Source organism: Streptomyces sp. CB01635 (genome assembly GCF_002803065.1).
GTDB lineage: Bacteria > Actinomycetota > Actinomycetes > Streptomycetales > Streptomycetaceae > Streptomyces.
Map to the genome: position 1 here is coordinate 1 of NZ_NNBL01000038.1, position 57,671 is coordinate 57,671.

Here is a 57,671-nt window from a genome sequence, read left to right on the forward strand (position 1 = left end):
CGCGGTCTGCTCCGCAGACACGACGCGCCGCCGCTACGCGGCGGTTCCCGCGCTTCGCGCGGGAAGAACTCCCCGACTTCGTCGGTGAGTTGGCGTCACTCCGTGACGCCTGCCGGATCCGCTCCGCGGCCCGGCTGCTCGAATCGCTCCGCGATCCGACCTGGCAGGTCCACGCTCCGCGCGGTCCCGCCAAAAGCGGCTGGCTACACGGGCTGATCGGTGGATGTGGCGGTGCGTCTGTGTGTGGCGCGCAGGCTCTTGACGATCCGTCATGCTTCTGGTCGGAATCGGACAGGGTGAGAATCTCCTAAGCCGCGTGTGTGTCATCATGACAAGTGAGCTAGATTATGGCCTGGATGCTTACCACCGCCCCCCCTGCTGGCCCTGATATACGTCGCAAATTCTTCGCTAGTCGGCGACACCATTTCAGTGGCCTTGACCCCTGCCGAACATATCTATCACGGGAGACCGTAATGGCAGCAATGAAACTTCTTCCGCATCAGGTCGAGGCTGTCGACGGAATTCTGAGGGAACTTCAGAAACCGACCGATGGAAACATGCCCACGCAAGGTCTGAGGGCGCAGGTCGTCTCTGCGACCGGATCGGGCAAGACATTGATGGCGGTGGAGGCAGCTCGCCGTCTGAAAGCGCGGCGGGTGTTGGTGTTGGTGCCGACGCTGGATCTGCTGATGCAGACGGCGGCCGCATGGCGGGCCGGCGGCCGTGGTGGGGCCATGGTGGGGGTGTGCTCGCTCAGTGCCGCGGACAGTCAGGGCGTGCCGTGCACGACCAGTGCGGAGGAGCTGCGGTTGTGGCTGCGGGGCCTGGAGCAGGTCACGGTGTTCGCTACCTACGCCTCGCTGGGGCTGCGGACGCTGCAGCGGGCGCATGGAGCCGGAGTTGGGGTCTGGGACCTGGTCGTGGTCGATGAGGCGCATCGGACGAGTGGTGATGCTGGTAAGCCGTGGGCGGCGGTGCATGACCAGCGGCAGATTCCGGCGCAGCGGCGGTTGTATATGACGGCGACGCCGCGGGTGTGGGAGGCCGGTGGTGAGATGCCGGGCATGGTTGCTTCGATGGATCGGGACAGCGAGCTGTTCGGTCCGGTGGCGTATGAGTTGAAGCTGTCTGAGGCGATCCGGCGTGGGATCGTGGCGCCCTACCAGGTCGTCTGTGTGGATATCCGTGATGAGGACGTCCATCAGGCGCTGCAGGGCGAGCCGTTGGGTTCTGATCATGTGCGGGGTGCGCGGTTGGCGGCTTTGCAGACTGGGCTGCTGACGGCGGCTGTGGAGGAGAAGCTGCGCAGGATTCTGACGTTCCACAGTCGGGTGGCGGAGGCGGAGGCGATGGCGGCTGGGGTGCCGGCCGTCGCGGAGCAGCTGCATGCTGACGATCCCGATCGGTTCCCGGCGGCGGGTCGGGTGTGGGCGCAGTGGCTGTACGGGGAGCACTCCCCCGGGCATCGTCAGGCCGTGCTGCAGGAGTTCGCCTCTGATTTCATCTGGGCTCGGGGCGAGGGCGGGCAAGGGTGCGGTGGTCGTGAGGTGAAGGCCGCGGTTCAGGTTCTGGGGTCCGTGAAGGTGCTGGGGGAAGGGGTCGATACGGCCCGGTGTGATGCTGTTGCTTTTTGTGATGCGCGGGGTTCGATGGTGGATATCGTGCAAATGGTCGGACGTGCTCTGCGTATCCAGCCCGGTGAGGGGAAACTCGCGACTTTGGTCGTTCCGGTATTTCTCGGTCCAGGCGAAGAGGGCGGGGAGATGCTGGTTTCTAATTCCTACGACACCCTCAGTAAGGTTCTTGGAGCCTTGCGGGCGCACGACACGGAGACGATCGAGGCGCTCGCTGATCCCCGTGTGCGCAGTGGGAGTTGGGTCCAGGATGGGGATCAGGGGGAAGTCGTCGAAGGCGCCGTTGATGAGCAGGGCGACAGCGGCGAGGATGTTGCTGGTGGCGAGGGTGCCGAGCCGGTGGTCAGTGGGCCGGCTGCGGAGTTGCTGAAGTTCAGTACGCCGCGGGATCCGGCGTTGATCGCGCAGTTCATCAGTCTGCGGATCATCGATCCGGAGAACTCCTACTGGCGGCGTGGCATCCAGGCTGCGATCCAGTATTTGAAGGAGAGCGGAGCGCAGGTGCTGCAGGTGCCGCAGCGGTACGTGACGCCGGACGACTGGTCCCCTGCGCGGTTTCCGCTCGGGGTGTGGCTGGCGGACCAGCGCAAGCACTACAACGCGGAGCTGCTCGAGGGCGAGCGGGTACGGCAGTTGGACAAGCTCGGCATGGTGTGGAACGCGCACGACAACGCCTTCGATGAAGGCCTCGCCCACGCGCGGGCTTGGGCGGAAGAACACGGGCACCTGCTGGCGCCGGTCGGTGCTGTGGGTGAGGGCGGGTTCCCGGTCGGGGTGTGGCTGAAGAACCAGCGGGCTGCTGCCCGGCAGGCCGTGGAGGCTGCTCTCGCGTATGAACAGGGCCAGCTGGTGCCTGCGGGAGGGTGGGGACTCTCGGAGAGCCGTCAGGACGCGTTGGACGCGATCGACCCGGGCTGGTGCCCTACGTGGGACACCGGCTGGCAGCGCTGTTTCCGTCTTGCCAAGAATCACATCGATGCCGGCGGCATCCTCCCCCGCGAGGCGGGTGTTCTGGTTGTGCAGGGCGAGGACCTCGGTGTGTGGGTCAAGGCGCAGCGGCTGGGATGGGACAAGCTCGGGGCGGCGCAGCAGTGGCTACTGGAAAGCGTGCTGGGCGTGGAAGAGGCCGGGGAGGACGAGCGGCCGGTACGCCGTACCCAGGACGACAAGTGGATGCTCAACCTGGCGGCCGCCCGCCGCTTCCATGCCCGTGAAGGGCACCTGCAGGTACCCAGGAAACACATTGAGCAGGTGTCCGTGGAAGAGGCTGGACACGGCGCGGCGGGCGTCGAGGCCGGCTCCCGGGCGGGCGTCGAGGGTGTGCCCGTGGCACTCGGGATGTTCCTCGCCAACACCCGCCGCAGGGCCGACAAACTCACCCCGCAACGACGAGCAGACCTCGAAGCGTTGGGTATGCGCTGGTAGGCGACAGCACAGAGGCAGGAACCGAGCACGCTGCTACGCCATCCGACGCGATGTGAAATCTGGGATGAGCGCGGGCAGTGGATGTACCCGCGCTCCGCGAACGCCTGATCTGGCTCATCGCATCGGGTGTGCTCGATCTCGGTCTCGAACGGGTCCGTGCGTTCCGACTCGACGCCGTAAACGACGCGTCGGGTACGCCGCCGCGCACGGCGGACCTTTCGGCCGCACCGTCCTCATCCCACCCGTCGGCTGACAGGGCCGATTGACCCCAGCACGTCCCACCCGCACGGCCCTCGGCCCTCGGCCCTCGGCCCTCACGAGCATCACATCCAGTTCCGCTCTATGAACCGTGATCAGGCCGGGCGGAGCGGCTGAACGACGCCGCCCTGGTCGGGAAGCGCCTGCGGGTGTCCTGTGGCTCACCGCCGGCTGCCGCCGTTGGGTCTGTCCGGTCACCTTGTCGGGGGGCTGTCGGCGGTCCCACTGGGTGAGTCCGCAGCTGTCAGGCGGCGAAGCCGATGTTCATGACGTACTCGTAGGCGCCGTAGTCGGAGCCGAGGTCGACGGTGATGCCGTCGAACCATGCCTCGTCCATGGCCTCGTCGTCATCGGCTGCCCATGCCTGCACCATCCGGTCCCAGTGCCGCACGTTGAGGGTGCGGAAGGAGACGTCGCGCTGGAGCGGTCGGGGGACCTGGGCTTGGTTGAGGGGATGGAACTCGACGCGGGTGCCCCGGCCCTGCCGGTTGAGGCGCTGCAGCAGGTGCCGGGCGACGTTGTGGCGGCGCACCTGCCGGTAGGCGTCCTCCAGCTGTGCCAGGCTCTTCTTCGACGGTGCGGCCTTGCCCTCGGCCCAGCGCTTCAGTGTGCGGTCGGTGACGGTGAGTCCGGCCTCGCGTGCGGCGGCGCGTGCATGGTCGGTGCGGGTGAGGTAGTGGAGGCGGGCCAGCATGCCGCGGCGGGTGGTTGCGGGGCTGGCGATGAAGGCGGCCAGGTGATCGAGCTGACGGGCCGCGGCCTCGTACCCCTTGATTCCGCGGGCGCCGAATTTGCCGAACTCCAGATTCCTGTCGGGCACTTACTCCCCCTCCCCCTCATGCAGGGCTTCGTCGCCGGCGGCTCCGGCGGTGTAGATGTCCTTCACCTTGACCTCGGTAACGCCACGGCCCTCGGGGAAGACACTGTGCCAGTCGCCGATGACGTGGAGTTCGTCGGTGCCCATTGCACGCACCACGGTCAGGCCCTCTTCGTGGGCCTTGTAGGCCTTTGTCCAGAGGTTGGCGAAGGCCTGGGAGCGGATGAGGTGCATCCAGTCCGGGCGGTACAGCTCCCGGTTGTAGTTCGACTCCCCCATCGTGGACACGAATTTGGAGTACATCGCTTTCACGTACTCCAGTGTCACCTCGTCCCCGTCGCTGATCGCCTGTTCGCGGGCGTCCTTGAGGGCGATGCGGAACTTCTCCAGGAGGTTCTCGGTGGCGCCGGAAGTGTACGACTCGTGGATCTGTGGAGGGTCGCACAGGCCGTATTTCGGGCCGGACAGGCGTAGCAGGAGGCGCAGGGTGGGTTCGGTGACCCACAGGGGGCCGGGTTCGTCCCGGTTTCCGATCGGGTTCGGCAGCACCGCTTCGTGTTCCCAGTGCGGTGGGGTGATCAGGTGGACGCCTGCGCGGCGCCGGTCGTGGTCGAAGCCGGTGGAGTGTTCCAGCTGCCCGAGTGGGAGGTGGGTCTTGAGGGCGGAGAGGTAGGCGCCGTTGATGTCGAGCGCGGTCACTTCGTGCTCACCGGGCGGGAGCTCGTGGCGGGTCCACTTGGGGCGGGCTTCCCAGATCCGGTCGGCGCCCTTGGCGGTCTGCTTCTTCAGGATGTCGGGGATCCAGGGGTGGGCGATCACGTCGTAGCGTGCGCCCTTGCGGGTCTGGTCCAGCAACGCCATCGCGTCCGGGATCGCCCGCTTCAGCAGCGTGGCACTCGCGGCTTCGACGTCGCCCTCGTGGGCGGCGAGCGCGGCTTGAACGGCTTGGTGGATCGCGTCGGCCGGACCGGACGGTTCCTGGAACGCCCGTCCACGCGGGGCCGGTTTCTTGGGCTGTTGCGCACCGTGCGCCGCGTGTGACGGGCGTGCCGTACGTGACGGTTGGACCTGCGGTGCGCTCGGAGCCGCAGGCGTGACTGCCGGCGTCGTGGTGCCAGCGGTGGGCCGGCAGTCGGCAGGGTCCAGGTGCTGGGGAAAGCCGGCCACGCGCTGCCGGGCCGGGCTGGCGCACAGGACGCACGGCTCGGGCGTGGCCAGAGTTTCGACGTCGTCTGCGTCGTCCCTGTCGTCCGTGTCGTCGGCCGGTGAGGGTTCGGTCGCGTCGGTGGCGGCAACCGGGGCCGGTGCCACCTCGTCCGCCTCGGGCTCAGGCCCCGCCTCGGCCTCGGACTCTGGCTCGGCGGGCGGCGCGAACTTCGCAGCCAGGCCGTCCAGGAGGTAGGCGTACTTCGCGCGCGTCTCCCCCGCCGGGTCACGCCCCGATTCCCACCCGGTGACCGTGGACGGGCTCACGCCGAGTGCCCGGGCCACCTGCGCCTTCGACAGTCCCGCCTGCTCGCGCAGACTCCGGCGCACCTCGGTGTCGGGCAGCTCCTCCTGCGGGGTGAGCGAGGCGAGCAGGGAGTCGATCGCGTCGAACTCGCTCATCACTGACCCACCCCCTTGTCCGAGCGCCTGGCCCTGCGACGCTCGGCCAGGGCCGGGGTGGCCGTCTCCTTGACCCGCTGCTCACCCCACCCGGTGATCTGCGCCGCCCGCCCGATCCGGCCGTGCACCGGCCGCCCGGTGACCGGATCACGGGCCAGATACACGCGCAGCGCATCGGCGACGCGGTCCTCGGCGTCCTTCAACACCTCGACCGCATCGGCGAGTTCACGCTCGTCATCCACCTCTGACACACTCCAGACGATATCACTTTCAGTGACATACATTAAATTCGTGACGGTCGCCGTTTTGAGTCAGGCCATCGCGGGACAGTGAGCGATCAACCGGGCGACGTGAGGGTGCAGGTCGCGTTGCCGTGGTCACCGGGGGACTGTGACCACCGGTAGAGCATGCCGAGGCAGATATCGCGCATCAGGTATCCCGTGAGCTGGGTGTCGACGGTGTCGGGAACCTGCCCCGTGCCATGCCTGCCCGGCCTTGATGAACTCGGTGAACATGCCGCTGACGCAGGGCTGTTCGTGGAGCGGGAAGCCCGCACGCACCCAGGCGGTGAGGACGGCTTTGGTCTGTGCCGGATTCTCCTGGCTGATGCCGGCGAGGATGCTCATGCAGCGGGAGAGCGCGTGTCGGGTGTCCTTGCCGTCAGGGTGTTCAAGGCCTTCGGCCCTCAGCCCCTGGCGCAGCAGTTCGCGCCGCTGTTCGCCCCATTCGGCGATGGGCTTCCTTGCGCTGGAAGTGGTTGAAGAAGGCACCGCGGGCCACGTCGGCCGCTTCGGTGATTTCGTCGACTGTGGTCTGGTCGTAGCCTGACGGTCGGGAAGCACGGGCCGTGACGGTGAAGACGACGGCGGTACGCGGCCCGAGGGGGCTCACGTGGTGGTGTGGTCTTTCGGCGGTTCGGGCTGGGTGTGGAGGATGTCGCGGGCCTGTTCCGCGGCGCGCGCGATGCGTTCGGAGACGAAGTCGAGGAAGCGTCCGATGTTTTCGAGGCGGGTGGCGGCGGGGGTGCCGGAACCGAGGACGCCGACGCCTTGTCGTGCGATGTCGACGACGTGGGCGGTGGAACGGGCGGAGGCCATCATCGACTGGTACATGATGTCGTTGTCCACGACATAGCGCTCACGGCGGCGTTCGTCGCGCTCCCTGCGGACCATCCCCTGACTCTCCAGGAACGCGACCGCCTTCGAGATGGACGCCGGGCTGACCTGGAGACGCTGCACGAGTTCGGCCGCGGTGAGGCTGCCGGTGTCGGTGAGGGTGAGGCAGGCCATCACCCGGGCCATCATCTTGGGCGTGCCCGACTGTATGAGGACGGTTGTGAACGTCTCCTCGTACGCGCGCACCGCTTCGGCATCGCGTCCGTGGGGCTGCGGGGGCGTGCCCGGGTCGCGGGGCGCCGACTGCTTGCGGCGGGCCCGGTGTTCCGTGGCGCGGTGAACGAGGTCCGCGCGGTAGGCGGTGGGGCCGCCGTTGCGCATCACTTCACGGGTGACCGTCGACGTCGGACGGTCCAGGGTTCTGGCGATCTCGGCGTAGGCGAGGCCGCCGGCCAGTCCCAGCGCGATCTGCTGGCGTTCCGGCTGGGTGAGTCTGCCTCCCGGCATTGCGGTCTCCTTCTCCTTCCCGGCGATGCGCCGGCCTGTGATGTCCGTGCCCGGTGTCCGACATCCGGCGTTCGTCTCTGAGGTCCGACGCCTCGACTATAGCGTTCACCTCCATATCATTGCAACGAACCAGAGTGGGTTCGTTGCATTAGAGCCCAGATCATTGCAATGAAATCCCTGTAACTACCTGCGTTTATAGGGTTTTTGCGCAAGAACGGTGTTGCCTGACCCTTGAATGCAACGTAGCGTTTCGCTCATCAGAAACGACGGATCGAAGGAAAAAACCATGCAGAAGTTCGACACCCCCGCCCCCGTCCTCGCCGTCCTGGACATCCCCGCGGGACGCATCCAGTTCATCGCCGCCGACCGCGCCGACACCACGGTCGAGGTCCTGCCCGCCGACGCCTCCAAGAGCCGCGACGTGAAGGCCGCCGAGCAGGTCACGGTCGCCTACGCCGACGGCGTCCTGCGCATCGAAGCGGCCACCACGAAGAACCGGATCCTCGGCAACTCCGGATCCGTCGAGGTGACCGTCCAGCTGCCCGCCGGCTCCCGCATCGAGGCGAAGGCCCCCGCCGCCGAACTCCGCGGCGTCGGACGGCTCGGCGACATCACCTTCGAAGGAGCGCAGGGCTCGATCAAGATCGACGAGACCGCGAGCGCCCGCCTCACCCTCCAGGCCGGCGACGTCTTCGTCGGCCGCCTGAACGGTCCGTCCCAGATCAGCACGCAGAAGGGCGACCTGAACATCGCCGAGGCCACGAGCGGCACCGTCGAACTGCACACCCTGTCCGGCGACATCACCATCGGCGCCGCCCGCGGAGTCTCCGCCTCACTCGACGCCGGCACCACCTACGGCCGCATCCACAACACCCTCCAGAACACCAACGGCGCCGACGTCGGCCTCAACATCCACGCCACCACCGCCCACGGCGACATCACCGCCCGCAGCCTCTAACCCACCCGCAGCTTCTGAGGAGCAGTCACCATGACCGACCTGGCCATCGCGGCGAACGGGCTGCGCAAGTCCTACGGCGACAAGACCGTCCTCGACGGCATCGACCTGCACATCCCGACCGGCACCGTGTTCGCACTGCTCGGGCCGAACGGCGCCGGCAAGACCACCGCCGTCAAAATCCTCTCCACCCTCATCTCCCCCGACCCCGCCTCCGGCGAACTGCGCGTCGGCGGACACGACCTCGCCACTGACGCCCACGCGGCACGTGCCGCGATCGGTGTCACCGGGCAGTTCTCCGCCGTCGACGCACTGATCACCGGCGAGGAGAACATGCTCCTCATGGCGGACCTGCACCACCTGTCCAAGCGTGAGGGGCGGCGGGTCGCCGCCGAGCTGCTCGAGCGGTTCGACCTGACCGACGCCGCATCGAAGCCCGCCTCCACCTACTCCGGCGGCATGAAGCGCCGCCTGGACATCGCCATGACGCTGGTCGGCAACCCGCGGATCATCTTCCTCGACGAGCCCACCACCGGCCTCGACCCGCGCTCCCGCCACACCATGTGGGGCATCATCCGCGAACTCGTATCCGACGGCGTCACCGTCTTCCTCACCACCCAGTACCTGGATGAGGCCGACGAACTCGCCGACCGGATCGCCGTACTCAACGACGGCAAGATCGCCGCCGAAGGCACCGCCGAGGAACTCAAGCGCCTCATCCCCGGCGGACACATCCGGCTCCGCTTCACCGACCCGGACGCCTACCAGAACGCCACCCTCTCCCTGCGCGACGCTGGCAGGGACGACGAATCTCTCTCCCTGCTGATCCCCAGCGACGGCAGCCAGCGCGACCTGCGCTCCATCCTGGACCGCCTCGACACGGCCGGCATCCAGGCCGACGAGCTGACCGTCCACACCCCCGACCTCGACGACGTGTTCTTCGCCCTCACCGGCAACGCCCGCATCCCCAACCAGCCCAAGGAGACCGTCCGATGAGCTCCCTGTCCCTCGCCGTGCGCGACTCGACCACCATGCTGCGCCGCAACCTCCTGCACGCCCGGCGCTACCCGTCACTCACCCTGAACCTGCTGCTCACGCCGATCATGCTGCTCCTGCTCTTCGTCTACATCTTCGGCGACGTCATGAGTACCGGCATCGGCGGCACCGGCGCCGGCCGCTCCGTCTACATCGCCTACATCGTCCCCGGCCTGCTCCTCATGACCATCGGGTCCACCACCATCGGCACCGCGGTCTCCGTCTCCAACGACATGACTGAGGGCATCATCGCCCGCTTCCGCACCATGGCCATCCACCGCGGATCCGTCCTCATCGGCCACGTCATCGGCAGCGTCCTGCAGTGCATCGCCAGCGTCGTGCTGGTGGGAGCTGTCGCCGTCGCGATCGGGTTCCGGTCCACGGATGCGACCGCGCTTGAATGGCTGGCCGCGTTCGGGCTCCTCGTCCTGTTCGCCACGGCGCTCACCTGGATCGCCGTCGGCATGGGGCTCATCAGCCCCAACGCCGAAGCCGCCAGCAACAACGCCATGCCCCTCATCCTCCTCCCCCTCCTGTCCAGCGCCTTCATCCCCACCGACACCATGCCCGGCTGGTTCCAGCCCATCGCCGAGTACCAGCCCTTCACCCCCGCCATCGAAACCCTGCGAGGCCTCCTCCTCGGCAGCGAGATCGGCAACAACGGCTGGCTCACCATCGCCTGGAGCCTCGGCCTGACCGTCCTCGGCTACTACTGGTCGAAGGCAAAGTTCAACAACGACCCGAAGTAGCCGAGATGGCCACGCGGGCCCACCACCCGCAACCCCGTTCCGCCCCATGGCGGCGCACCCCCACACCACACCCGGGGTGCGCCGCCACATCCACGCCTTTACCGCGGTAAAGAATCTGGCCGCCGGCTCGGCAGCATGAGACCGGGACCTGATGCGGACTCAGGGAGGTAGACGAGGTGGTTCGGGAAGTTTGGGATGGTATGAACTCGTTGGGCAGGCCCAGACTTTACCGCGGTAAAGAATCCGTTCCGAGAAACTAACGTGTCGAGGCGTAATTTGATCTACGACGTTAGTAAGGTGACACGCATGAGTTCTCCAACCACCTCAGGCGACCGGGAAAAGGTCGTATCCAAGCTGCCGGGCCTGCTTCGCCAGAGCCTCAAAGTCAGATGCGCCCAGCACGGTCTCGAGATCCAGACGGCCATCGAACAGGCCGTCAGGGCCTGGACCGGGCTCGCCTCCGGGCTTGAACCTGTCGACACGGCCGGCGCCGACTCGTTCTCCACCTTCCTCCCGCACGGTCAGTGGGACGACTTCAAGGCGGTCACCAAGCAGCGCAGTGTGTCCCTCACTCAGGGACTGGCGCAGGCCGTGCACATGTGGCTGGACAGCCATCCGGCACCCGAGATCGAACGGCCGGTCGTCACCCGGCGGTTCGTGGTGTGCAACCAGAAGGGCGGCGTGGGAAAGACCGCCATCACCGCCGGCCTCGGTGAGGCAATGGCTGAGGACCGCAACAGCCTGTACCCGGTCCAGATCGCCAAGCAACTTGCTTCGGAGCCGGACGGTGACGAGGACCCGCTCGGTGTCGAGAACCTTCCCGGTATCGGCCTGCGCGTCCTCCTGGTGGACTTCGACCCCCAGTGCCACCTCACCAATCAGCTCGGTGCAACGCCTCTGCCCATTTCGCAGGACGGCGACAGTCTCACCAACCACATGGGCGGCTCCCCCAAGGGCGACCTGCGGGATCTCATCGTCACCGTCGACGGGGAACGGTTCGGCGACCGTCTCCACCTGCTGCCCAGTTGTAACGACGCGTTTCTCCTCGACGTCCGGCTCTCCGGAGTCCGCGCCCGGGAAGCCGCGTTGGAGCGTGCCCTTGCACCGCTGGAAGCCGACTATGACGTCATCGTTGTCGACTGCCCCCCGAGCCTCGGCCTGAGCATGGACGCCGCCGTCTATTACGGGCGGCGCCGGAAGGACGAAGTGCCCGGCCAGTCCGGCCCCCTCGTCGTCGTCCAGGCAGAGGACAGCTCAGCCGATGCCTACGACCTGCTGACGAACCAGATCGAAGACCTGCGCAACGACATGGACCTCGATGTCGACTACCTCGGTCTGGTCGTCAACCTCTACGACCCGCGGCGCGGCTACATCGCCACGTCCTCCCTCGAGGGATGGATGGACATTAAGGATCCGCGTGTCGTCGCGATCGTCAGTGAGCGCAAGGAGCAGAAGGAGGCCGTCCGAATGAAGCAGCCTCTGCTGTCGTACGCGCCCAAGAGCCAAATCGCGATCAGCATGCGGGCCATGGCGCGGGAGCTGTCATGAGCAAGAAGGACCAGTTGGGCGGCGGACGGTTCGGCAACACCCAGACCCGTCCTGTCAGCGCTCGGCGCCAGGCCGTCGCGGAAGCGACCGGCGTTGCCACAACCGGCGCGCCCGACAGCCGCCTGCAGACGCTGCCGCTGGAACAGCTCGTGCCAACGCGGTTCAACCCGCGTCGTAACTTCGGCACTGATGAGGACCTCAAGGAGTTTGGTCGCAAGCTGGAGGTGAAGCAGCTTCAGCCGGCTGTTGCGGTCACGCGCGAGGCCTACCTGAAGCTGTGGGAGGAAGAGGCCGATGCGGTGGGGACCCATCGGTATGTCATCGCGAATGGCGAGCGCCGCTTCCGCGCTTCCCAGATGGCGGGTCTCGACACCCTTGAAGTCATCGTCGACGACACGCTTGCGGCGTCCAGGGCCACGTTTCTGGACGCGGTCCTGTCGGAGAACAACGACCGCGAGGACCTGGACCCCGTGGAGCAGGCCATCGGCATCCAGACGATGGTTGAGCAGCTCGGAGGCAAGGCCAAGGTCGCGGAGCACTTCGGCAAGTCGGCCGGGTGGGTCACCCAGCAGCTGTACTTGCTGAAGCTGGCTCCGGAACTCCAGGACCTAGTCAGTGCGGGTGTACTGCCCGTTCGGGAGACTCGGGACCTGGTGAAGCTGCCGGTAGAGGAGCAGGCCACTGCCTGGGCGAACCGGCTGGCGGCCCGGGCGGAGGAGAAGCTGGCGCAGGCGGAACCGGTAGAGCTCCGGAGAGATCTGTCCCCGCCGGCGCCGACGGCCCCCGGCTTTACCGCGGTAAAGAATCCGCAGACCGACTCGCCGACTGCTCCGACCGAGTCAGCTCAGCCGACCCCCGGCTTTACCGCGGTAAAGAATCCGCAGACCGACTCGCCGACTGCACCGACCGACTCAGCTCAGCCGACCCCCGGCTTTACCGCGGTAAAGAATCCGCAGCCCGAACCGCCGACTGCACCGACCAACTCAGCTCAGCCGACCCCCGGCTTTACCGCGGTAAAGAATGAGAGTGCTGAGCCCGCGCCCCGGAGCGACGATGCCCAGACAGCGGTGACTTCGTCCCCGCCGGCCACGACTCCCGAAACTGTCCCCGAGCCCAGGGCCCACGAACTCACGGAGCGGGACACGAACGGTCACGAGGCTGACGGCAAGAAGTTCCCCTACGACAGCGGCGCCATGAGCGCGCACCTCCTGATCCGGAAGATGGAGACGGATGAGGAGTTCTTCAAGATGGTCGACATCCTGGTCGCGACAAAGCTGCGGAAGCGGCCCGCAATCTGACGTGTTGGGCCTGCCCATCGGCAAGCCCACCAACGCGCGACACTCAGCCCAAGAAGGCCCAGCTCCCACCGATAGTGGAGGCGGGCCTTCTTGGCGTATGGAAAGAGCCACAACCACAACTTCAGCGGCATCTTGCGATTCCTCCCCGGTCGTTCGCGCCCTGGAGGAATCGCATCCACGGGGTGCGACGCGGAGCTTCGCCGTGATGTGCCGTAGGCCATGACGGCTGCGGAGCGGCCGGGAGGCGTTTCGGTGGAGCCGGGCTACGGCGGTGTGCGCGGGGAGGGTCGAGGTGGGTGAAGCTGCTGCCGACGCCCGTACAGGCGACGGCACTTGAGGCGACCTGCACGCCTGCAATCAAGCGGCGACCTGAGCGGCCGAGGTTGCATTCGAGGAAAACGCGCGACGTCCGCTTGAGCTCCGCAAGCACACCTACGCCGAGATGCGGGTCAGGTGGGGACTGGGCGCGCAGGCCACCCAGCACGCGATCAAGAAGACCTGCGCTGCCTACACCACCCTGAAGGCGAACCTCCGGGCGGGACGGTACGGGCGGCCCGGGACCAAGCGGCACACTCGCGCCTCGGGCAAACCGGTCGTCTTCCGGCCCCAGGCGGCACAGCCGTACGACGACCGGATGCTGTCCTGGCAGCACGAGCAGCAAACGGTGTCGATCTGGAGCAGGACCGGACGGCTGGTTCACCGGGCAGGCCGAGCAGCTGGAGGTCCTGGCTGCGCACCGCAGGGGTGAGTCCGACCTGGTGTGCCAGGGCGGGAAATGGTTCTTGATCGCGACCTGCGAGATCGACGAAGCCGCCCCGAACACCCACCCGGCCGGCCTCCTCGGCGTGGACCTGGGGATCGTGAACATCGCGGCCGCCTCCGACAGGGCACGACACTGCGGTCGCCGCGTCAACCACAAGCGGGAACAGGACCGCAGGCTGCGGTCCAAGCTGCAGAAGAAGAACACCAAGTCCGCCAGAAGGCGGGCGAAGAAGCATGCGGGCAAGGAAGCCCGGCGGAACCGGACATCAACCACAAGATTTCGAAGCGGATCGTGGCGGAGGCAGGGGGGCACCTCCCTGCTCGAGCGCAGCCGAGAGCTTGGGGGAGCACCGCTCGCGGGATCGCCCTGGAGACACTCACGGGTATCCGCGAGCGGGCACGGCTGAGAAAGCCCCAACGCGCCACGCTCCACTCCTGGCCGTTTGCCCAGCTCGGCTCGTTCATCGCCTACAAGGCGAAGCGGGCCGGAGTACCGGTGATCTACGTCGATCCGGCCTACACCAGCCAGCAATGCTCGCAATGCCATCACACCGCACGCGGAAACCGGCCCTCCCAGGCCGTCTTCTCGTGCCGGGTCTGCGGCTTCGTTGAGCACGCGGACCACAACGCGTCCCACAACATCGCCCACCGCGGGTGGTACGTGTGGGTCTGCGGGGCCCAGCCAGCGGCCCCCGAACTCACCCTCCTCACGTGAGAACCGGACGCAGCCGAACCCATCACAGCCAGTGATGACACGAGCAGCAAGCCCGGTCCTTCACGACCCGGTAGTTGACGTGGTCTCGGTCGATGCCCTCGAGACCATCTTTTGCGGCTCCGCAAATGGGCTCCCGGCCTCCCGTCCGACATGACTGCTCCCCTTGCAGTTCGGATGCTCCGGGGGTGATGTCACCGGGGCCGGAGGCACCAGTAGCCGCTTGTGGACGCAGGACCACCAGCTCGCTGGAAGGCTCTTCGTAACGTGGATGCCGGCGACCAGTGCCACGCCAACGTGGCCGGGGCAACACGACTTCGCCGAAGGTTCAGCGTGATCGGCACCGGTGGTGTGGACGTCTTCCTCGATCTGGCATCGGCAAGGGCGAGCACTAGGGAACTGCGGTATCCCAGGCGGCAAGAAGGTCTTCATCAAGCGACTGCCGAACAGCGAACCCAAGCTGCGTGCCGTGATGGACAAGCTCACCGCCGAGCACGGCACGGTCCTGGTCGTGGTCGACCAGTCCGCCTCCATCGGAGCCCTGATCCTGGCGGTAGCCCGGGACGCTGACTGCCGCGTCGCCTACCTCCCCGGCATGACGATGTGCCGGATCGCCGACCTCTTCCCCAGCGGGGCCAGAACGACGCCGCCGACACCTTCGTCATCTCCGACGCCGACGCTGCCCGCACCATTCAGCTGAAACGGCCGTTCTACCTGGCCGCGTTCGCCGCGCTCAGTGCCCCGACTTCCCGGGGGTGGACACCGTACTGCCGGGCCACGGAGAGAACGATGTTCACGGCGTTCTGGACTGCAGCATGTAGATCACCCAGGCAAACACCATACCCAGACCCTGCTCTCCCTGGCGGGACACAGGGGCGACGTTCCGTTCGCCATGCTCCGCGACGGCACCATCTGCCAGTCCCGGCCCGCAGCAGCCCGCAGTTGAACTGCGAGGGGATCTGCCAGCAGCACCACACGGTCGGCCGCGGGATCGAACCCGATCAGCAGGTTCCCGTAGTCGCCTTCGGCAGTCATGACCACCGGCTCGCCCAGCCGACGGGCCGGGCCAAGGAGGAGCTGGCGCCAGCAGATCCGGTAGAGCCCAGGAGAGATCTGTCCCCGCCGGCGCCGACGGCCCCGTTCTTTACCGCGGTAAAGAATCCGCAGACCGACTCGCCGACTGCACCGACTGCACCGACCGACTCAGCTCAGCCGGCCCCCGGCTTTACCGCGGTAAAGGATGAGGGTGCTGAGCCTGCGCCCCGGAGCGACGATGCCCACACAGCGATGCCGTCATCCCCGACGGCTACGACTCCCGAGACTGTCCCCGACCCCAGGGCCCACGAACTGACCGAGCGGGACACGAACGGACACGAGGCTGACGGCAAGAGTTCCCCCACGACGGCGGCGCCATGAGCGCGCACCTCCTGATCCGGAAGACGTTGTGGGCGTGCCCATCGACAAGCCCATCAACATGCGACGCCCATGGAGCCCTTCCCTCATCGCAAGGGGAGGCCGGCCCTCTTGGCGTCTGGGATATCCGCAGCTCCAGGTGGTCTCGGTCGGTGCAGCCCCCAGACCTTGCCATCTGCGCGCTGCTACTGCGCCTGCAACGATAGATGCAACGATGTTCGCCCAGTCAAGGAGCCGTCGGAGTCCTGCCACTGCAACAATGACTGCACCGTTGAGTGCAACGATAAATACTTCGTTATCTACTACTTCAGATACTCGCCTGCATGTTGCGTGTACTACATCGTTACGCACTACAATAAATATTTCGATGTCTGCAACGCTGCAACCAACGATGTTTCGTTCTCTGGAACCTTCGATCGTGCAAGCGATCTGACGATCCATGAGACTTTCGATCCAGCGAGCGATGCATCAATCGAGGCAACGTGCGATCCAGCGATCGATGTAGCTATCAGTCCATCTATCTAACAAACGAGCGATGCATCTTGCGTGCGAACAAGCAATCGCCCTGACTAACCGTCAAGCGAACCAGCGAGCTGACTTTCTTACGCACCTGCTAACCAAGGAGCAAGCAGTCCAGCAAGCGATGCGGCGAGCGAGCGAACCATGTTGCGTACGAGCTGACAAACAGTCATGCGCTCAATGTGTGCAACCTGCAAGCAGACAGTCGAGCCATCGATCGCAACGACCGTTCCTTGCATGACCGTGACAGGAGCTCCTCCTCGTTCGGCATGCAGACCGGGACGTCGCCCCTATGGCGCAGCATCGGCCTGGGAGAGCGGGAGTTGGGCCGAGTGAGGCGAAGTCGCGCGTCACTCCGCACGGGTGACGTGAGTGCTGTTATCGTCATGCTTGATATCCCTGTGTCACTAGAGGAAGCAGTGGCGAAAGTGGTAGGCAAATCCGGACGAACTGCCGATCTCGGCTGCTCAAGCGGACATTGCGCCTTCCAGGTTCGCCTTCTTCCCCTGGTGACAGATGTGAACTTGTATGAGGAAGCGACTCGCTAGAGAGGTGGGCACGCGTTGAAGGTCATCGCCGTGGCAACGCAGAAGGGAGGGGTGGGCAAGACCAGCACCACCGTCAACTTGGCGGCTGGCCTGGCCCTCGCCGGCGCCCGGGTACTGATCGTGGACCTGGACCCTCAGGCCCAGGCCGGAACGGCAGTCGGTGTGAACCTGGTCGGGGAGGACCAGCTGGCCCGCTCCCTGGGCTGGGTGCTTCAGGCCCGGCTCCAGGGCATGCGCATGGATCTGGCCGGCGTCTGGTTCGATCGCTGCGAGTTGCTCGAAGAGTGGGAGGACGCCGGCACTTTGCATCTCCTCGCGTGTGAGGAGTCCACCATGACGTCGGCTCAGGACCTCATCCATAAAAAGGGCTTCCAGTCGACCCCCATACTGCGCCGGATGCTGGTGGAGATTGAGGATCAGTTCGACTTCGTCGTCATCGACACTCCGCCCGCCGTCTCCTCCCTCTCGGCGACGGCCCTGGCTGCGGCCGACTTCGTGATCACGGTGTGCATCCCGGAGTACCCGGCACTCAAGGGCGCCGCGGCAACACGGGGCACCGTCAAGTACGTCAAGGACCGCACGGGCGGGGAGTGTGAGCCGCAGTACCTCGGCGCCGTACTCAACCGGTCGAACCCTCCGTCCAGGTGGAAGGCCCAGGAAGTCAACATCCGCAACGGCATGCTGGATGCAGACCTCTTCCCCTTCCAGACCGACATCCGCCTCGACAACCGGATCAGCGACTCCTTCGCCTATGGGGTGCCCTCGGTCATCCGCTTCGCCAGCCACACACCCGGCAAGATGTACAGCGAGCTGATGGGCCAGATCGTGGAGCGCATGCAGTTGCCGGCGGAGAAGTGGCAGACACCGGAACGCATCGAGAGCGAGGACTCCGGTGACTGAGGAGCAACAGGCTCCGGCCCAGAGGAAGAAGAAACAGTTCAAGCCGGCGGGTGCCGCTCTCGTACAAGGCCTCCTCTCGGGCGCCGACGACGTGGCAACGCGGTCCTTCATCGGCGGGGGACTGGGCAGCACACAGTCTTCGGCTCCGTCTTCTGCCCCTGTTCCCGCACCAGAAGACGTTCCTTCAGCGACGGCCGAGACCGCTGGGCTGCGTCTTCCACCGCAGGCCAAGGACTCAAGTCCCGCACCTGAAGCAGAGGACTCTGCGTCACCGGCCAAAGATGAGGCGCCTGCCTACGAGGCGCCTGCCCCGCCGCCAACGCGTCAGCGCTCGCCTACCCGCGCCTCCTCCCAGAACAGCAAAGGTGCGTCTCGCTCTGCCTCTCCCGCACCGGCCGAGCCGAGGGCTGAGGAGGCGACTGCCTCCTCAGCCTCCACAGAAGCACAGGAGGAGTCGGCGAAGACGGTGCACAAGTCGGCTCGGGGGGAGGCGAGTGCGGCTTCCTCCCAACCGGCACCGGGGGAACGCAGCACGGACTGGGCTCACGCAGCGGTGCATGAGTCCTTCGCCGACGCCAAGATGCGATCCAGCCAGTGGAAGTCCTACGGATTTCGCATCGCTCCCGATGTCCTCGCCCGCCTCAAGGAGCGTCTCAGCGCAGACCGGATGAGCAGCGGCAACAGGCAGCTCGCGATTGGCCACTACCTGGATGCCGCTTTGCGGCATGTCTCGGGAGACGTGCCGCAGTGGATCGATCGGGCCACGGACTTCGCCACTGAGCGGCTGTGGGACTCGGAGTCGACACAGCCTTCTTCGTATCGTGTGGGCAGTGTGGCTCATGCGTGGGTCTCCGGGCTCAGCAACGCATTGCAGTCCGCTGACTTCGGGCGCAAGGGCACTCTCGTGATCTCGGCGCAGGTGGAGCTCTACCTGGATGCGCTTGAGTCCGAGGGGCCGTTGGTGCGTCCGGAACGGCGTCGCCACTAGACACGGCGTGGCCTGGGAAGAAGGGGCTGGGGAGAGACAACCGTCTCTCCCCAGCCCCCTTTTCATAGGCAGCACCTGCGGCAGCAACGATCGTTGCAACGTTGCCTGCAGCGCTGCAACCAACGATGTGACGAGCAATCAATCAAGCAAACGTGCGGACTAGCGATCTCACGATCCATGTGTCACTAGAACACACGGGGTGACGGTAGGGGCAGCCTGAGCTGATATCCGCTCAAAACCCCACTACTGGCTGGGACTTGCGCCAAGGGCGACACGCCGGGTCTCTAGTGACGCCAGATTCGCGTGCCTTGTTTGCGCTAGGCTGTGATCACGATCAACAGACTTGTCAGGAGAGTCCAGCGATGTCGCTGAACCATGGCCAACTCAGCACCAGTGCCGTTGCCACAGCAGCAGGCCTCAGTGAGTCCTGGGCTTGGAAAGCTCGCGACCAAGGGGTCCTCCATGAGCCTCACTTCGAGGACTCGGTGGTGGCCCTTCGCGTGTACGCGTTCGTCTCTCAGATCGTCTGGCCCGGGACGCGCCGGCCACGCAGTGCCCGCCAGGACCTCGAGTTGTGGCAGTCGTCCGCAGTCGAAGCCGCCCGCCAGGCGGTCTCCGACTCCAAGACCACGCCCCAGACCGTCCTGTGGGTTCTGGAGGATTCCGTTCATCTGGTCACAACACCCGGTGAGCGGGCGGCCTTCGACCTGGAACAGCTTGAGGGCCGGGTCGCCATCCGCATCCCCGTCGGGCTGTGGGTGGCAGAACTTCCCGACGCCATGGCTTCACTCAAGACTCGCCGCCGTCGCTCCAGCACCAAGGCAGCAACCGCGGCCTAGGGGAGTGGTACGCGCGAGCAGTCGCCAAGCTCCTCGCGCCATCGCTCCAGACCGGCACAACCCACCACGGCCCACCAACGCGTAGCGGCCTGGGATCTGAATTCCCAGGCCGCGCGCGTCAGTAGAAGGAGATGACAGCCAGCTAGACACTTCCAGCTGAATATCGCCTCACCGAACTCGTCATGTGTCCTTGGCCGGGCCGTCGAGTCGCGATGAGGGTTTGCCAACTCACCTTTCTCCTACCGGAGCAGATTATAGCTACCCATGCATGGGCTGGTTCAGTGCTGCCTCAAACAGGCCCTGAAAACCACCCCAAGACGTCACAAATCACTCGATACGAGTTGAGCAACCCGCTCCAGCTGACGAAGACAATGCGCAACCGCCTGCTGGAGGCGGTTCGCGCGCTGGTGGCGGACCCCACGCTGCGGGAAGCATCGGACGGCGCCCGCCTCGCGGCCGTCGTGCTCACGGCGAAAGCCCAGTTCCGAGACGGGTACCGGACATCGATCTGGGCCTCGGAGCTGGGTCGGTGGCTGGGCGTATCCCAGTCAACTGTCGCGCACACCGTGCTGCCCGAGCTTCGTCGCTCCGGCATGCTCGCCTCGAACGTGGCGACCAACGCCTTAGGGCACGCGACGGGCCTGAAGTGCTGGGTGGTGCCGGTGTACCGGGCGCAGAAGGCCGGCGATCGGCGGCACGCGCTGGCGTTGTCCCGCTCGGAGCTCTCGGTGCTGCTGCGGCTGTGCGAGGTGTTGTTCGGTCCGGGGTGGGCGCCGAAGGGCAAAGATCCGGTGCCTGCCGGGTTGCTCGCGGGCCGTACGGGCCGGGGTGCGGCGACGGACCGGCTCGGGCTGCTGCTGATGGTGCTGACGACGGGTTCGGCCGGCTGGCTGAGGCTGTGCCCCGGGGCGGTGGACGGCGGGCGGGGGCGTCCGGCGGCTACGGTCGGCCGGCTTCTGGGCTGCACGGCGGCGGCTGGGGCGAAAGTGCTCAAGCGGCTCCAGGAGTACGGCGTCGCGGACGTGGTGCGGCAGAAGACCGGTTCGGGTCTGCACGCGAAGTCGCGGGTGCGCCTGGTGGCGGTGGCGGGGGCTCACGGCCTCGCCGTGCGGGAGGCCCGCCGGGCGGCCGGTGCAGTGTTTTCAGAGCACGCCGTTAGTGCATCCGGAGATCTTGAGTCCGGCGGGACGGTCAAGTCCCTTGTGGCTACTGGCGTGGAAGAACCTGGGCAGGGTGGAAACTCGGGATCGGCAGACCTCGCTGCAACTGCACAGCACCACGCTCTCCACGCTTCTGTGGTGACGCTTGGTGGTTCTCTTGCGCTCTCTGGTGGCTTTTCCGGCGAAGGCCGTGGTGGGAACGGTGATCTGCCGGACCGCGCGTGCACGCGCGAGGACAGGCCCGACCACAGCGACGCTGTTGCCCGGCTCACGCCGGTCGACACCGAAGGTGGCCCGCTGCGCGGGGAACAGCCGAAGAAATCCCCGGTCGTCGAAAGCGGGAAGGTCGGCCTCGGCCCGGTGACCGGCGCAAGCGTGCGGGCCACATACGGCCAGGGCCGGAGCAGGCAGCAGCAGGGGAGGGCGGCCCTGCCTTCACAGGATCTGCGGGCCGTCCTGGCTCCGGTCCGGCTGGTCTGGGGGCGGCTGGAGCGTCCGGCCGCCCGTCGCCTGGTGGAGGCCAAGGCCCGCACGGAGCTGGCCCGGGTCGTGGGCTTCGCCGGTCCCGCCGACGCCCCGCAGATCCTCGCTGACCGGCTCGCCAGGCGGCTGGAGGATCAGTTGCGCCTCGGCGGGCCGATCACGGATCCCGTGGGCTGGCTCATCGGCCGGGGCCTGCCGCAGCGGCAGGAGTGCGGCGACGTGCGGTGCGACGACGGCGCCCTGCTCGACTCCGGCCGGGACTGTCCGCGCTGCGAGGACCGCAGAGTCGACCGCCGTGCGCAGCGCCGGGCGGTCGCGGCCGCCGTGGATGCCGCGATGCCTTCAGCGTCCGAGGCCGAGCGCCGGACAGCCGCTGAGCAGCAGCTGCACGAGACCGTCGTGGCCAGGGCATGGGCACGCGAGCGGGAGTGGGAGCAGGTCCGTGCCCGGCAGGCGGCTGCAGCACAGGCCCGTACCGAAGCTGCGGTACACCGGCCTGTCAACGCCGTTCCGGTCGCGCCTGTGGCCCTGGTCGTGGTGCCTGCGCCGCGCCCGGCTCCGGTCGCAGCCGACCATGAGCTGGTTCTCGAGGACTTGACCCGGGAGCAGGTTCTGGACTGGCGCGATCGCGCAGCTCATGACCATCAGGTGGTGTTCGACCACATCGACCGCTACGGCGAGACGTCGGCGCAGCGCCTGTTCACCAGGTCGTTCGTGTCGCAGGTGCGGTGCCTGTCCGGCCTCGGGCACCTGGACCTCGGCTACACGGCCTGGGGGCAGGCGTGAGCGACGGTGAGGTACCGGACGTCGACCTGGCCTGGTGCGGCATCTCGGCTTCCGGGGCGCCTTCAGATCTTCCAGGTGCGCAGGTGGTCGGCGACGGTGTAGACGTCGAGCCGCGTGTCGCGGATCTTGTGTACGAGGTCGGAGAGGGCGCCGTAGGGCGGGTCGATGGTCTCGCCGGACTGGTCCATGTACTGGGCGGCGACGAACGCCGCGTACAGGCTGTTGTGGTGGGGGAGCGGTTCAAGGCGGGCGATGGTGTGCAGGAGGGCTGCTGCCCGCCAGGCGTTGTCCGGGTCGGACTCCTCGAGGGTGGGCATCCTGGTTTTGTGGCGGGCCACGGCCGCCACGAGCGCCGAGTAGTCGGACACGCTCATGTCCTGGCGCCCGACGGCGAACTCCTGGACGTCCAGGAGCCACGCCACATCCACGTACAAGATCATGTCAGGCGGCCGCTGCCGGGGAGCCGGGCGACGGGGCCTCGTCGGGGAACGCCTCGTCGAACTCGGAGCGCAGCCTGTCGGCCCAGGCGGAGGCGCCGGCGACGAACTGCTTGCGCTGCAGCTCGCGTACGCCGAGGTCGTGCAGGTACTCCTTGAGGCTCTTGCCCTCGGCGGCGGCACCCGCGCGTACGGCTTCCATTTCTTCGTCGGTGAAGGACACATTGAGAGACGGCATACCGCCATGGTACCTAATTGGTACCTGCCGCGCGGCAGAGCGGGGGCAGCGATTCAAGCGACCGAAGCGACTCAGACAAGGACATTGCCGTCCGGGCCGGGTCGCGTGAGTGCATGTTCGCTGCAGAGTCGCTTGAGTCGCTGGACCCGGCGCGGTGGATGCCGGTCGCTGTCCGGTGCGGGCCGGCGGCCGGGCGTCAGCTACGGGGCAGGGCTTGGGTCACTGTCGGTCGCTCGGACGAAATTGCAGGTCAGAGCCGGTAGTCCGGCGAATCAGCGACCCAAGCGACTGAACGTGCGCATATATGACGGCGCCTTCCTGTGTGGTGGGTGTGCGTGTGCGTCATATATAGAAGGCTTGAGTCGCTTCAGTCGCTGTTGGTTCTGCTGTACCCCCTCTGAACTGCACTTTTGAGAGGCGGCTTCGGAAGCTGGACACACATCTGCCGGTCGCTGCGTGATGACGACGGTCGCTTCGGCCGAGCGATCCTTTGCCGATCTTTGTTTCCCCACTGGTCTCTTGCGTATCTCCCGCTTCGCTAATCTGTCTCAGCGGCTTCGGTCGCTTCAGTCGCTGCATGGGGGTGCACATGGCGTTTGAACTGCTGGTTCCGGACAGCGACTCAGGGGGGCAGGCGCGCCGTGCGCTGGCGACAGCCCACTGGTTCGCCGGTCGTGGCTGGCCCGTTCATCCGCTGTCGCCGGGCCGCAAGACGCCTGCGGGAAGCTGCGCGGACTGCCGTGCGCCCGGGCACAGTTACGAAGGATGCGGCTGCATGGTCGAGGGCCGCTGGTGTCACGGATTCCGCGCCGCCACGCTCGATGCCGCCCGGATCAACCGGTGGTGGGGCGCCAACTCGCGTCTTGGCGTGGGGATCTCCTGCGGTCCGGCGGGCCTGGTCGTCATCGACATCGATGCACATGAGCGACAACTCCCGGACAGAGGACGCCTGTTGCCCGGAATCCCCATCGCGGAGCAGGTCGATCTGACCGGCCTCGCGAACGGCTTTCACACGCTCGGTGTCCTGGCCGCCCTGCGCGGCGCGACGAGCCCGGCGCAGGACACATCCACGATGCGCGTACGTACCCCTTCCGGCGGCCTGCACGTGTGGTACCGGGCCCAGCCGGGCCGGCGGTATCAGTGCTCCACCGGGTCCGGCGGCGGCCGCGCCCTGGCCTGGCAGGTCGACGTCCGGGCGCACGGCGGCTACATCGTCGCCCCGGGCACCGTCACCGACGCCGGCCCGTACACAGCGATGGGCCCCGTGCGCGAACCCGCGCCGCTGCCCGCCTGGCTCGCCCGCGAGCTGGACCGTACCGGGCATCTGCCGCGGCCGCCCGCGCCCCGGCCGGTCGTCCCGCGCGCGCGGCAGGCCGTCATCGCGGCGGGCGGCGGGCGGACCACGGCGAGCCGGGTGCTCCGGGCCTCGCTCGCCGACGTGAGCGCCTGTGCCGCCGTACCCGAAGGGGCCGCGTTCTCCGAGAAGTTGAACCGCGCCGCCTACATCGCGGGAGGGCTCGTCGCCGCCGGGCACCTCGACGCGGACGAGGCCGAGCGGTCCCTGACCGAGGCCGCGGCGCTGGCGCGCGGCGGACAGGAAAGGCGCTGCGCGTCCATCATCCGCAGCGGGCTGCGCGCGGGTCAGCTGCACCCGCTGCATCCGGGGGGCCGAAAGTGAGCGCACGCAACAACGACACTCTGTTCGACTTCGATGCCCAGGCCGTGGCCTCGCAGATCCTCGCCCATCCGGTCCTCCCGCCCCGCGATGAACAGGGAGAGGGCGTCGTCGCCACCGCTCAAGGACTGCTGCCCGACACCCTCAGCGACCGCGGCAACGCCAAGCTCTTCGTCCGTCTCTACGCGCGTGACTACCGGCATGTGCCGGGTCTTGGCTGGTTCCGCTGGGACGGCACACGCTGGCAGGTCGACGAGGACGACACCGTGCTGTGGGCCGCGGGTGATCTCGCCGAGTCGCTGGCCACCGGCGACCCGCGCGGTGTGTTCGCTCCGCAGGCGCTGCAGCAGCACCGTCGCCGCGCGCTGAGCACCAGTGGCATGAACGCGATGCTCACCCAGGCCAAGTCCGCGCCCGGCATGGTCCTCAACGCCGCCCGGCTGGACGCCGATCCGTACGCTCTGTGCACCCCGTCCGGCGTCGTCGACCTGCGGACCGGGACGATCCACCGCGCCGACCCCGACAAGGACTTCCACTCGCGCTCCACCACGGCGGCCCCGCTGGCGATGCCGACGCCGCGCTGGGACCGCTTCCTCAGGGACACCTTCGGTGCGGATCCCGAGGGCGCGGAGATGATCGACTTCCTGCATCTGCTGCTGGGCTACTCCCTCACCGGAGACGTCGGAGGGCAGGTCATGCCGTTCCTCTTCGGCTCCGGCAAGAACGGCAAGTCGGTGCTGCTCGACGTACTGATGAAACTCATCGGTGACTACGCCGATGCCGCCCCGCCCGGCTTCCTCATGGCCCGCCCCTACGAGGGCCACCCCACCGACCTGGCCGAACTCCACGGCCGCCGCGTCATCGTGTGCAGCGAGGTCAAGCCCGGAGACCGGTTCGACGAGGCGCGGGTCAAGCTGCTCACGGGCGGGGACCGGATCAAGGCGCGCCGCATGCGCCAGGACTTCTTCAGCTTCCAACCGACCCACAAACTATGGCTGCTGGGCAATCACCGGCCCGAAGTCGGCTCGGGTGGCTTCGCGTTCTGGCGGCGGATGCGTCTCATCCCGTTCGAGCGCGTCGTGCCCGACCACCGGAAGATCGACAACCTCGCCGACCTCCTCGTCACGGAGGAGGGCCCCGGCATCCTCAACTGGCTGATCGAGGGCGCCCGTCGCTATCTCGGCGGCGAGCGGGACCTCACCGGGCCCGAGCGCGTCCGCATCGCCACCTCCGCGTACGCGGAGACCGAGGACCACACCGGGCGCTTTTTGAGCGAGTCCTGCCGTCTGGACACCGAACTCAGGGCCGAACAAGCGTGGCTGTACACGGCCTATAAGACGTGGTGCCAGAATGAGGGAGCCCCGCCCATCTCGTCACGCGCCTTCGCGGCCCGGGTCCGCGAAGTGCTGGGACTGGCATCGCCCAAGGCGATGATCCTCTCCAACCAGCGGAAGTACTACCCGGGCATCGGACTGACGGCACTGGCCGACGAGGAGAGAGCTTGACTTCCCCCGTCTCCCCGAAGGGAGAGGGTTCCTACGGCTTGCGCCGTGAGGTTTCCTGCTTCACTGCCGATTGCCCCGCCCGGAGTTTTCCGTTGAGGTCTTACACCAGCTCCACAGGCCGATGCCGTCAGCCCGACGGCCAGAAGGTTGCGTGCCGCGTTGACGTCCCGGTCGTGGGACGTGCCGCAGCTTGTGCACGTCCACTCGCGGACGTTGAGCGGCATGCGTTCGGTGAGTGTGCCGCAGGTGGAGCACAGTTCGGAGGAGGGGAAGAAGCGGTCGACCGCGACCACTTCCCGCCCGTACCAGGCCGCCTTGTACTCCAGCATGCTCCGGAACTGCGACCACGACGCGTCACTGATCGCGCGCGCCAGGGTGTGGTTCTTGACCATGTTCCGGACGGTGAGGTCCTCGATGACGAGCGTTTGGTTCTCACGCACGAGGGGTTCTGCCATCTTGGCGAGAGTGAGCGCACAGTCCCGGTAGCGGAATCCCGAGGTGGTGTACTCGGCGGACTTCCGCGATTTCTTCCGCGACTTGAACCGCGGGTACCTGGCGCGCTTGGTGAAGGAGTGCGCGAATGCCGTCTGCAAGTGCCGCAGCGTCTGCTGGAGCGGCACCGAGGACACCTCTGTGAGGTAGTCGAGCTCCTCGGTCTTCTTCCACTCGGTGAGCAGCGCGGACGTCCGGTTGCAGTTGATCCGCTGCCGCACCCAGGCTTCGGTACGAGCCGCCAGGGCCATGTTGTAGACCTTGCGCACGCATCCGAACGCGCGCGACAGCTCGGCCGGCTGCGCATCGGTCGGATAGAAACGGTACTTGAACGCCCGCTCCACGTGACTCCCGGCCATGCTCAGAAACTGGAACGGGATCACGTAAACATCAATCCTGCGTTTCCCCTCCGCCCTGCAGGGCGGAGTATCCACGGAGGTATGCGATGAGCGCCCTCATCACCGAGTACGAGATCGCGCACGAGACCGATCTTGTCTGGCTCGAGGACATCGACACCCTGGACTACGTACGCCAGAGCCTGGACCGGCTGCCCACCCGGCGTGGCAGGCCCGCCTACCACCGGGACGGCCGCATGGTCGGCTACGCGGTCCTCGGCACGCAGGCCAAGCCGTCGCGCTCCTCGGGCACGTTCCGCCGTCGAGTCTTCTGGCTGCTGCCGCACGACCGGGACAGCGAGCCCGAGGGCCTGTACGCCAAGGGTGCCCCGGCCGAGGCCGTGGACCCGTGCACGCTCGGGCCCGGTGACAAGGGCCGTAAGACCGAGCGCTCGGAGGGCGGACCGCCGTCCTCGGCCATGCGGGCGCTGGGAATCACGCTGCCGTTGTAGCGCCACAGGCCCCTCCGTTTCCGGTTCGAGAGCCTCCGAAGCGCCGCACGGACATTGCAAAGAACCGTCCGCCCGGTATATTTCTCCGCCGAGGGCATGACTGCAGGGCACCTACCGTAGGGGGAACGGGTGGCGAGTCGTATGCATGTGCAAGTGGCGATAGTCGGCGGGGGGCCGGTCGGCATGTGCCTGGCCGCCGAGCCGGCGGCGCACGGGGTGCGCGTTCTGGTCCTGGAGTCCCGTACCGATGTGTCCCTGCGCCCCGAGGCGACCACGCTGCACGCCCGGACGGTGCAGTCCCTGGTCCGGCGCGGACACCTCGCGGGTCTGATATCCGTCGGCGGGGCCGCCACGAGTCCCTTCCATTTCGCGGGGATTCTCGGTCTGGCGATCTCTGCTCCGGCCGGGGAGCCGGAGCCCGTACTCAAGTGCCCGCAGGCCGAACTCGAGCGGCGCTTCGAAGAGCGGGCCCGTACCGCCGGCGCGCGGATCCTGCGGGGCGTGTCGGTGACGGACGTCCAGCAGGAGCACGACGCGGTCCGCATCACCGCCCGGGGGCCGCAGGAGTGCTGGAGCTGGCGGGCCCAGTACGTGGTGGGGGCGGACGGTGCGCGCAGCACGGTGCGCGAACTCGCGGGCATCGGCTGCCGGGTGTATCCGGCGACCGTGTCCGCGATGATGGGTCGGGTCCGCCTCCAGCGGCCGGACGAGCTGCGCCCGGGCTGGCACCGCACCCGACGCGGCTGGATCGTCGCCAAGGCGGACCCGGACGGCGGGGTCCACCTGCGGACGCTCAACTGCCAACGGGAGCACAGCGACCGGTACCGGCCGCCCACCCTCGACGAGCTGCGCTGCGAGGTCGGCCGGATCGCCGGGCGTGACATCGCGATGAGCGAACCGCGGTGGCTGAGCAGGTTCAGCGACTTCTCCCGGATCGCCCGTACCTACCGCGCCGGACGCATCCTGCTGGCGGGCGACGCGGCGCACGTGCACTTCCCGATCGGTGGCCAAGGGCTGAGCACGGGGCTGTTCGACGCCGTCAATCTCGGCTGGAAGCTGGCGCTCACGGTGCGCGGTGACGCGGGGGAGGGGCTGCTCGACACCTACGACCAGGAGCGCAGACCCGCCGCGCAGCGGGTCGTCGACAACACGCGGGCTCAGCTCGCCCTGATGCGGCCGGGAGCCGAACTCGACCCGCTGCGGGAGCTGTTCGGCGATCTGCTGTCCAGGGGAGCGGAGAACAGCAGGCTCGGCGCGATGATCAGCGCCCAGGACACGGTGCTGCCCTGCCGCACCGGGCATTCCTCCGCTTGGGAAGGAAGGTTTCTGCGCAATGTGCCGCTGACCACGGGGGAGGGGCCGACCGATGTGATCGGGCTGCTCCGCGGGGGCGGCCGGTGTTGCTGCTTCTCGGGGAGCGGGGCAGCCGGTATGCGGAGCAGGTCCGGGGCTGGTCCGGGTCGCTGCGTGTCGTCCATGCCGCCCCGGCGCCCGAGATCTCCTGCGATGCGCTGCTCGTACGGCCCGACGGTTGCATCGCATGGGCCCCGGACGGCGACGAGCTGGCTTCGGCCCTGACGGCGTACCTGGGGCCGGGCCGGGCGACCGGGAGGGGGGCGTGTACCAGCGCTCAGCCAGCGCTGGTCGGCGGGGCCTGCTCGGCCTCCAGCGCCTGCAGTTCGGCGAAGACCTTCGCGCCACGGCTCTCGCTGAGGTCCACGGAGGTGAGTACGGAGGACAGTACAACGCTGGGCAGCACATGGCGCAGCAGGGCGGAGGCCCTGAACAGCAGATCCTGGTGGTCACGCATGGCCTGGGACATGGCCTGTACTCCGGCGAAGGAGCCCACCAGGACCTCGGCGGTCTCGGCCGATACGACATGGGGCAGCAGCTCGCCCTGGCTCTGGGCCTTGTCCAGCAGCGTCTGGATGATCTCGCCCCATTGTGTGAAGGGGGCGGTGCGGTCGAGCCCGTGGGCCTGCTGGTCGAGCGTCAGCCGGACACCTGCCTGGACCATCGGGTCGGTCTGCAGGCGGTAGGCGTACACCATCACCGTGTCGACGAGCTGCTGGATCTTGCTGGCGCGATCGGGAATGGGCAGCTGCTGGCCCTGCTCCTGAAGGACTCCCTCTGCCAGGTGTTCCTTCGAGGGGAAGTGGAAGTACAGGGCTCCCTTGGTGACGCCGGCCGTGGTGAGGATCTCGCTGATGGTCGCGGACTGGTAGCCGCGTTCCTCGAAGACCTTTGCCGCCGCCGAGAGCAGCGTCTGCCGTGTGCGAATGGCTCGATCCTGTTGCGCCATGGTGGCCTCCTCCGATCATGAGCCCGGAGACCCAATAAAAAAACCGTCCAGTTTGTATCTTACTTCGGACGGCGCTTCGCGCGAACCTTCCGCCGTACAGGAATCGGAATCCACATGAAACGGTCACGAATAAGGAGGCGCTTGCGGTGAGCGGATCGAGGGCTGTGGGCTCGCAGCGGAGAGAGGGCGGGGAGGGCCCGGTGATCCTCGTGACCGGGGCGACCGGGACGGTGGGCCGGGAGTTGGTCCGGCGGTTCCCCTCCGGCCTGCGCGTTCGGCTCATGACGAGGGATCCCGCGAGGGTCACGGGCATGCCCGTGACCGTGGAGACGGTCGCTGCGGATCACGGCGATCCGCAGTCGCTGGCCCGCGCTCTGGCGGGTGTGGGGACGGCCTTTCTCGTCACCAACCGCATCGCCGGTGACGACGACGCCCGGTTTGTCCGTGCCGCGTCCAAGGCTGGAGTGCGGCGTCTGGTGAAACTCTCCGCGGCGGCCGTGCTCGACCCGGACGCCGACGACCTCATCACGCGGTGGCAGCGTGCCAACGAGGAGCTGCTGCGCGCCTCCGGCATGGAGTGGACCCTGCTGCGGCCGCGCGCGTTCATGTCCAACTCCCTGTCCTGGGTGCCGTCCATCCGCTCCGAGCGCGTCGTACGGACGCTCCACGGGACCTCGGCCAACGCCTGTGTGGATCCCCGGGACATCGCGGAGGTCGCGGTGCGTGTCCTGACCGAGGAGGGGCACGCCGGCAAGGCCTACACCCTCACCGGGCCCGAGGCGATCACAGCGGCCGAGCAGACGGATCAGCTCGGCCGGCTGCTCGGTATCCCGCTGCGCTTCGAGGAACTGACTCCCGACGAGGCGCGTGACGGCCTGGCCAAGCGCTGGCCGGCGCCGGTGGTCCAAGCCCTGCTGGAGAGCGCGGAACGCCAGCGCGGCGGGGCCAAGGCCGGTGTGGATGACACGGTTCGCGCGGTCACCGGGCGTCGGGCGGGGACCTTCGACGCCTGGGCCCGGGACCATCTTGCCGCGTTCACCCCGGACTTGGCCGCGGGCCGCCCGCGGGTGCCGGGCTGAGCGAGGTACGGGGGAGGCGCCTGACACGGAGCGGGTTCGGCATCCCCGGGGAGTGCCGGAACATCGCCGGGGATACCGCGCGGCGGCTCGCTGTGCGGTATCAGGCCGGGCTCGCTGCCACGGTGACGGTGGACCAGAACACGAGCTCGCCCTCCTGGTGCCCGGTCACGACCACGGACTCCGTGCTGTCCGTGCTCGTCCTCGGCAGACGGCGCGCCTCGATCAGGCAGGGTGTGTCCAGTTCGGTGTAGCGCTTGAATTCACTGGTGACGTCGAGGGGCAGGGATGAGCGCCCCAGGGCCGCGGCCGTGGCCTGGCGGGCGGCTTCGATCAGCACCATGCCCGGCACATGGTCGCCCGGGTGCTCGAAGAGCACAGGGTGGCGGGTGTCCACCCTGAGCTGCCAGCTGTCCGGCTCTCCCGTGGGTGACAGCACGACGTCCATGGGGGAGGTGCGGCCGACGTTCTGCGGCGCCGTCGGGCTGGTCAGGGGGAGCGGGCGGCGGCCACTGTTCAGGCGCTCGGCGCGCAGTCGCTCGTAGACCTTGGGGGTGGTGCAGGTGAGGCCGGCGCTCCCGGTCGCGGCGATGTGGCCGTCACGGCGGATCGTGACGTCGTAGTGGAAGCCCGTCAGCTTGCCGCAACGCTGCTTGACCTCACTGCAGACGATCTCCATGTCCAGTGCGGCCGGTGTCCCGTCGACCGCTATGTGCTCCGGTCGCACCGAGACCGAGAGGTCCCACATGAGGAAGTGGTGGCCGAGGGGAACACCGAACTCCGCGTGCGACAGGAGAGCGCCGACCTGGCGGATCGTCTCGGCCGCGATGAGCGGATCGTGGCAGCCGTCCACATTGGTGAAGAAGCTGTGCCCGCGCGGCCACTGGGCGGACGCGACGAAGTGCGTGTCGTCCAGCCGCGCCCAGTCGGTGAGCAGCACTTCGGCGACGCCGGCGCGGTGCACGAGCTCCTTGGGCACCGTGGTGGTCAGGGAGGGGAAGCGGCTGATGTCGCCGCGGTGAGGCGCTGTGCCGAGGGGCGGTGCGACAGCTGTGTCGATCGACGCGTGTTCGGTGCGGAACGTGATCACGGACATGCTTCCCCCTGCGCGGATACGAAACCGGGTGTGTCTCACTGAGCGAGAAAGATACATACCATCCGGTTTAATTTCCAGGGATCCGCGAACTCCTGAGGCTCGGGATATGGAGTGATCTGCTCCGAATCGGGCGGACGGGAGCTGTCGATTTTCCTCGACTGGCGTCTGACGTGCGGCTCTTGCGGTGACGGCCGGGTGGTGTACCCAGGGGCGGCCGCATCTCAAGCGAAGCCAAAGTGACTCTCGAGTGCCCCGGTCGACCGTTCTTCCACGGACTGCGGAAGGAGGGTGACCGATGAGCAGGGGTGAAGCCGTACTCCGTGTCGAGCGGGGGCGGGCGGACGATGCCGAACTCGCAGCCCTGACAGCTGTGTTGCTCGCGCTGCACCGGGCGCGTGAGAAGCCGGACGACGAACTCGAGGCGGTCGTTGCCTCCTCCTGGTGGAGGAGGCCCGGGGACTTTGTGCCGCCCGGAAGCTGGCGGTAGATGCCCGGCCTGTAGCAATCCTCGAGTTCCCACCTTAAAACCGCGTACGCGGTTTGTTAATGTGTGCTGCACGGACCCGGGGTGGGACCTCCGCGGCCTTGTCCCAGGAGGGGACTGACATGGCGATGACGACTGCCCTTGCACCGACCGAGGCGGGGCCCAGCGACGCGCGTGGACGTGTGGCCGAGTTGCACGCGATTCGTGAGCAGGCGTTGCGGGGGCCCAGTGACAAGGCGACCGAGGCCCAGCACGCGAAGGGCAAGCTGACCGCGCGTGAGCGGATCGAGCTGCTGCTCGACGCGGGATCGTTCAACGAGGTCGAGCAGCTGCGCCGGCACCGGGCGACGGGTTTTGGCCTGGAGGCCAAGAAGCCGTACACGGACGGTGTCATCACCGGCTGGGGCACGGTCGAGGGCCGCACGGTCTTCGTCTACGCGCACGACTTCCGTATTTTCGGTGGCGCTCTGGGTGAGGCCCACGCCACGAAGATCCACAAGATCATGGACATGGCCATCGCGGCGGGTGCCCCGCTGGTCTCGCTCAACGACGGTGCGGGTGCCCGTATCCAGGAGGGTGTCTCCGCTCTCGCCGGTTACGGCGGCATCTTCCAGCGCAACACCAAGGCGTCCGGGGTCATCCCGCAGATCAGCGTGATGCTCGGCCCGTGCGCGGGTGGCGCGGCCTACAGTCCGGCCCTGACCGACTTCGTGTTCATGGTCCGTGAGACCTCGCAGATGTTCATCACCGGACCGGACGTCGTCAAGGCGGTCACCGGTGAGGAGATCACCCAGAACGGCCTGGGCGGTGCGGACGTGCACGCCGAAACCTCGGGCGTGTGCCACTTCGCGTACGACGACGAGGAGACCTGCATCGCCGAGGTCCGCTACCTCGTCTCGATGCTCCCCTCCAACAACCGCGAGAACCCGCCCCGTCTCGCCTGTACCGATCCGGCGGACCGTCGCGGCGATGTCCTGCTCGATCTGGTTCCGGCGGACGGCAACCGCCCGTACGACATGGCCAAGGTCATCGAGGAGCTCGTCGACGACGGCGACTACCTCGAGATCCACGAGCGCTGGGCCCGCAACATCATCTGCGCGCTGGCCCGTCTGGACGGTCAGGTCGTCGGCATCGTCGCCAACCAGCCCTCGTCCCTCGCAGGCGTCCTGGACATCCAGGCATCGGAGAAGGCCGCACGTTTCGTGCAGATGTGCGACGCCTTCAACATCCCCATCGTGACTCTCCTCGACGTTCCCGGGTTCCTGCCCGGTGTCGACCAGGAGCACGGCGGGATCATCCGGCACGGCGCCAAGCTCCTGTACGCGTACTGCAACGCCACCGTGCCCCGGATCTCCCTCATCCTGCGCAAGGCGTACGGAGGTGCCTACATCGTCATGGACTCGCAGTCGATCGGTGCCGACCTCACCTACGCCTGGCCCACCAACGAGATCGCCGTGATGGGCGCCGAGGGCGCCGCCAACGTCATCTTCCGCCGTCAGATCGCCGAGGCCGAGGACCCCGAGGCCATGCGCACCCGCATGGTCAAGGAGTACAAGGCCGAGCTCATGCACCCGTACTACGCGGCCGAGCGGGGCCTGGTCGACGACGTCATCGACCCCGCTTCCACCAGAGAAGTCCTGGTCAGGTCCTTGGCCATGCTGCGTAGCAAGCACGCCGACCTGCCCTCCCGCAAGCACGGCAACCCGCCGCAGTAACGGAGCACCTTGATGGTCAAACAGGAACGCGCGCTGCGTACGCGAGAGGCGCTGATCAAATCCGCCGCCGCGGCATTCGACGGCGAGGGCTTCAGCGTCTCGTCGCTCACCGTGATCAGCAGGCGAGCAGGCGTGAGCAACGGGGCGCTGCACTTCCACTTCGACAGCAAGGCCGCCCTTGCGGGGGCCGTCGAGGAAGCCGCCGCGAGGCGGCTCGGCCTCATCACGCTGCGCGGCGAGGGCGAACCGGGCACGGCCCTGCAGTCGTTGGTGGACGCCACGCACGACCTGGCGCGCAGGCTCCGCGACGACGAGGTCCTGCGCGCCGGCTTCGCCCTGTGCGGTGACAACGCCTACGCGACGAGCGAGCGGAACCTGAGGCTCCAGTGGAGGAAGTGGGTCGAGGGGACGCTCGAGCGCGCCGAGGGCGAGGGCGGTCTGGCCGAGGAGGTGGCACCGCACGACGCGGTGATCGCCGTCGTGGCGGCGACCGTGGGCTTCGAGGTGCTGGGGTCGCAGGACTCCACCTGGCTCTCGTACCGCACGCTCACCCAGTTCTGGCAGCTGCTGCTGCCACGGCTCGCCTCGCCGTCGACGCTCGGGCGCCTCAGGGCGGAGGGCAGGGACGACGCCGGCGCCGCCCGAGCGGCGGGTCTGAGGTCCTGACGCCCTGCCGGCCCAGTACACCGGGGGCCCGATCCCCGGTTCGCAACCGACAACTCCGGGCCCGTGCCCAACCGTCGGGCCCCACCCCCCAGGAGGAATTTCCTTGCACAGCACCCAGCCGGAAGTATCGGCGGAACGCGACCCGAGGCGCTGGGTCATCCTGGGGGTGATCTGCCTGGCCCAGCTCGTCGTCCTGCTCGACAACACCGTTCTCAACGTCGCCATCCCCGTACTCACCGAGGACTTGGGCGCGAGCACGGCCGACGTCCAGTGGATGGTCAACGCCTACGCCCTCGTACAGTCCGGACTCCTGCTCACCGCAGGCAGTTTCGCCGACCGGTACGGCCGCAAACTGATGCTGCTCACCGGTCTCGTCCTGTTCGGCCTCGGTTCCACCGCGGCGGCGCTCGCGCAGAGTTCCGGGCAGCTCATCGCCGCCCGGGCCGGAATGGGCATCGGCGGCGCACTGCTCGCCACCACCACCCTCGCGGTGATCATGCAGGTCTTCGACGACGAGGAGCGCCCGCGGGCCATCGGCCTGTGGGGCGCGGTCAGCTCGCTGGGCTTCGCGGCCGGGCCGCTGATCGGCGGAGCCCTCCTCGACCACTTCTGGTGGGGCTCGATCTTCCTGATCAACATCCCCGTCGCGCTGTTCGGCCTGCTGGCCGCCGCCCGGCTCATCCCGGAGACCAAGAACCCGCAGGGCGAGCGGCCCGACTTCCTCGGCGCCGTCCTGTCCACGCTCGGCATGGTGGGCGTGGTGTACGCGATCATCTCCGGGCCCCAGTACGGCTGGGCGTCGCCCCGCGTGCTGGTGCCCGCGGTGGTGGGCGTTCTCGCCCTGTTCGCCTTCGTGCGCTGGGAGTTGCGCGTCTCCCACCCCATGCTGGACATGAGCTTCTTCCGCAGCCGCCGCTTCAACGGGGCGATCGCGGGCGGACTGCTCGTGGCGCTCGGCATGGCCGGGTCGCTGTTCCTGCTGACCCAGCACCTCCAGCTGGTGCTCGGCTACGACGCCCTGCAGGCCGGACTGCGCACCGCGCCGCTCGCCCTGACGATCGTCGCCCTCAACCTCGCGGGGATCGGCGCCAAGCTGCTCGCCAAGCTCGGCGCGGCGCGGTCGATCGCGCTCGGGATGTCACTCCTGGCGGTGGGCCTCGCCGCGGTGGCGCTGCTCGGCTCCGGCTCCGATGCGGGCTACGGGGGGATGCTGGTCGGCCTCGTCGTGATGGGCTGCGGCATCGCCCTGGCCATGCCCGCGATGGCCATCTCGATCATGTCGGCCATCCCGCCCGCCAAGGCGGGCGTGGGAGCGGGCGTGCAGGGCACGCTGACCGAGTTCGGCGGAGGTCTCGGGGTCGCGGTACTCGGCGCGATCCTGGGGTCGCGGTTCGCGGCCCTGCTCCCGGTCGGCGTCGGCGCCTCGGGGTCGCTGGCCGCGGCCCTCACGGACGCCGGGGATGACCCGCAGGTGATCAAGCAGGTGCACGACGCCTTCGGCGACGCGGTGAGCACCAGCCAACTGATCGGCGCCGCAGCGGTGTTCGCCGGCGGACTCCTCGCCGGATGCCTGCTGCACCTGGCCGACCGGTCCGCGGCGGCCGCCACGGCGCCCGCCGACCCGGTCGAGGCCCCGGCCGCCGGGTAGCCGCCGTACAGCGACGACAGGGCCCCGGAGCAGATCGTGCTCCGGGGCCCTGCCGCGTGCGGGTGGCCGGAGTGTCCGGCTAGGAGCCCGGTGTCCCCGCGATGCCCCAGCGCTCCGCGGGGATCCCCGTCAGGGTGATCCAGGTCTGCGCGCGGATGTCCTCGCCGAAGACGTCCACCGTGGCCTGCGTGAGCCGTTCGATCAGGGCGCGCTCCGACTCCGGGGTGAGCCGGCGGTCGTAGATCTTGACGTCGATGTAGGGCATGTCCGGTCCTTCGCTTCGATCGGCTTCGCTCGGAGGTCTTCTCGGGGGCGTGCGCACGCGGTCACGCGATGCGGGCCAGGCTCGCCTTCTCGTACGCCTCGTGCAGCGCCTGGGTCACGGACGTCACCAGGTGATCGACCTGATCGTCCGTCAGGCCCGGATGGCAGGGCAGGTTCATGTGCTCCTCGAACCACACGCGTTCGGCGTTCGGGCACTCGCCCGCGCCGTGTCCGCGCAGTCGCCACTCCGGGGACAGATGGAGCGGGAAGTACCGCAGCTGGACCTCCACGCCGAGCAGGTCGACCGCGCGCACGAAGTGCTCGCGCACCTCGCGTCCGTCGGTCAGGAAGAACGTGTACAGGTGGTAGGCATGCCGGCTGTCCGCCGTCGCGCGGTGCAGACGTACGCCCGGGAACGCCGAGAGGGCCTCGTCGAGGCGGCCCGCGATCCACCTGCGCCGCTCCACGAAGCGGTCCAGCGAGTCCAGTTGCACCACGCCGACGGCGGCCGCCGCCTCGGACATCGTGGCGTTGGTGCCCGCACCGCGGATACCGACCGCCGTGCGCCCGTACACGGCGTCGGCGAACTTCATCCACGGCAGCAGAGCGGGAGGTTCGCCGGCCAGGTCGGTGCGCGCCGTGTACACGCCGTCCACCTCGTTGTCGCGGATGCGCAGCACCCGCTCGGCCCACTCGTCGCGGGCCAGGGTGATCATTCCGCCCTCGCCGAGGGTGGTGATGTTCTTGGTGGAGTGGAAGCTGAAACAGCCGATGTCGGCCAGGGCGCCCGGGTGGCGTCCCTTGTAGAGGGCGCCGATGCCGTGGGCGCTGTCCTCGACCACGATCGCACCGTGCCGGCGGGCGATCGCCATGATCCGGTCCATGTCGGCCGGATTGCCGCCGTAGTGAACCAGGAAGACGGCCCGCGTGCGGTCCGTGATCAAGGTCTCGAGGACGTCCGGGTCCATGTTCAGCGTGTCGGGGTCCACGTCGCAGAAGCGGACCCGCACGTCGTGGTTCAGCAGGGGCTGGATCGTGGCCTGGAAGGTCTGCGGGGTCGCGATCACCTCGTCGCCCGGGGCCAGGTCGAGGAGCCTGGTCGCCAGTTCCAGGGCGACCGTGCCGCTGGTGACGGTCAGCGCGTGACGGGCGCCGATCCGCTCCCGGAAACGTTCCTCGAACCGGTCGCGCCACACACCGGCCGTCAACGTACCCTCGGCACGCACGAGTTCGGCCAAGGCCGCGAGATCGGCCTCGCCGAGGACGCTGCCCCGCCGGGCGAACGGGACGCGGTAGGTGCCCCCGCCCAGGGCCACGGCGCTCATGCCGCCTCCCTGGCGAGCCGCTCCAGCTTGTCCGCGATGCGGGCCCGCAGGACCTTCTTGTCGACCTTGTTCAGACCGGTCAGCGGGAAGGTGCCGACGGCCTCGACGCGGTCCGGCAGCTTGTAGGAGGCAAGGCCCCGCGAGCGCAGCAGTTCGCGCAGCACCGGCAGCTTCGGCGCGGGACGGCCCGGTGCCGCGATGACGTACGCGCAGACCTTCTCGCCGAGCACCGGATCGGGCATCGCCACGACCGCCGCCTGCTGGACGTCCGGGTGAGCCGTCAGATGGCCCTCGATCTCGGTGGCCGAGACCTTGTCGCCACCGCGGATGACGACGTCCTTGACCCGGCCCTCGATCACGATCTCCCCGCCCGCGGTGCGGCGCACCAGGTCGCCGCTGCGGTAGAAGCCGTCCTCGGTGAAGGCCCGCTCGTTGTGCTCGGGCGCCCGGTAGTAGCCGCGCAGCGTGTACGGGCCCCGGGTGAGCAGTTCGCCGATGCCGCCGAGGGGCACGTCCGCGCCGTCCGTGTCCACGACGCGGATCTCGTCGGCCGGGGAGACCGGACGGCCCTGCGTCGTGAGGATCGTGTCGTGCGGATCGTCGTAGCGCGTGAACGTGAGCAGGCCCTCCGCCATGCCGAAGACCTGCTGGAGGCGGACGCCGAGGAGCGGCTCGATGCGGGCCGCCACCTCGTCGTGCAGCTTGGCGCTGCCCACCTGGAGGACATCGAGACTGCTCAGGTCGTGCTCGTGGCCCTCCTCGACGGCCGCCAGCCACAGATGGACGATCGTCGGGATGACCGAGGTGAGCGTGACGCGCTCCCGCTCGATCAGCGGGAAACAGGCCAGCGGCTGGGGAGTCTCGGCGAAGACGACGCGGCCGCCGACCCGCAGCGTGCCGATGATGCCGGGGCAGCCCCAAGGGAAGTTGAACTCGACCGGCAGGACCGCCAGATACACGGTTGAGGAGTCCAGGCCGCAGATGTCGCCGGTGATCCGTGTCTGGTAGGCGTAGTCGTCATGGGTGCGCGGGATCAGCTTCGGCAGCGCCGTGGTACCCCCGGACAGCAGGAAGAACGCCACGTCCGACGCGTCCGGCCCGGGGAGGTCCACCGGTTCGGCGTCCACGTCGGCCAGCGCCGTGCAGCCCTCGCGCGGCACGCCCGGGTCACCCGCGACGAACACCTGGGAGATCTGGGGGAGTTGTTCCTGCATCGACCGCGCGAGATCACGGTGGTCGAAGCCGTTGAACGTGTCCGGCACGATGTACGCGCTCGCGCCGGACAGCTCGGCCAGGTGCCGGATCTCGTTGTCGCGGTAGGCCGGCAGCGCGAACACCGGCAGCGCCCCCAGGCGGAACAGCGCGAAGCAGACCGCCACGAAGTCGGGGGTGTTCGGCAGCTGCACCAGCACCCGGTCGCCGGGGGCTGTGCCGCGCGCCGCGAAACCCGCGGCGAGCCGGTCGCACCACTCGTCCAGGGCGCGGTACGTGATGCGGCGCCGCCCGTCCGCGCTGACCAGGGCCTCCCGGTCGCCGTACTCGTCGGCCCACCGCCGCAGCAGCGCACCGAGCGTCTCACCCCGCCAGTACCCGGCCTCGCGATATCGCGAGGCCAGCTCCTCGGGCCAGGGAACGCATCCGTCCAGCATCGCTCATCCTTCCGCCGTTCGCGTCCGGCCAAGTCTGAGCAGGGGCGTTGACGCGCCGCTGATGTACGGGCGCCGCGGCCGCCCGGCGCGTCAGGCGGCGATCAGCCCTGCGTCAGCACGGACGACCACGATGCCGACGTACGGGCTGATGGAAGCCACGCCGAGAGCGGCCGAAGAAATGGGAGCACACCCGATGGAGACCTGGGTCCTGAGCAGGCACGACATCGCGGAGATCGTGGCCGCCGTCGGGCGCGACGACCTGATGGGCCGGATCATCGACCGGCTCGCCGAGGGGTTCGCCGAGATCGGCCGCGGCGCGCGCGAACTGTCGCCCCTGCGCGACGGATTCGAGCGTACGGAGCCGGTGCGCGGCATCTTCGAGTGGATGCCGCACCGCGACCCGGGCGACAGCATCACCCTCAAGACCGTCGGCTACAGCCCCGGCAACCCCAAGCACTTCGGGCTGCCCACCATCATCGGCACGGTCGCCCGCTACGACGACAGCACCGGCGCCCTCACCGCCCTGATGGACGGCGTGCTGCTCACCGCCCTGCGCACCGGCGCCGCCTCGGCCGTCGCGAGCCGGCTGCTCGCCCGCCCCGACAGCCGCACCCTCGGCCTGATCGGCGCCGGCGCCCAGGCGGTCACCCAACTCCACGCGCTGTCCCTCGTGTTCCCGCTGGAGCGGGTCCTGGTGTGGGACACGGATCCGGCGCACCGCGACAGCTTCGCGCGCCGCGCCGCGTTCACCGGGATCCCCGTTCAGTGCGCGGACCCCGCACGGATCGCCGCCGAGGCGGACATCATCACCACGGCCACTTCGGTGCCCACCGGCGGCGGTCCGGTGCTCCCCGACGGCCCGCACCGCGAGCACCTGCACATCAACGCCGTCGGCGCCGACCTCATCGGCAAGACCGAACTGCCGCTCTCGCTGCTGCGCCGGGCCTTCGTCACCGCCGACCACCCCGAGCAGGCCCACCGCGAAGGCGAGTGCCAGCGGCTCGCACCGCACCAGACGGGGCCCGGCCTGACCCGCCTCGCCGCCGAGCCCGCCCTGGCTCACGAGCGCCGCGGCGCGCTGACCGTCTTCGACTCGACCGGATTCGCCTTCGAGGACGCCCTGGCCATGGAGGTCTTCCTGGAAGCGGCGGCCGAGCACGGCCTCGGCAGCCGGCTGCAGATCGAGCACCACCCGGCCGACACCGTCGATCCGTATGCGCTGCAGCCGCTCCCCGTCGCCTCCCCGGCCCGGCACTGAACCGGGCACCGAACCGGGCCGCCGGCCCGCCCCTGGACCGAACCCGCGAAGGAGACCCCCTCGATGGCCCAGAAGACCCTGCCCGCCCCCCGACCGACCGTCGAGGACGGCGGACACCAACTCTTCGGCTGGCTGCGGAACATGCGTGACGAACACCCCGTCCACGAGGACGAGTACGGGGTGTTCCACGTCCACCGGCACGCCGACGTGCTCGCCGTCTCCGCGGACCCGGCCGTGTTCTCCTCCGAACTGCAGCGGCTGCGCCCCGACTCCGAGGCACTCACCGAGGAGATCCTCTCGGTGATCGACCCGCCGTTGCACCGAAAGCTGCGCCAGCTCGTCAGCAAGGCGTTCACGCCGCGGACGATCGCCGACCTCGAACCGCGGGTCGTGGAGCTCGCCGGGCAGCTGCTCGACGGTATCGAGGGCGACTCCTTCGACCTGGTCGCCGACTTCGCGTACCCGCTGCCGGTCATCGTCATCGCCGAGCTGCTCGGCGTACCGGCCGAGGACCGCGCCCTGTTTCGCTCCTGGTCCGACCGGATGCTGTCGATGCAGGTCGAGGACCCGGCGGACATGCAGTTCGGCGACGAGGCGGGCGAGGACTACGAGAAGCTCGTCAAGGAACCGATGAAGGCGATGCACGAGTATCTGCTCGGGCACGTCGAGGACCGCAGGAAGCACCCCGGGGACGACCTGATCTCCAAGCTGGTCGCCGCCGAGGTCGAGGGCGAGACTCTGACGGACTCTCAAATAATCGAGTTCGGCGGCCTGTTGCTCATGGCCGGACACGTCTCCACCTCCATGATGCTCGGCAACACCGTGCTGTGCCTGGAGGAGAACCCCGGGGCCGCCGCCCAGGTGAGGGCCGACCGCGGGATCGTCCCGGCCGTCATCGAAGAGGTGATGCGCCTGCGTCCGCCGATCACCGTCATGGCGCGGGTCACCACCCAGGAGACCGAGCTCGCCGGGGTCACCATCCCGGCCGGCCGCATGGTCGTCCCCTCGCTCCTGTCCGCCAACCACGACGAGCGGTCCTTCCCGGAGCCCGAGCGCTTCGACCCCACGCGCGAGGCGCGCCAGCAGATCGCTTTCGGCCACGGCATCCACTACTGCCTCGGCGCCCCGCTCGCCCGTATGGAAGGCCGCATCGCGCTGGAGGCGCTCCTCGACCGCTTCGCCGACATACGCATCACTCCCGGCGCGCAACTGCGCTACCACCGCGACGGGCTGCTCGGTGTGCGGAATCTCCCGCTGACCGTGCGGCGAGCCTGAGACCGAGGGGGCAGCCGTGCGTACCGTACGAACCCTGCTGATCGACAACTACGACTCGTTCACCTACAACCTCTTCCAGATGCTGGCCGAGGTGAACGCCGAGGTCCCCGTCGTCATCAAGAACGACGACCACGCAGCCTGGGCGGCGCTGGACCCGGCCGACTTCGACAACGTCGTCGTCTCCCCGGGACCCGGTCACCCCGGCACCGACACCGACCTCGGACTCAGCCGGCGGGTCATCGAGGAGTGGGACCTGCCGCTGCTCGGCGTGTGTCTCGGGCACCAGGCGCTGTGCCTGCTGGGCGGCGGCGAGGTGGGGCACGCACCCGAACCCGTGCACGGACGCACCAGCCGGATCGAGCACGACGGACGCGAACTGTTCGCCGAGATCCCCTCGCCGCTGCGCGTGGTGCGCTACCACTCGCTCACCGTCCACGAACTGCCCGCCGAACTGGAGTCCACGGCGTCGACGCGGGACGGCCTGCTGATGGCCGTACGGCATCGCGGCGCGCCGCGCTGGGGTGTGCAGTTCCATCCGGAGTCCGTGAGCAGCGAGTACGGCCACCGGCTGCTCGCCAACTTCCGCGACCTGAGCCTGCGCGCCCTCGGACGGGCCCCGCTGGGCGTCGAGGTGCCCGGCGTGGCCGGCGACGACACCCGGCAGGACCGACCCGGCGGGCCCGGCGATCTGCGGCTGCATGTGCGGGAGCTGGCCGAGGCGCCGGACGCCGACGCCGCGTTCGAGGAGCTCTTCGGGGATGCCCCGGCCCGCTTCTGGCTGGACAGCAGCCGCGTCGACCCGGGCCTGTCCCGCTTCACCTTCCTCGGCGCGCCCCAGGGCCCGCTCGGCGAGATCCTCACGTACGACGTCGCCGAACGGCTGGTGCGGGTGCGTGACCGCTCGGGTGACGAGGTGCTGCGGAGGCCCGGCACGCTCTTCGCGCACCTGGAGCGTGAGCTGGCCGCGCGCAGCACCCCCGCACCGGAGCTGCCCTTCGAGTTCAACCTCGGTTACGTCGGCTACCTGGGATACGAGACCAAGGCCGACAGCGGCGGCGACCGCACCCACACGGCCGAACTGCCCGACGGCGCCTTCGTGTTCGCGGACCGGATGGTCGCCGTCGACCACGCCGACGGCCGTGCCTGGCTGCTCGCGCTGAGCAGCGACCGGCACCCGGCCAGCGCCCGCGACGCCGACGACTGGCTCGCCGACGCGGCCCGCGCCCTGGCCGGCACCGTGCCCCGCCCGCCCTTCCGCCTGCTGCCCGACGAGGAACTGCTGCCGCTGGACGTGGAGTTCCGGCACGACGCCGCCGAGTACCGGGAGCTGGTCGAGGAGTGCCGGAGTCTCATCCGCGACGGCGAGACCTACGAGGTGTGCCTCACCAACCTGCTGCGCGTGCCCGGCCGGGTCGACCCGCTCACCGCCTACCGCGCGCTGCGTGCCATCAGTCCGGCGCCGTACGCCGCGTACCTGCAGTTCCCCGAGGGCGCCGTGCTCTCGTCCTCGCCCGAGCGGTATCTGCGCATCGACGCGGCGGGCACCGCCGAGTCCAAGCCGATCAAGGGCACCAGGCCGCGCGGTGCCACCCCGGCCGAGGACGAGGCCCTTGCCCGGGGCCTGGCCGCGGCCGAGAAGGACCGCTCGGAGAACCTGATGATCGTGGACCTGGTCCGCAACGATCTCGGGCAGGTCTGCGAGATCGGCAGCGTCCATGTGCCGAAGCTGTTCGACGTCGAGTCGTACGCGACCGTGCATCAGCTGGTGAGCACCGTACGGGGACGCCTCGCGGCGGATGTCTCGCGGCCGGAGGCGGTGCGCGCCGCGTTCCCCGGCGGTTCGATGACAGGGGCGCCGAAGGTGCGCACCATGCAGTTCATCGACCGCCTCGAGGGCGGGCCGCGCGGCGTCTACTCCGGGGCGCTCGGCTACTTCGCCCTGAGCGGGGCCGTCGACCTCAGCATCGTCATCCGTACGATCGTCGCCACCGCGGACGCCGCCACCATCGGTGTGGGCGGCGCGGTCATCGCGCTGTCCGACCCGGACGACGAGGTGCAGGAGATGCTCCTCAAGGCCCGCACCACGCTGCGCGCGCTGCGTCAGGCACAAGCCGTCGCCCCGGCCGGGAAGCGCGAACTCCTGGCCGGCAGCGTGCGGTGACCGCCGTCGGAGGGCGGGCCGGCCCGGCCCGCCCTCACCGCAGCTGCGCGAACAACTCGGCGCAGGCATCGGCCAGTTCGGTCCTGTGCCGCTCTCCGAGCGTGGCGCGCAGCTCCTGGAAGAGCGTCTCGAACGCCGACGGGTCACCGCTCGCGACCGCCCGGCCGAGCCGCTCCAGGCCGTGGCCCACGGCGCGCCGGGCGGCCTGCGCGTGCGGGTTGCCGGACTGGACGTCCCAGTACACCTCCGGGGTGCCGGAGGAGATCCGGGCGAGGAGCTGGAGCAGCGTGCGGTGCGGCGGCGGCGCCGTGGCGCGCAGCGCCCCGATGTCCGCACCGAGCTCTCCCAGCGCCAGGCCGAAGGCGAGGACGGCCGCGTGCGTGGCCGCCTGCTGCGCGGCCGTCAGCGCGTCGTGCTCCTGCGCGGACATCTCGACCACCCGGGCGCCCCACCCGGAGATCAGCGCCAGGAACGCCCGGACGGCGGGCCCGTCGGTGACGGTGGCCGCGGCCACCGGCCGGCCCGGCAGGGGCAGCGACGGCGCGAACATCGGGTTGAGCCCCACCGCCTGGATGCCGGGCGCCAGGGCGTGCAGGCGCTCGGCGATGCCGCCCTTCACCGACAGCGTGTCCGCGAACAGGGCGTCGGCGCGCATCAGCCGGGTCACGGGGCCGATCGCGTCCAGTGCCACCGGCTCCGGTACGGCGAGCAGCACCAGGTCGGCCGCCGCGATGGCCCTGGCCGCCTCGGGGCCGGGAGCCCGGATGTCGTCGGCCAGGGCGGCGGGCGCCGAGGCCGCCGGATCGAGGCAGAGGACCTGTGCCCCCGAGCCCGCAAGCCGGCCGGCGAACATCCGCCCCACCTCGCCGGTACCGCCCGCCACCACACAGTGCTCGAACACCTTGCCCCCTAGTTCTTCATCGAGAGAGGAATCGTCATGTCACTACGTATCGGACCCGCGGACGCGGCCGAGGATCTGGAGTCGCTGCGCGCCCGGCTCGACGCCGTCGACGCCGGCCTGCTCGACGCGGTGCGGGAGCGGCTGGAGATCTGCCTGCGCATCGGCGAGTACAAGCGCGTCCACGACGTGGCGATGATGCAGCCGCACCGCATCGCCACGGTGCAGGGCCGCGCCGCGCGGTACGCGCAGGAGCACGGCATCGACCCCGCGTTCCTGCGGAGCCTGTACGACACGATCATCGCCGAGACGTGCCGCCTGGAGGACGAGTGGATCGCGACGGGCGGCCCGGCCGCCGGCGAGCCGGAGCGGAGGGCCTCGTGACGACCGCCGCGCGGACGGCCGGGGCCACGCCGACGACGCTCGCCGCCGCACTGGACCTCGCCGTCGAACGGCTCGTCGCGGCGGGCATCGGGGAGGCGGCGGCGCGCGACGACGCCCGGCTCCTGGCAGCCCACGCGGTCCGGGTGACCCCCGACGACCTGGACGGACAGCTGCGGGGGCCGGTCCCGGCGGACTTGTGGACGTATGTGGAGCGGCGTGCCGCCCGCGAACCGGCCGAACGCATCGTGGGCCACGCCTGGTTCATGGGACGCCGCTTCGAGCTGGCGCCCGGGGTCTTCGTGCCCAAGCCGGAGACCGCGGAGATCGTGGACGACGCAGTTAACAGACTTCACGGTCTGTTTCAGGCCGGTATTCGGTCTCCTTTGGTGGTCGATCTCTGTGCCGGGCCCGGCACGATGGCGGTCAGCATCGCCCGTCGCGTCCCGCAGGCCAGGGTGTACGGGATCGAACTCGCGCAGGCCGCGGTGCGGGTCGCCGTGCGGAACGCCCACGGCACGGGAGCAAAGATCGTGCAGGGTGACGCGCGGGATGCCTTCCCCGAGCTCGACGGCACCGTCGACCTGGTCGTCACCAACCCGCCCTACATCCCCATCGGGCTGCGCACCAGTTCTCCGGAGGTCCTCAACTACGATCCCCCGCTGGCTCTTTGGGCAGGTGAGGGCGGTCTTCAGATGATCCGCGCGATGGAGCTGACGGCGAGCCGGCTGCTGCGTCCCGGAGGTGTGGTGCTGCTGGAGCACGGCGGTTACCAGCTGGAGTCCGTGCCTCGGCTGTTCGCCGGGACGGGGCGCTGGAGTGCGGCCGCGTCGCGTCCCACATGCAACGACGGGTGTCTGACCGCCGTCCGCGGCGAGGTGTCCGGCCGCGCTCTGTGACAGGCGGTTCCCGTGTGGCTGGGGGCTCATGAGAAAAAAGACTACACGGTTTGGATTGACAAACCGACCGTGCTGTTTTTTTATTTGGGTGTGGGTTCAGATGCCGCGGCACGCTCATCCCGTGCCGGAGCTGGACCCTGCATGCGCCGACCAGCTTGCACCCACAGGGGAGAAACGATGGACATCGAAGTACTGGGCCCGTTGTCGGTGCGAGAGCACGGCATCTCGATCGCGCCGACCGCACCCAAACCCCGCCAGGTCCTGGCGCTGCTCGCCCTGAACGCGGACCACGTCGTACCGGTGTGCACGCTGATAGAGGAGTTGTGGGACGAGACGCCACCCCGCAGCGCCCGCACCACGCTGCAGACCTACATCCTGCAACTGCGCGAGCTGATCGGGGAGGCGCTGGACCGGGGCGGGGACGAGCAGGCGACCGCCAAGGACATCCTGGTCACGCTGCCGGGCGGCTACCGTCTCGAGACCCGCGGTGGCACCCTCGACTTCGAGGAACTGGAACGGCGCGCGGGCGCCGGGTACCGGGCCATGGACGCCGAGGACTACGCGGGTGCCGCCAAGCGGCTGCGCGACGCGCTGTCACTGTGGACCGGATCCGCGCTCGCCGACGTCCAGGCCGGCAGCCAGATCACCCTCGAGGTCAGGCGGCTCCAGGAGACCCGTCTGTGCGCCCTCGACCAGCGCATCGAGGCGGACCTGCGGCTCGGCCGGCACCGCGAGCTGCTGTCCGAACTGACCGTGCTGGTCAACCAGTACCCGATGCACGAGAGCCTGCACGGCCAGTTCATGCTCGCGCTGCACCGCTCGGGGCGTCGCGGGGAGGCCCTGAACGTCTACCAGCGACTGCGTGCCACCCTCGTACGGGAGTTGGGCCTTGAGCCGTCGACGGCCCTCGGCAGGCTCCAGCGGTCCATCCTCATGGCGCACCCCGAGCCCCTCGCCTCCGCCGTCCCCGCCTGACCCGAGAACGCGGTCGCAACCGTCGGACCCCCCTCGTCCTGCGGGTGAGCCGACCGGCTCCGCGGGCGCGGGCCGTGCCCCCCTCCCTCCCGGATGACCTCCCTCCCGGGAGGGAGGGCTCACTATTTTTCCGTAGCCGAATTCCCGGGACTCACTCCTACGAGGTATCAACACCCCTCCGCGAATTGGCTATTGGGGGCGATGCTCGGGACCCGGGCGACACGGCACGATTTGGCTGTGAAGAATCGGACGAAGGAATCCCGGCCATCGGGGATACCCGCGCAGCGGCGGGCTGACTTCCTCGAACTGATGCTGCTCTCGCGGGAATGCGACCGCAGATCGGGCATCGTGCTTCGTCAGGGCGAGGCCTGGTTCCATATTTCCTCCGCAGGTCACGAGGGTCTGGCCGCGCTGTGTGAGCTGTTGGATCCGCAGGATCTGATCTTTCCCCACTACCGCGACCGCACTGTTCTCATGGCCCGCGGAATGGATACCGAGGGTCAGGCACGCGATCTGATGGCCAAGGCCGGATCGCATTCGGCGGGGCGCAATATGAGCGCCCACTTCGGCCACCGTTCGGGAAATGTCTTCTCGATCGCGAGCCCGACCGGAAGCCAGTGCCTGCCCGCCGTGGGAGCCGCCTGGGCCGCCCAGTTGACGGGCCGTGAGCAAGCGGTCGTCTGCTCCATCGGCGACGCCTCCACCCGGCAGGGCGAGTTCTTCGAGGCGGTCGCCTTCGCGGTGGAGCGGCGGCTGCCCGTCGTCTTCCTCGTCTCCGACAACGGCTACGGGATCTCCACGCCGACCGAGCACATGTCTCCGCACGCGCTCGGCCTGCTGCCCCAGGAGCGCACGACCGTGGTCGACGGCGCCGATCCCGATGCCCTGCACGCCGCCTCCCGCGAAGCGCTGAGCGCCGTGCGGGGCGGCGAGGGGCCCGTGGTGCTGTGGTGCCACCTCGACCGGCTCGACCCGCACACGTCCTCCGACGACCACCGCGTCTACCGCAGCAGCGAGGACCTCGCCACCTTGCGCGACCCGGTGGAGATCTTCACCGCACGGCTGCTCGCGGAGGGCGCCGTCGACGAGGCATGGCTGGAGCGCACGCGGGCCCGGCAAGCCGACGAGGTCGAAGCGGTCTTCGCGCGGGTCGCCGCCGAGCCGGCCGCGGATCCGAAGCTGATCATGGAGCATCTGTTCGCGCCGGCGGGCGAGACGGCGCACCCCACCGGACAGGAACCGGCCGCCGGACCGCTCACCGAGCCGTGCGGCGGAACGATGGTGTCCGCCGTCAACCGGGCCCTGGCTACCGGCCTGGAACGCCACCCCGAACTCGTCCTGTTCGGCGAGGACATCGACGATCCCAAGGGCGGCGTCTTCGGCTTCACCAAGGGGCTCGGCAAGGTTGCGGGCGAGCGCATGACCAACGCGCCGCTCGCCGAGGCGACCATCGTCGGCGCCGCCGTGGGGCTCGCCGCCGCCGGCCTGCGGCCCGTCGTGGAGCTCCAGTTCATCGACTTCGCCGGCCCCGCCTTCAACCAGCTCGCCGCCCAGCTCACCACGCTGCGCTGGCGCACGGTCTCCGCATGGCAGTGCCCCGTCGTCATCTACGCGCCCTGGGGCGGCTATCTGCCGGGCGGCGGAATCTGGCACAGCCAGAGCAACGAGAGCCTGTTCACCCACCTGCCCGGACTGCGCGTCGTCGTCCCCTCCACCCCCGAGGACACCGAGGCCGCCTTCCTGGAGTCGTTCACCGCACCCGATCCGACGCTGATCCTGCTGCCCAAGCACCTGATGCGGCAGCGCCGGGAGCCGGCTGGGCGGCCCGCACCCGCGCTCGGCGCCCGCACGCTGCGTACCGGCGACGACGTCACCGTCGTCAGCTGGGGCAACGGGACCGAACTCGCCCTCGACGCCGCCGGGAGTCTCGCGGCCGACGGCGTCGAGGCCGACGTCATCGACCTGCGCTGGCTGGTGCCGCTCGACCGGAAGACCGTCGCCGCCTCCGTGCGCCGCACCGGGCGCCTGGTCGTGGTGCAGGAGGACAACCGTACGAGCAGCTTCGGCGCCGGGCTGATCACCGAACTTCTCTCGTCCGACGACGAGTTCTACTCGCTGCTCGCCCCGCCGCGCCTGGTGAGCCGCGAGGACGTGCACGTCCCGTTCCACCCCGACCTGGAGCGCGCTGTGCTGCCCGCCGCCGACGACGTGGTCGCGGCCGTCCGTTCCGTTCTGGCCTGACCGCATGGAGAAGGAAGCGCAGATGACCACGGAGTCGGTGCTGTCCGTTCCGCGCCTCGGCGAGGGGATCGTCGAGGTCCGCATCGTCCGGTTCCTCAAGCAACCGGGCGACGCGGTCGCCAAGGACGAGGTCGTCTACGAGATGGAGCACGACAAGGCGGCCGTCGAGATCGAGTCCCCGGTGGCCGGGATCCTGGACGCCTGGCTGGTCCGGGCGGGGGACACCGTTGCGATCGGCGGCGCCGTCGGCCGGATCGCCCCGGACCGCGACAAGGCCGGGACCGGACCGCGGACCGCGGCCGCCGAGCGCGCGCCCGGCGCGTCCGTACAGGGCGCACCCGGGCGGGAGTTCACCCCGACCCGCCGCATTCCGCCCCGCACCCGCGCCCACGCCCGGCGCCTCGGCATCGACGAGGCACTGCTGCCGGACGTTCCCGCGGCGGGCACGAGCCTGATGCCCGCCGATCTGCAACGGTACGTCGCCCAGCAGCGGGAGAGCGGCGCGGACGCCGGCGCGGAGGTCGGTACGGTCGGCCCACCCGGCGCTCACGGCCCGTCGGCGCCGGCGCCGGTCACCGGCTTCACCGACGTCACCCAGTCGATCCGGCAGCGCGCCCTGAACCGGGCCATGCTCGGCGCCCGCGACCAGGTCGTTCCCGCGGTCGTCTCCGCCCTCGTCGCCGAGGACACGCTGCAGCGGGCCCTGCGGGAACACCGCGGCGCCCGCTTCTCGACCGTCTTCCAGGCCTTCGCCCGGGTCGCGGCCCGCTGTGCGGCGGCGCCCGACGCGGCACGGCTGCGCTCGCGGCGGCTCGACGAGAGCGCGCTGCGCGTGTACGAGCACGTGGACCTCGGGATCGCCGTGGCCACCGACGACGGAGACCTCACCGTCGCGGTGGTGCGCGGCGCCGACGAGGTCACGGCCGAGGACTTCGACGCGCGGTACGCGCAGGCCGTGGAAGAGGCACTCGACGGGCAGTCGCAGGCCGACGGCCGGGTCACGCTGATGCTCTCCCACCTGGGGGACCGGGGACCGACGCTGGCGGTGCCGGTGGTCGTGCCGCCGGCGGTGGCGACCCTGTTCCTCGGCGCGGTCGAGGGCGCGGGCCGGGGCGCGGTGCGCAGGATGGTGCTCGCCTTCGACCACACGGTGCTCAACGGGCGCGACGCGTCCGCCTACCTGGACGCTGTGCGGCAATCCCTGGAGGCAGAGGCAGAGGCAGAGGCAGAGACCGAGACCGAGGCAGAGACCGAGACCGAGACCGAGACCGAGGCAGAGACCGAGACCGAGGCGGCAGGGCGGCGCGCGGCGGGCGGCGCCGAGCCCGCCGTCGCCGCCACGACCGGCCCGGTGGTGGACACCCCGCGGTCGGCTCCCGACGCGCTGGAGCGGCTCGTCGCCCTGGCGTCCGACGTCCTCGGACATCCGGCGGACCCCGGCCGCCCGCTCGGTGAGCAGGGTCTTGACTCCGCCCGTGCCCTGCGCCTGATCCGCGAGACCCGTGCCGCCTTCGGCGTGCAGCTGCCGGCGACCGCAGTCTGGCGCCACCCGACGCTGACGGAGCTGGCGGCGCTGCTGCCCGGACAACCGCAGGACGAAGGGGCGGCACCCGCCGAAGGGGCCGCGCCCGCCCCCGTACCCGCCGGGGTCGCGGACGCACGGCCCGGCGGGTACGACGACGTCGCTGTCATCGGCATGTCCTGCAAGGTGCCGGGGGCGGACGACGCCGAGGCCTTCTGGCAGCTGCTGAGCCAGGGGGAGTGCCGGATCGAGGCGGTGGCGGCCGGACGGCTCGCGGGGGAGGTGCCCGCCGGGTTCCGCGCCGGGCTCCTCGACCGCATCGACCTGTTCGACGCGCCCTTCTTCGAAGTGACACCCCGTCAGGCCGCCTCCATGGATCCCCAGCAGCGCGCCCTGCTCGAACTCAGCTGGCACGCTCTGGAACACGCCGGACTCGCCCCCGACACCCTCGCGGGCACGCCCGTCGGGGTGTACGCCGCCGCCTGCAGCTACGACTACCGCGAGCAACTCGTGGAACGCGCCGCCTCGGCCGACGGGTACGCCACCACCGGCACGTTCCCCGCGTTCCTGGCCAACCGCGTCTCCCACCTGTACGACTTCACCGGGCCCAGCATCACCGTCGACACCGCCTGCTCCGGCGCGCTCACCGCGCTCGCCCTCGCCCAGGCCGCGGTGCGCTCCGGCGAGTGCGAGGTCGCCCTCGCCGGAGCCGCCAACCTCCTGAGCAACGGATTCAACGCTCGCGCCTACCGCAGGGCGGGCATGCTCTCGCCCGAGGGCGGCAGCCGGATCTTCGACGCGGACGCCGACGGGTTCGTCCGGGGCGAGGGCGCGGGCTGGCTCGTACTCAAGTCACTGCGCCGCGCCGTCGCGGACGGCGACCCCGTACTCGCCGTCATCCGCGGCAGCGCCGTCAACCACGGCGGCCGGGCCGCCGCGCTGACCGCGCCCAACCCCCGTGCCCAGAGCGGGCTGATCCGCACGGCGCTCGGCCGGGCCGGACTGCGCGCCGCCGACCTCGGGTTCCTCGAGGCGCACGGCACCGGCACGCCGCTCGGCGATCCGATCGAGCTGGATGCCTTCCGGGAGGTCCTCGACGCGGAGCCGCAGGGCATGCCCGCGCGCGCCGAAGGGCCCGAGGGCCGGATCTGGGTCGGCTCCGCCAAGGCCAACATCGGCCATCTGGAAGGAGCTTCGGGCCTGGTCGGCGTCGTCAAGGCGGTTCAGGTCCTGCGCCACGGGCTGATACCGGGCACGCCCGGCTTCACCCGTCTCAACCCGCACATCGAACTGGACGGGACCCCGGTCCGGGTCGCCGCGCAGCCCGTGCCGTGGCCCGCGCGCACCGGCGGCGCGCCCCGCCGCGCGGCCGTCAGCGCGTTCGGGTTCGGCGGCAGCAACGCCCATGTGGTCCTGGAGGAGGCACCGGACCTGCCCCGCGAACACGCCGCCGGCGACGGGCCGTTCGCCGTGCCGCTGTCGGCCGCGACACCCGGCTCGCTGACCCGGCTGGCCGCCCGCACGGCTGAGCTGGCCGCCTCGCCCGGCTCGCCCGCCCTGGACGAGATCGCCTGGACGCTCCAGTCCGGCCGGCGTCACCTGCCGTACCGCGCCCTCTTCGTCGTCACCGGCCTGGCCGAACTCGCCTGCCTGGCAAGGGAGTTCGCCGAACGCGGCACGCAGGAGCAGCCCGCTGACCCCTGGCTGCGCGACTGGCTCGGCGGAGCCGACACCACGGTCGGGGACTGGGCCTCGCGCCTGCCCGAGGGACCCCGCCCGCGCCGCGTACCGCTGGTGCCGTACCCCTTCGAACGTCACTCCTACTGGCTTCCGGGCGCTGCGGCCCCCGAGTCCTCTGAGTTCTCTGAGTTCTCTGAGTTCTCTGCGTCCTCTGCGTCCTCTGCGTTCTCCGGGCGCGGGAGCGGTTACGTCATCGAGGACGGCCATCCGCTGGCCGAGCACCGCGTCGGCGGGCGGACCACCTTGCCCGGAGCCGCACTGATCGACGCGCTCGCGGACGGCGGACCCGTCGCGCTCGGGCAACTGCGGTTCCAGCGGCCCGTATCCGTGCCCGAAGGCGGCTCTGCGCGTCTGGTGCGCAGCGCCGAGGAGACGGACGGCGCCGTGCGTCTCGCCGTCGAGCACGAGGGTGTGGTCGTCGCCCGCGCCGTCCCGGCGACCGACCCTCCGGCACCGGTGCCGGCCACTGGTGTCGCGGAACCGGGCAGCCCGGAGCAGGCCGTCGATCTCGGCGCCTTCCTCCAGTGCAACGGGATCGAGGTCGGGCCGGTCTACCGCGTGGTGCACGACGTGCGCCGACGCGACGGGCAGGCCGTCGCCCGGATCGTCGCCCCCGCCGCCACCGACCGGCGCACCCGGCGCGTGGCGTGGCTGGACGCGGCGCTGCAGACCTCGTGCGTCCTGATGGACGGCTCCGCTTCCCGCGTCGCGGCGGCCGCCGACCACGTCCAATGGTCCGGCGTGGTCCCGGACACGGCGGAACTGACGGTCCGCCGCACCGCGCAGGGCGCCACCTACACCGTCGTGGACCTGACCGCGGAGGCCGACGGCAGGACCGTACTGCGTGTCACGGGCCTGCGGCTGCACGCCACCGGGACGGCCGCCCACTCGGCGCCCGCCGCGGGCGGCGACCTCGCGCCCGAGAAGGCGCCCGCCGACGCGCCCGCCGTCCGTGTGCTCGTGCCCGAGTGGTGCGCGGAGCCCTCCGTGACCACCCGGCCGGACACCGCGCGGCTCGACGGGCTCGTGCTCGTCCACGACGCGGCCGATCTCCACCGCGCCGAAGGCCTCGGCGCCCGGACCGTGCGGCGCGACTCTCCCGACCTCGCACAGGCGGTGCGGGGGGCCCGCCACGTGGCTCTTCTCGTGGACGGCTCCGGCTGGAGCGAGGACACGGCCGGGATCCGCCGGCTGCGCGAATGGCTCGCGGCCCTGCTGACCGTGGCCCGTACGCTCGAAGCGGCCGCCCGTCCCGCCCGCCTCACCCTCGTCACGGCCGGCCTCACCGACCCGGACGGCGGCGCCCCCTCACCCGGCGCGTCGCTCCAGGGCGCCCTGCTCGGCGCCGTCCGCACGCTGCCCCGGGAGATCGAGGGCGTCAGCGCCGCGGCCGTCGACCTCGACGCCGCCGCCACACCCGCCCAGGTCGCCGCGGCCCTGAGCGAACCCTGCGCCCAGGCCGTACCGCTCATCGCGCTGCGCGGCACGCGGCGCCTGCGTCAGGTCTACACGGACCGCCCCGAGCCCGCCCCCGCCGCCTCCGGCGACGCGTTCACCGACGGCGGGACCTACGTCCTGTTCGGCGGATCCGGAGGCATCGGCGCCGAGGTGGCCCGCCACCTCGCACGGCGTTACGGCGCCCGGCTGCTGCTCGTCGGGCGCTCCGCCGCCGACGACCGCACCCGCGCCCTGCTCGACGAACTCGCGGCCCTCGGCGGGACCGCCCGGTACCTGAGCGCCGACGTCACCGAACCGGCCGCCGTGGAGCGCACCCTGGCCGCATGCCGGGCCGCGTTCGGTGAACCGGACGGCATCGTGCACAGCGTCGGCTCGATCAGCCCGGCCCGCCTCGCCGAACTCACCCCGGCCGACCTCGACCAGGTCCTCGCGACCAAGGTGACCGCGGTCCTGGCGCTGCGCCGCGCCCTGCGCACCCGCCCGGACGGCCGGCCCGCCGCGCTCGTCCTGTTCTCCTCCGCCGCCGGACTCTTCGGCAGCGTCGGCGGCCTCAACTACGCCGCCGCCAACGCGTTCCTCGACCACTACGCCACCGCCGTCGACGGGGACGCGCACCTCGCCGTACGCACCTTCGACTGGGGGCTGTGGCACGGCACCGGGCTCGCCCGCCGGTACACCGCGCACGTCAAGCGTGAATATCCCGGGATCACCGAATTCATACCGGAAAGGGGAGTGGCCGCCTTGGAAGCGGGCATGTCCGGCAACCGACCGCAGTCCCTCGTGCTCGGCGGTGATCCCGAGCCGCTGCGCCCGCTCACCGCGCGCCCGGCACCCGACCACCCGGCCCCGCAGGGGCAGGACGCCGCGCACCGGCTGGATCGCTACGCCCGTGCCGCACTCGCCCACCGGATGAGCGAACTCGGCCTGCCTCCCGAGTTCGCCGCCCGGCCCGACGTCGACACGGAGGCGGCGGCCGGACTGCTCGCAGCCGTACCCGGACACCGCAGGCTGATCGCCGCGATCCTCGAACTCCTGGCGCAGTACGCCGAGTCCGGACTGCCTGTGCCCGCGGGGGCCGAACTGGTCCGCATCCGCGACACGCTGCTGGCCGACCACCCCGACCTCGCCGGGCACCTGACGCTGCTCGACCGGACCCTGGAGTCGTACGGTCCCGTCCTGCGCGGCGAACTGCCCGTCACCGCCGTCCTGTTCCCCGGAGGCGACCTGAGCGGCGTCACCGCCGTCTACAGCGGCAACCAGCTCTTCGACCCGGTCAACTCCGCCGCCGCCGCGGCCCTCGGCGACGCCGCCGCCGCGCTTGCCGCACCGCGTGTCCTGGAGATCGGCGCGGGCGTCGGCGGCACCACCGCGTCGGCGCTGGCCGCGCTCGACGCCCGCGGTGTGCGCGTCGCCGACTACGCGTACACCGACGTCTCCCCGGCCTTCCTCCAGCACGGGCGCCGCCGCTTCGGCGACCGCGTGCGACCGCGCCTGCTCGACATCGAGAAGAGTCCCGAGGCCCAGGGCTTCGCACCCGCCGCCGTCGACCTCGTCGTGGCGAGCAACGTGATCCACGCGACCCGCGACCTGTCCCGCACCCTCGCCCACATCGAGCAACTGCTCGCCCCCGGCGGCCGGTTGCTGCTGGTCGAGATGGTCGTCCCGGCCGCGGTCTACACCCTCACCTTCGGTCTGACGGACGGCTGGTGGGGCTATGTCGACACGGACCGGCGCCTGCCCCACGGCCCCCTCCTCGACGTGCCCCGCTGGCGGTCCCTGCTGGAGGAGCACGGCTGGAGCCTCGCCGAGGTGGACCATCTGCGCGACGCGCCGGGATGCGTGGCCCTGCTGACCTGCCGGCCGCCCGCCGCCGCCACTGCCGCCGATGCCCCGGCAGCGGCCGGTGCCACGGTCCCGGAGATCGCCGATGGGCTGCGCGCCATCGTGCGCGACCTGCTCGGCGGCTCCGACGCCGATGTGCCCGGCTATCTGCCCTGGCAGGAGCTGGGCGTGGACTCGCTGCTCAACATGGAGCTCGTCGAGGCGGTGTCCCGCAGGTACGGACCGGTCGCCGCGACCGCGCTGTTCGAGCACCGGACCGTCGACCAGCTGGCCCAGATGCTGGCCGAACGTGGCGCGGCGCTGCCGCCCGCCGCCGCATCGCCCGCACCGGCCGCCCCCGTCGCCCAGCCGTCGCCCGCCGTCGAGGAGGACGCCTCCTTCCTGGAGCGCCTCCTGCGGCTCGTCGGCGAACTCACCGTCCGGGACCCCGCACTGCTCGATGCGGACACCGACTTTCCCTCCCTCGGCGTGGACTCGCTCCTCAACGAGGAGTTCTGCGAGCGGCTGCGCGGCATGTTCCCCGAGCGCAGCGTCGCGGCGACCCTGCTCTTCGAACACCCGACCCCGAGGGCGCTCGCGCGCCATCTCGCACCGGCCCGTCCCGCCGCGCCCGCACCCACCGTGTCCCCCCGGCCCGCACCCCTGCGGAGGGAGCCGGCCGTACGCCCCGCCGCGCAGCAGCGGGCCGCCGAGGCGGCGCCCGTCCCCGCGCGCCGCAGCCGCGACACCGGTGCACCCGCCGTCGCCGTCGTCGGGATCGCCGGGCGCTATCCCGGCGCCCAGGACCTCGCCGCCTTCTGGGAGTTGCTGAACGCCGGGCACACCCCCGTACGCGAGGTGCCCGCCGAGCGCTGGGACTGGCGCACCGCGCGCACCACGGGCGGCGGCTACGCCCGCTGGGGCTGCTTCGTCGACGGGATCGACGCGTTCGACCCCGCGATGTTCCGCATCACCCCGCGCGACGCGGCCCTGATGGACCCGCAGGAGCGGCTGTTCCTGGAGATCGCCAAGGAAGCCTTCGAGAACGCCGGTTACGCCCGGCGCACCCTCGCGGGCACCCAGGGCGGCCCGCGCGTCGGGGTGTTCGCCGGCGTCACCGCCAACAGCCACCTGCTCGCCCAGCGCGACGCCCGTGCCGCGGGCGCCGACAACCCCGAGTACGCCGTCACGGCCGCCGCGTCCGTCGCCAACCGGGTGTCGCACGTCTTCGACCTCAGCGGCCCGAGCCTCACGGTCGACACGATGTGCTCGTCGTCGCTGACCGCCCTGCACCTTGCCTGCCGGGCCCTGGAGAACGACGACGCCGACCTGGCACTCGCCGGAGGCGTCAACCTCTACCTGCACCCCGACCGGTTCACCGGCCTGTGCGCGCTCGGCATGCCCTCGCGCGGCGAGCACACCCGGGCCTTCGGCGCGGGCGGCGACGGCTTCGTGCCCGGTGAGGGCGCGGGCGCCGTCGTCCTCAAGCGCCTGGACCGGGCCGAGGCGGACGGCGACACGATCCACGCGGTGATCCGCGGCACCGGCCTCAACCACGGTGGCG

At 69.8% G+C, this 57,671-nt stretch carries 40 protein-coding genes and 4 pseudogenes (1 of these 44 running past the window's edge); 30 read left to right on the forward strand and 14 right to left on the reverse strand.

From position 1 onward, the window contains the following. The first annotated feature begins 473 nt into the window (after positions 1-473). Positions 474-3,059, forward strand: coding sequence for a DEAD/DEAH box helicase (locus tag CG723_RS42130; protein ID WP_100598850.1), 2,586 nt, complete (start codon positions 474-476; stop codon positions 3,057-3,059). 502 nt (positions 3,060-3,561) lie between these two features. Here the strand turns inward: CG723_RS42130 and CG723_RS42140 are convergent. The 5 genes from CG723_RS42140 to CG723_RS42160 form a co-directional block, all read right to left on the reverse strand. Further along, positions 3,562-4,137, reverse strand: a complete 576-nt coding sequence (locus CG723_RS42140) for a transcriptional regulator (protein WP_100598851.1) — start codon at positions 4,135-4,137, stop codon at positions 3,562-3,564. Next, on the reverse strand, positions 4,138-5,742 hold the full coding sequence (locus tag CG723_RS42145) for a helix-turn-helix domain-containing protein (protein ID WP_100598852.1): 1,605 nt from the start codon (positions 5,740-5,742) through the stop codon (positions 4,138-4,140). Then, positions 5,742-5,993, reverse strand: coding sequence for a hypothetical protein (locus tag CG723_RS42150; protein WP_234374820.1), 252 nt, complete (start codon positions 5,991-5,993; stop codon positions 5,742-5,744). The genes CG723_RS42145 and CG723_RS42150 overlap by 1 nt, the downstream gene beginning before the upstream one ends. Positions 5,994-6,411: 418 nt before the next feature. After that, on the reverse strand, positions 6,412-6,633 hold the full coding sequence (locus CG723_RS49455) for a helix-turn-helix domain-containing protein (protein WP_100598854.1): 222 nt from the start codon (positions 6,631-6,633) through the stop codon (positions 6,412-6,414). Then, on the reverse strand, positions 6,630-7,364 hold the full coding sequence (locus CG723_RS42160; RefSeq protein ID WP_100598855.1) for a helix-turn-helix domain-containing protein: 735 nt from the start codon (positions 7,362-7,364) through the stop codon (positions 6,630-6,632). Before CG723_RS42160 ends, CG723_RS49455 begins: the two co-directional genes overlap by 4 nt. Before the next feature lie 286 nt (positions 7,365-7,650). Here CG723_RS42160 and CG723_RS42165 point away from each other — a divergent pair, with 286 nt between their 5' ends. The 11 genes and pseudogenes from CG723_RS42165 to CG723_RS42215 all read left to right on the forward strand — a co-directional run bounded on the left by CG723_RS42165 (position 7,651) and on the right by CG723_RS42215 (position 22,059). Then, the gene (locus CG723_RS42165; protein ID WP_100598856.1) at positions 7,651-8,322 is read left to right on the forward strand and encodes a DUF4097 family beta strand repeat-containing protein; all 672 of its coding nucleotides are present in this window, start codon (positions 7,651-7,653) and stop codon (positions 8,320-8,322) included. 30 nt (positions 8,323-8,352) lie between these two features. Further along, positions 8,353-9,315, forward strand: a complete 963-nt coding sequence (locus CG723_RS42170; RefSeq protein ID WP_100598857.1) for an ATP-binding cassette domain-containing protein — start codon at positions 8,353-8,355, stop codon at positions 9,313-9,315. Next, entirely contained in the window at positions 9,312-10,103 is a 792-nt protein-coding gene (locus CG723_RS42175) for an ABC transporter permease (protein ID WP_100598858.1), read from the forward strand. The genes CG723_RS42170 and CG723_RS42175 overlap by 4 nt, the downstream gene beginning before the upstream one ends. Positions 10,104-10,409: 306 nt before the next feature. Then, on the forward strand, positions 10,410-11,651 hold the full coding sequence (locus tag CG723_RS42180) for a ParA family protein (protein ID WP_100598859.1): 1,242 nt from the start codon (positions 10,410-10,412) through the stop codon (positions 11,649-11,651). Continuing rightward, positions 11,648-12,949 carry a ParB/RepB/Spo0J family partition protein gene (locus CG723_RS42185; protein WP_100598860.1) on the forward strand — a complete coding sequence of 434 codons (1,302 nt, stop codon included), beginning with the start codon at positions 11,648-11,650 and terminating at the stop codon, positions 12,947-12,949. The genes CG723_RS42180 and CG723_RS42185 overlap by 4 nt, the downstream gene beginning before the upstream one ends. Positions 12,950-14,003: 1,054 nt before the next feature. Continuing rightward, positions 14,004-14,426: an RNA-guided endonuclease InsQ/TnpB family protein gene (locus tag CG723_RS49075; RefSeq protein ID WP_324907370.1), complete on the forward strand. Its 423-nt coding sequence runs from the start codon at positions 14,004-14,006 to the stop codon at positions 14,424-14,426. Between the two features lie 366 nt (positions 14,427-14,792). Then, positions 14,793-15,116, forward strand: a pseudogene (locus CG723_RS47180) (IS110 family transposase); the annotation flags it as partial. A 1,817-nt stretch (positions 15,117-16,933) separates the two neighbouring features. Then, entirely contained in the window at positions 16,934-17,803 is an 870-nt protein-coding gene (locus tag CG723_RS42200) for a ParA family protein (RefSeq protein ID WP_234374822.1), read from the forward strand. 553 nt (positions 17,804-18,356) lie between these two features. Beyond that, entirely contained in the window at positions 18,357-18,791 is a 435-nt protein-coding gene (locus CG723_RS42205) for a hypothetical protein (protein WP_100598862.1), read from the forward strand. Between the two features lie 488 nt (positions 18,792-19,279). Further along, positions 19,280-19,630, forward strand: coding sequence for a hypothetical protein (locus CG723_RS42210; protein WP_234374823.1), 351 nt, complete (start codon positions 19,280-19,282; stop codon positions 19,628-19,630). Between the two features lie 371 nt (positions 19,631-20,001). Continuing rightward, positions 20,002-22,059, forward strand: a complete 2,058-nt coding sequence (locus CG723_RS42215; protein ID WP_234374824.1) for a hypothetical protein — start codon at positions 20,002-20,004, stop codon at positions 22,057-22,059. A 62-nt stretch (positions 22,060-22,121) separates the two neighbouring features. Here the strand turns inward: CG723_RS42215 and CG723_RS42220 are convergent, their stop codons facing one another. Then, complete coding sequence (locus tag CG723_RS42220; RefSeq protein WP_100598865.1) at positions 22,122-22,499, reverse strand: toxin Doc; 378 nt, start codon at positions 22,497-22,499, stop codon at positions 22,122-22,124. Position 22,500: 1 nt separating this feature from the next. Next, complete coding sequence (locus CG723_RS42225; RefSeq protein ID WP_199842103.1) at positions 22,501-22,734, reverse strand: hypothetical protein; 234 nt, start codon at positions 22,732-22,734, stop codon at positions 22,501-22,503. 589 nt (positions 22,735-23,323) lie between these two features. Between CG723_RS42225 and CG723_RS42230 the strand changes: the two genes are divergently transcribed. Together CG723_RS42230 and CG723_RS42235 are read left to right on the forward strand one after the other, a co-directional pair. Continuing rightward, positions 23,324-24,412 carry a bifunctional DNA primase/polymerase gene (locus CG723_RS42230; protein WP_100598866.1) on the forward strand — a complete coding sequence of 363 codons (1,089 nt, stop codon included), beginning with the start codon at positions 23,324-23,326 and terminating at the stop codon, positions 24,410-24,412. After that, positions 24,409-25,914: a DNA primase family protein gene (locus CG723_RS42235; RefSeq protein ID WP_100598867.1), complete on the forward strand. Its 1,506-nt coding sequence runs from the start codon at positions 24,409-24,411 to the stop codon at positions 25,912-25,914. Before CG723_RS42230 ends, CG723_RS42235 begins: the two co-directional genes overlap by 4 nt. Before the next feature lie 31 nt (positions 25,915-25,945). Here the strand turns inward: CG723_RS42235 and CG723_RS42240 are convergent. Further along, positions 25,946-26,765: pseudogene (locus CG723_RS42240) on the reverse strand (RNA-guided endonuclease TnpB family protein). 86 nt (positions 26,766-26,851) lie between these two features. Here CG723_RS42240 and CG723_RS42245 point away from each other — a divergent pair. From CG723_RS42245 to CG723_RS49085, 3 genes and pseudogenes are all read left to right on the forward strand, one after another. After that, positions 26,852-27,253: a DUF6009 family protein gene (locus CG723_RS42245; RefSeq protein ID WP_100598868.1), complete on the forward strand. Its 402-nt coding sequence runs from the start codon at positions 26,852-26,854 to the stop codon at positions 27,251-27,253. Between the two features lie 183 nt (positions 27,254-27,436). Beyond that, a pseudogene (locus CG723_RS49080) lies at positions 27,437-28,345 on the forward strand (FAD-dependent monooxygenase); the annotation flags it as partial. 218 nt (positions 28,346-28,563) lie between these two features. Further along, positions 28,564-28,788: pseudogene (locus CG723_RS49085) on the forward strand (aromatic-ring hydroxylase C-terminal domain-containing protein); the annotation flags it as partial. Positions 28,789-28,883: 95 nt separating this feature from the next. On the opposite strand, the gene CG723_RS48400 reads toward CG723_RS49085, so the two are convergent. Continuing rightward, the gene (locus CG723_RS48400) at positions 28,884-29,555 is read right to left on the reverse strand and encodes a ScbR family autoregulator-binding transcription factor (RefSeq protein WP_100598869.1); all 672 of its coding nucleotides are present in this window, start codon (positions 29,553-29,555) and stop codon (positions 28,884-28,886) included. Positions 29,556-29,755: 200 nt separating this feature from the next. Here CG723_RS48400 and CG723_RS42260 point away from each other — a divergent pair, with 200 nt between their 5' ends. Continuing rightward, positions 29,756-30,634, forward strand: coding sequence for an NAD(P)H-binding protein (locus CG723_RS42260; RefSeq protein WP_100598870.1), 879 nt, complete (start codon positions 29,756-29,758; stop codon positions 30,632-30,634). Positions 30,635-30,734: 100 nt separating this feature from the next. Here the strand turns inward: CG723_RS42260 and CG723_RS42265 are convergent, their stop codons facing one another. After that, on the reverse strand, positions 30,735-31,727 hold the full coding sequence (locus CG723_RS42265) for a ScbA/BarX family gamma-butyrolactone biosynthesis protein (protein WP_100598871.1): 993 nt from the start codon (positions 31,725-31,727) through the stop codon (positions 30,735-30,737). Between the two features lie 295 nt (positions 31,728-32,022). Here CG723_RS42265 and CG723_RS42270 point away from each other — a divergent pair, with 295 nt between their 5' ends. The 4 genes from CG723_RS42270 (at position 32,023) to CG723_RS42285 (ending at position 36,240) form a co-directional block, all read left to right on the forward strand. Further along, a complete protein-coding gene (locus tag CG723_RS42270) occupies positions 32,023-32,214 on the forward strand; it encodes an acyl-CoA carboxylase epsilon subunit (RefSeq protein WP_100598872.1) in 192 nt (63 codons plus the stop codon). 125 nt (positions 32,215-32,339) lie between these two features. Further along, complete coding sequence (locus CG723_RS42275) at positions 32,340-33,926, forward strand: acyl-CoA carboxylase subunit beta (protein ID WP_100598890.1); 1,587 nt, start codon at positions 32,340-32,342, stop codon at positions 33,924-33,926. Positions 33,927-33,938: 12 nt separating this feature from the next. Then, complete coding sequence (locus tag CG723_RS42280; RefSeq protein ID WP_100598873.1) at positions 33,939-34,592, forward strand: ScbR family autoregulator-binding transcription factor; 654 nt, start codon at positions 33,939-33,941, stop codon at positions 34,590-34,592. Between the two features lie 103 nt (positions 34,593-34,695). Then, entirely contained in the window at positions 34,696-36,240 is a 1,545-nt protein-coding gene (locus CG723_RS42285; protein WP_100598874.1) for a DHA2 family efflux MFS transporter permease subunit, read from the forward strand. Positions 36,241-36,319: 79 nt separating this feature from the next. On the opposite strand, the gene CG723_RS42290 is transcribed toward CG723_RS42285, so the two are convergent. From CG723_RS42290 to CG723_RS42300, 3 genes are all read right to left on the reverse strand, one after another. Then, entirely contained in the window at positions 36,320-36,505 is a 186-nt protein-coding gene (locus tag CG723_RS42290) for a tautomerase family protein (RefSeq protein ID WP_100598875.1), read from the reverse strand. A 61-nt stretch (positions 36,506-36,566) separates the two neighbouring features. Continuing rightward, positions 36,567-37,829, reverse strand: coding sequence for a DegT/DnrJ/EryC1/StrS family aminotransferase (locus CG723_RS42295; protein WP_100598876.1), 1,263 nt, complete (start codon positions 37,827-37,829; stop codon positions 36,567-36,569). After that, the gene (locus CG723_RS42300) at positions 37,826-39,478 is read right to left on the reverse strand and encodes a (2,3-dihydroxybenzoyl)adenylate synthase (protein ID WP_100598877.1); all 1,653 of its coding nucleotides are present in this window, start codon (positions 39,476-39,478) and stop codon (positions 37,826-37,828) included. The genes CG723_RS42295 and CG723_RS42300 overlap by 4 nt, the downstream gene beginning before the upstream one ends. Positions 39,479-39,671: 193 nt before the next feature. Between CG723_RS42300 and CG723_RS42305 the strand changes: the two genes are divergently transcribed. The 3 genes from CG723_RS42305 (at position 39,672) to pabB (ending at position 44,172) form a co-directional block, all read left to right on the forward strand. Continuing rightward, positions 39,672-40,736, forward strand: coding sequence for an ornithine cyclodeaminase family protein (locus CG723_RS42305; RefSeq protein WP_234374826.1), 1,065 nt, complete (start codon positions 39,672-39,674; stop codon positions 40,734-40,736). Between the two features lie 63 nt (positions 40,737-40,799). Next, positions 40,800-42,011: a cytochrome P450 gene (locus tag CG723_RS42310; RefSeq protein ID WP_100598878.1), complete on the forward strand. Its 1,212-nt coding sequence runs from the start codon at positions 40,800-40,802 to the stop codon at positions 42,009-42,011. A 16-nt stretch (positions 42,012-42,027) separates the two neighbouring features. Then, positions 42,028-44,172 carry an aminodeoxychorismate synthase component I gene (gene pabB, locus CG723_RS42315; protein WP_100598879.1) on the forward strand — a complete coding sequence of 715 codons (2,145 nt, stop codon included), beginning with the start codon at positions 42,028-42,030 and terminating at the stop codon, positions 44,170-44,172. Between the two features lie 34 nt (positions 44,173-44,206). On the opposite strand, the gene CG723_RS42320 is transcribed toward pabB, so the two are convergent. Beyond that, positions 44,207-45,073: a prephenate dehydrogenase/arogenate dehydrogenase family protein gene (locus CG723_RS42320; protein ID WP_100598880.1), complete on the reverse strand. Its 867-nt coding sequence runs from the start codon at positions 45,071-45,073 to the stop codon at positions 44,207-44,209. A 36-nt stretch (positions 45,074-45,109) separates the two neighbouring features. Between CG723_RS42320 and CG723_RS42325 the strand changes: the two genes are divergently transcribed. The 5 genes from CG723_RS42325 to CG723_RS42345 all read left to right on the forward strand — a co-directional run. Beyond that, positions 45,110-45,454: a chorismate mutase family protein gene (locus tag CG723_RS42325; protein ID WP_100598881.1), complete on the forward strand. Its 345-nt coding sequence runs from the start codon at positions 45,110-45,112 to the stop codon at positions 45,452-45,454. Further along, positions 45,451-46,350, forward strand: a complete 900-nt coding sequence (locus CG723_RS42330; protein WP_159032678.1) for a N5-glutamine methyltransferase family protein — start codon at positions 45,451-45,453, stop codon at positions 46,348-46,350. The genes CG723_RS42325 and CG723_RS42330 overlap by 4 nt, the downstream gene beginning before the upstream one ends. 177 nt (positions 46,351-46,527) lie before the next feature. Further along, positions 46,528-47,325 (forward strand): AfsR/SARP family transcriptional regulator, encoded by a 798-nt coding sequence (locus CG723_RS42335; protein WP_100598883.1) that lies wholly within the window; start codon positions 46,528-46,530, stop codon positions 47,323-47,325. A gap of 237 nt (positions 47,326-47,562) precedes the next feature. After that, positions 47,563-49,566, forward strand: coding sequence for an alpha-ketoacid dehydrogenase subunit alpha/beta (locus tag CG723_RS42340; protein ID WP_100598884.1), 2,004 nt, complete (start codon positions 47,563-47,565; stop codon positions 49,564-49,566). A 22-nt stretch (positions 49,567-49,588) separates the two neighbouring features. After that, positions 49,589-57,671, forward strand: partial view of a non-ribosomal peptide synthetase gene (locus CG723_RS42345; RefSeq protein ID WP_159032679.1) — the 5' portion only. 6,830 nt of this gene lie beyond the right edge of the window; only the first 8,083 of its 14,913 coding nucleotides appear in the window; it begins with the start codon at positions 49,589-49,591; its stop codon lies off the right edge, out of view.

Bases quoted from the DNA above. Each gene is read 5' to 3' on its own strand.
- CG723_RS42130 (WP_100598850.1), top strand. From the start codon at position 474: ATGGCAGCAATGAAACTTCTTCCGCATCAGGTCGAGGCTGTCGACGGA.
- CG723_RS42145 (WP_100598852.1), bottom strand. From the start codon at position 5,742: ATGAGCGAGTTCGACGCGATCGACTCCCTGCTCGCCTCGCTCACCCCG.
- CG723_RS42160 (WP_100598855.1), bottom strand. From the start codon at position 7,364: ATGCCGGGAGGCAGACTCACCCAGCCGGAACGCCAGCAGATCGCGCTG.
- CG723_RS42165 (WP_100598856.1), top strand. From the start codon at position 7,651: ATGCAGAAGTTCGACACCCCCGCCCCCGTCCTCGCCGTCCTGGACATC.
- CG723_RS42170 (WP_100598857.1), top strand. From the start codon at position 8,353: ATGACCGACCTGGCCATCGCGGCGAACGGGCTGCGCAAGTCCTACGGC.
- CG723_RS42175 (WP_100598858.1), top strand. From the start codon at position 9,312: ATGAGCTCCCTGTCCCTCGCCGTGCGCGACTCGACCACCATGCTGCGC.
- CG723_RS42180 (WP_100598859.1), top strand. From the start codon at position 10,410: ATGAGTTCTCCAACCACCTCAGGCGACCGGGAAAAGGTCGTATCCAAG.
- CG723_RS42185 (WP_100598860.1), top strand. From the start codon at position 11,648: ATGAGCAAGAAGGACCAGTTGGGCGGCGGACGGTTCGGCAACACCCAG.
- CG723_RS42215 (WP_234374824.1), top strand. From the start codon at position 20,002: ATGCGCAACCGCCTGCTGGAGGCGGTTCGCGCGCTGGTGGCGGACCCC.
- CG723_RS42220 (WP_100598865.1), bottom strand. From the start codon at position 22,499: ATGATCTTGTACGTGGATGTGGCGTGGCTCCTGGACGTCCAGGAGTTC.
- CG723_RS42225 (WP_199842103.1), bottom strand. From the start codon at position 22,734: ATGCCGTCTCTCAATGTGTCCTTCACCGACGAAGAAATGGAAGCCGTA.
- CG723_RS42230 (WP_100598866.1), top strand. From the start codon at position 23,324: ATGGCGTTTGAACTGCTGGTTCCGGACAGCGACTCAGGGGGGCAGGCG.
- CG723_RS42245 (WP_100598868.1), top strand. From the start codon at position 26,852: ATGAGCGCCCTCATCACCGAGTACGAGATCGCGCACGAGACCGATCTT.
- CG723_RS48400 (WP_100598869.1), bottom strand. From the start codon at position 29,555: ATGGCGCAACAGGATCGAGCCATTCGCACACGGCAGACGCTGCTCTCG.
- CG723_RS42265 (WP_100598871.1), bottom strand. From the start codon at position 31,727: ATGTCCGTGATCACGTTCCGCACCGAACACGCGTCGATCGACACAGCT.
- CG723_RS42270 (WP_100598872.1), top strand. From the start codon at position 32,023: ATGAGCAGGGGTGAAGCCGTACTCCGTGTCGAGCGGGGGCGGGCGGAC.
- CG723_RS42275 (WP_100598890.1), top strand. From the start codon at position 32,340: ATGACGACTGCCCTTGCACCGACCGAGGCGGGGCCCAGCGACGCGCGT.
- CG723_RS42280 (WP_100598873.1), top strand. From the start codon at position 33,939: ATGGTCAAACAGGAACGCGCGCTGCGTACGCGAGAGGCGCTGATCAAA.
- CG723_RS42290 (WP_100598875.1), bottom strand. From the start codon at position 36,505: ATGCCCTACATCGACGTCAAGATCTACGACCGCCGGCTCACCCCGGAG.
- CG723_RS42295 (WP_100598876.1), bottom strand. From the start codon at position 37,829: ATGAGCGCCGTGGCCCTGGGCGGGGGCACCTACCGCGTCCCGTTCGCC.
- CG723_RS42300 (WP_100598877.1), bottom strand. From the start codon at position 39,478: ATGCTGGACGGATGCGTTCCCTGGCCCGAGGAGCTGGCCTCGCGATAT.
- CG723_RS42305 (WP_234374826.1), top strand. From the start codon at position 39,672: ATGGAGACCTGGGTCCTGAGCAGGCACGACATCGCGGAGATCGTGGCC.
- CG723_RS42310 (WP_100598878.1), top strand. From the start codon at position 40,800: ATGGCCCAGAAGACCCTGCCCGCCCCCCGACCGACCGTCGAGGACGGC.
- CG723_RS42325 (WP_100598881.1), top strand. From the start codon at position 45,110: ATGTCACTACGTATCGGACCCGCGGACGCGGCCGAGGATCTGGAGTCG.
- CG723_RS42335 (WP_100598883.1), top strand. From the start codon at position 46,528: ATGGACATCGAAGTACTGGGCCCGTTGTCGGTGCGAGAGCACGGCATC.